Source organism: Klebsiella michiganensis, from assembly GCF_002925905.1.
Classification (GTDB): Bacteria; Pseudomonadota; Gammaproteobacteria; order Enterobacterales; family Enterobacteriaceae; genus Klebsiella; species Klebsiella michiganensis.
In genome coordinates this window covers 1-55,895 of sequence record NZ_PRDB01000013.1, presented here as the reverse complement: position 1 = coordinate 55,895, position 55,895 = coordinate 1, and the positions used below count along the sequence as shown (strand labels likewise).

At 57.1% G+C, this 55,895-nt stretch carries 56 protein-coding genes, 1 tRNA gene and 1 riboswitch (1 of these 58 running past the window's edge); of the genes, 28 read left to right on the top strand and 29 right to left on the bottom strand.

Annotated elements, in window-relative coordinates; all coding sequences use genetic code 11:
• Nucleotides 1-445: the final stretch of an ABC transporter permease gene (locus CDA56_RS22375; RefSeq protein ID WP_004849064.1), read on the top strand. Its footprint begins 662 nt before the window's first position; only the last 445 of its 1,107 coding nucleotides appear in the window; its start codon lies beyond the left edge, outside the window; it ends in the stop codon at nt 443-445.
• 60 nt (nt 446-505) lie between these two features.
• Here CDA56_RS22375 and CDA56_RS22365 read toward each other — a convergent pair whose 3' ends face one another.
• On the bottom strand, nt 506-943 hold the full coding sequence (locus CDA56_RS22365; protein ID WP_004130686.1) for a YbhQ family protein: 438 nt from the start codon (nt 941-943) through the stop codon (nt 506-508).
• Nucleotides 944-1,086: 143 nt separating this feature from the next.
• On the opposite strand from CDA56_RS22365, the gene CDA56_RS22360 reads away from it, so the two are divergent.
• Genes CDA56_RS22360 through CDA56_RS22350 form a run of 3 tightly spaced genes read left to right on the top strand, consistent with a single transcriptional unit; the run spans nt 1,087 to nt 4,042 of the window.
• Entirely contained in the window at nt 1,087-1,836 is a 750-nt protein-coding gene (locus tag CDA56_RS22360; protein WP_102803323.1) for an endonuclease/exonuclease/phosphatase family protein, read from the top strand.
• A complete protein-coding gene (gene clsB, locus CDA56_RS22355; RefSeq protein ID WP_014837867.1) occupies nt 1,833-3,077 on the top strand; it encodes a cardiolipin synthase ClsB in 1,245 nt (414 codons plus the stop codon). The genes CDA56_RS22360 and clsB overlap by 4 nt, the downstream gene beginning before the upstream one ends.
• Nucleotides 3,077-4,042: a lysylphosphatidylglycerol synthase transmembrane domain-containing protein gene (locus CDA56_RS22350; protein ID WP_025108110.1), complete on the top strand. Its 966-nt coding sequence runs from the start codon at nt 3,077-3,079 to the stop codon at nt 4,040-4,042. Before clsB ends, CDA56_RS22350 begins: the two co-directional genes overlap by 1 nt.
• A gap of 104 nt (nt 4,043-4,146) precedes the next feature.
• On the opposite strand, the gene CDA56_RS22345 is transcribed toward CDA56_RS22350, so the two are convergent.
• The 6 genes from CDA56_RS22345 to moaA all read right to left on the bottom strand — a co-directional run bounded on the left by CDA56_RS22345 (nt 4,147) and on the right by moaA (nt 7,606).
• Nucleotides 4,147-4,851 carry a Bax inhibitor-1/YccA family protein gene (locus CDA56_RS22345; RefSeq protein ID WP_025108111.1) on the bottom strand — a complete coding sequence of 235 codons (705 nt, stop codon included), beginning with the start codon at nt 4,849-4,851 and terminating at the stop codon, nt 4,147-4,149.
• A gap of 44 nt (nt 4,852-4,895) precedes the next feature.
• Nucleotides 4,896-5,348, bottom strand: coding sequence for a molybdopterin synthase catalytic subunit MoaE (gene moaE, locus CDA56_RS22340; RefSeq protein WP_004849058.1), 453 nt, complete (start codon nt 5,346-5,348; stop codon nt 4,896-4,898).
• A gap of 1 nt (nt 5,349) precedes the next feature.
• The gene (gene moaD / locus CDA56_RS22335) at nt 5,350-5,598 is read right to left on the bottom strand and encodes a molybdopterin synthase sulfur carrier subunit (protein ID WP_004849056.1); all 249 of its coding nucleotides are present in this window, start codon (nt 5,596-5,598) and stop codon (nt 5,350-5,352) included.
• Nucleotides 5,591-6,079, bottom strand: coding sequence for a cyclic pyranopterin monophosphate synthase MoaC (moaC, locus tag CDA56_RS22330; RefSeq protein WP_014228494.1), 489 nt, complete (start codon nt 6,077-6,079; stop codon nt 5,591-5,593). Before moaC ends, moaD begins: the two co-directional genes overlap by 8 nt.
• Nucleotides 6,080-6,082: 3 nt before the next feature.
• On the bottom strand, nt 6,083-6,595 hold the full coding sequence (gene moaB, locus CDA56_RS22325) for a molybdenum cofactor biosynthesis protein B (RefSeq protein WP_009653795.1): 513 nt from the start codon (nt 6,593-6,595) through the stop codon (nt 6,083-6,085).
• A gap of 21 nt (nt 6,596-6,616) precedes the next feature.
• The gene (moaA, locus tag CDA56_RS22320; RefSeq protein WP_014837864.1) at nt 6,617-7,606 is read right to left on the bottom strand and encodes a GTP 3',8-cyclase MoaA; all 990 of its coding nucleotides are present in this window, start codon (nt 7,604-7,606) and stop codon (nt 6,617-6,619) included.
• A riboswitch (molybdenum cofactor riboswitch) is annotated at nt 7,594-7,732 on the bottom strand. It overlaps the preceding gene by 13 nt.
• A gap of 209 nt (nt 7,733-7,941) precedes the next feature.
• Between moaA and yvcK the strand changes: the two genes are divergently transcribed.
• The 4 genes from yvcK (at nt 7,942) to pmrB (ending at nt 12,371) form a co-directional block, all read left to right on the top strand.
• Nucleotides 7,942-8,847 (top strand): uridine diphosphate-N-acetylglucosamine-binding protein YvcK, encoded by a 906-nt coding sequence (gene yvcK, locus CDA56_RS22315; RefSeq protein WP_004849048.1) that lies wholly within the window; start codon nt 7,942-7,944, stop codon nt 8,845-8,847.
• Nucleotides 8,848-8,957: 110 nt separating this feature from the next.
• Nucleotides 8,958-10,601 (top strand): phosphoethanolamine transferase EptA, encoded by a 1,644-nt coding sequence (gene eptA, locus CDA56_RS22310; protein WP_102803322.1) that lies wholly within the window; start codon nt 8,958-8,960, stop codon nt 10,599-10,601.
• On the top strand, nt 10,598-11,269 hold the full coding sequence (gene pmrA, locus CDA56_RS22305) for a two-component system response regulator PmrA (protein ID WP_004849045.1): 672 nt from the start codon (nt 10,598-10,600) through the stop codon (nt 11,267-11,269). Before eptA ends, pmrA begins: the two co-directional genes overlap by 4 nt.
• A 4-nt stretch (nt 11,270-11,273) precedes the next feature.
• Nucleotides 11,274-12,371 (top strand): two-component system sensor histidine kinase PmrB, encoded by a 1,098-nt coding sequence (pmrB, locus tag CDA56_RS22300; RefSeq protein ID WP_014228490.1) that lies wholly within the window; start codon nt 11,274-11,276, stop codon nt 12,369-12,371.
• A 300-nt stretch (nt 12,372-12,671) separates the two neighbouring features.
• Here pmrB and uvrB read toward each other — a convergent pair whose 3' ends face one another.
• The gene (uvrB, locus tag CDA56_RS22290) at nt 12,672-14,687 is read right to left on the bottom strand and encodes an excinuclease ABC subunit UvrB (protein WP_004849041.1); all 2,016 of its coding nucleotides are present in this window, start codon (nt 14,685-14,687) and stop codon (nt 12,672-12,674) included.
• A gap of 711 nt (nt 14,688-15,398) precedes the next feature.
• Here uvrB and CDA56_RS22280 point away from each other — a divergent pair.
• Entirely contained in the window at nt 15,399-16,121 is a 723-nt protein-coding gene (locus CDA56_RS22280; RefSeq protein ID WP_014228488.1) for an ABC transporter ATP-binding protein, read from the top strand.
• Here CDA56_RS22280 and bioD read toward each other — a convergent pair.
• The 4 genes from bioD to bioB are packed head-to-tail and all read right to left on the bottom strand — an operon-like array spanning nt 16,063 to nt 19,711.
• Nucleotides 16,063-16,785, bottom strand: a complete 723-nt coding sequence (gene bioD, locus CDA56_RS22275; protein ID WP_025108113.1) for a dethiobiotin synthase — start codon at nt 16,783-16,785, stop codon at nt 16,063-16,065. The two genes, CDA56_RS22280 and bioD, sit on opposite strands and share 59 nt — an antisense overlap.
• Nucleotides 16,778-17,533, bottom strand: coding sequence for a malonyl-ACP O-methyltransferase BioC (gene bioC, locus CDA56_RS22270; protein WP_048261161.1), 756 nt, complete (start codon nt 17,531-17,533; stop codon nt 16,778-16,780). The genes bioD and bioC overlap by 8 nt, the downstream gene beginning before the upstream one ends.
• Complete coding sequence (gene bioF / locus CDA56_RS22265; RefSeq protein ID WP_103814159.1) at nt 17,517-18,674, bottom strand: 8-amino-7-oxononanoate synthase; 1,158 nt, start codon at nt 18,672-18,674, stop codon at nt 17,517-17,519. The genes bioC and bioF overlap by 17 nt, the downstream gene beginning before the upstream one ends.
• Nucleotides 18,671-19,711, bottom strand: a complete 1,041-nt coding sequence (gene bioB, locus CDA56_RS22260) for a biotin synthase BioB (RefSeq protein WP_025108116.1) — start codon at nt 19,709-19,711, stop codon at nt 18,671-18,673. Before bioB ends, bioF begins: the two co-directional genes overlap by 4 nt.
• Nucleotides 19,712-19,796: 85 nt before the next feature.
• Between bioB and bioA the strand changes: the two genes are divergently transcribed.
• Nucleotides 19,797-21,086, top strand: coding sequence for an adenosylmethionine--8-amino-7-oxononanoate transaminase (bioA, locus tag CDA56_RS22255; protein ID WP_032750110.1), 1,290 nt, complete (start codon nt 19,797-19,799; stop codon nt 21,084-21,086).
• 69 nt (nt 21,087-21,155) lie between these two features.
• Nucleotides 21,156-21,632: a kinase inhibitor gene (locus tag CDA56_RS22250; protein WP_009653774.1), complete on the top strand. Its 477-nt coding sequence runs from the start codon at nt 21,156-21,158 to the stop codon at nt 21,630-21,632.
• A gap of 99 nt (nt 21,633-21,731) precedes the next feature.
• On the opposite strand, the gene CDA56_RS22245 is transcribed toward CDA56_RS22250, so the two are convergent.
• From CDA56_RS22245 to hutI, 5 genes are all read right to left on the bottom strand, one after another.
• On the bottom strand, nt 21,732-23,114 hold the full coding sequence (locus CDA56_RS22245) for an amino acid permease (protein ID WP_004849033.1): 1,383 nt from the start codon (nt 23,112-23,114) through the stop codon (nt 21,732-21,734).
• 112 nt (nt 23,115-23,226) lie between these two features.
• Nucleotides 23,227-24,750, bottom strand: a complete 1,524-nt coding sequence (gene hutH, locus CDA56_RS22240; protein ID WP_025108118.1) for a histidine ammonia-lyase — start codon at nt 24,748-24,750, stop codon at nt 23,227-23,229.
• Complete coding sequence (gene hutU, locus CDA56_RS31315; RefSeq protein ID WP_102803319.1) at nt 24,747-26,435, bottom strand: urocanate hydratase; 1,689 nt, start codon at nt 26,433-26,435, stop codon at nt 24,747-24,749. Before hutU ends, hutH begins: the two co-directional genes overlap by 4 nt.
• Nucleotides 26,436-26,578: 143 nt before the next feature.
• A complete protein-coding gene (locus CDA56_RS22230; RefSeq protein WP_025108120.1) occupies nt 26,579-27,304 on the bottom strand; it encodes a histidine utilization repressor in 726 nt (241 codons plus the stop codon).
• A 140-nt stretch (nt 27,305-27,444) separates the two neighbouring features.
• The gene (gene hutI / locus CDA56_RS22225; protein WP_064407346.1) at nt 27,445-28,662 is read right to left on the bottom strand and encodes an imidazolonepropionase; all 1,218 of its coding nucleotides are present in this window, start codon (nt 28,660-28,662) and stop codon (nt 27,445-27,447) included.
• Nucleotides 28,663-29,017: 355 nt separating this feature from the next.
• Between hutI and CDA56_RS22215 the strand changes: the two genes are divergently transcribed.
• From CDA56_RS22215 to CDA56_RS22205, 3 genes are all read left to right on the top strand, one after another.
• Nucleotides 29,018-30,301, top strand: coding sequence for a putative acyl-CoA thioester hydrolase (locus tag CDA56_RS22215; RefSeq protein ID WP_047724230.1), 1,284 nt, complete (start codon nt 29,018-29,020; stop codon nt 30,299-30,301).
• Nucleotides 30,302-30,714: 413 nt separating this feature from the next.
• Entirely contained in the window at nt 30,715-30,933 is a 219-nt protein-coding gene (locus CDA56_RS22210) for a hypothetical protein (RefSeq protein WP_014228477.1), read from the top strand.
• A 58-nt stretch (nt 30,934-30,991) separates the two neighbouring features.
• Nucleotides 30,992-31,546, top strand: coding sequence for a LuxR C-terminal-related transcriptional regulator (locus CDA56_RS22205; RefSeq protein ID WP_004849021.1), 555 nt, complete (start codon nt 30,992-30,994; stop codon nt 31,544-31,546).
• Between the two features lie 94 nt (nt 31,547-31,640).
• Here the strand turns inward: CDA56_RS22205 and CDA56_RS22200 are convergent, their stop codons facing one another.
• Complete coding sequence (locus CDA56_RS22200; RefSeq protein ID WP_014228475.1) at nt 31,641-32,372, bottom strand: MerR family transcriptional regulator; 732 nt, start codon at nt 32,370-32,372, stop codon at nt 31,641-31,643.
• A 189-nt stretch (nt 32,373-32,561) separates the two neighbouring features.
• Nucleotides 32,562-33,785 (bottom strand): diguanylate phosphodiesterase, encoded by a 1,224-nt coding sequence (locus CDA56_RS22195; protein ID WP_046876450.1) that lies wholly within the window; start codon nt 33,783-33,785, stop codon nt 32,562-32,564.
• 335 nt (nt 33,786-34,120) lie between these two features.
• Here CDA56_RS22195 and ycgZ point away from each other — a divergent pair, with 335 nt between their 5' ends.
• From ycgZ to CDA56_RS22180, 3 genes are all read left to right on the top strand, one after another.
• Nucleotides 34,121-34,363, top strand: coding sequence for a regulatory protein YcgZ (gene ycgZ, locus CDA56_RS22190; RefSeq protein WP_004849015.1), 243 nt, complete (start codon nt 34,121-34,123; stop codon nt 34,361-34,363).
• 121 nt (nt 34,364-34,484) lie between these two features.
• Nucleotides 34,485-34,808 (top strand): hypothetical protein, encoded by a 324-nt coding sequence (locus CDA56_RS22185; RefSeq protein ID WP_025108124.1) that lies wholly within the window; start codon nt 34,485-34,487, stop codon nt 34,806-34,808.
• Between the two features lie 54 nt (nt 34,809-34,862).
• Nucleotides 34,863-35,129: a biofilm development regulator YmgB/AriR family protein gene (locus CDA56_RS22180; RefSeq protein ID WP_004849010.1), complete on the top strand. Its 267-nt coding sequence runs from the start codon at nt 34,863-34,865 to the stop codon at nt 35,127-35,129.
• A gap of 243 nt (nt 35,130-35,372) precedes the next feature.
• Here the strand turns inward: CDA56_RS22180 and pdxR are convergent, their stop codons facing one another.
• On the bottom strand, nt 35,373-36,842 hold the full coding sequence (gene pdxR / locus CDA56_RS22175) for a MocR-like pyridoxine biosynthesis transcription factor PdxR (RefSeq protein ID WP_025108125.1): 1,470 nt from the start codon (nt 36,840-36,842) through the stop codon (nt 35,373-35,375).
• A gap of 133 nt (nt 36,843-36,975) precedes the next feature.
• Between pdxR and CDA56_RS22170 the strand changes: the two genes are divergently transcribed.
• Nucleotides 36,976-37,452: a GNAT family N-acetyltransferase gene (locus CDA56_RS22170; protein ID WP_038424232.1), complete on the top strand. Its 477-nt coding sequence runs from the start codon at nt 36,976-36,978 to the stop codon at nt 37,450-37,452.
• Between the two features lie 58 nt (nt 37,453-37,510).
• On the opposite strand, the gene pgl is transcribed toward CDA56_RS22170, so the two are convergent.
• Nucleotides 37,511-38,506: a 6-phosphogluconolactonase gene (gene pgl / locus CDA56_RS22165; protein WP_014228470.1), complete on the bottom strand. Its 996-nt coding sequence runs from the start codon at nt 38,504-38,506 to the stop codon at nt 37,511-37,513.
• Between the two features lie 221 nt (nt 38,507-38,727).
• On the opposite strand from pgl, the gene CDA56_RS22160 reads away from it, so the two are divergent.
• Complete coding sequence (locus CDA56_RS22160; RefSeq protein WP_103814157.1) at nt 38,728-39,546, top strand: pyridoxal phosphatase; 819 nt, start codon at nt 38,728-38,730, stop codon at nt 39,544-39,546.
• Here CDA56_RS22160 and modC read toward each other — a convergent pair whose 3' ends face one another.
• The 4 genes from modC to CDA56_RS22140 all read right to left on the bottom strand — a co-directional run bounded on the left by modC (nt 39,547) and on the right by CDA56_RS22140 (nt 42,365).
• Nucleotides 39,547-40,605 (bottom strand): molybdenum ABC transporter ATP-binding protein ModC, encoded by a 1,059-nt coding sequence (gene modC / locus CDA56_RS22155; RefSeq protein WP_103814155.1) that lies wholly within the window; start codon nt 40,603-40,605, stop codon nt 39,547-39,549.
• 2 nt (nt 40,606-40,607) lie between these two features.
• Nucleotides 40,608-41,297 (bottom strand): molybdate ABC transporter permease subunit, encoded by a 690-nt coding sequence (modB, locus tag CDA56_RS22150; RefSeq protein WP_004848997.1) that lies wholly within the window; start codon nt 41,295-41,297, stop codon nt 40,608-40,610.
• Entirely contained in the window at nt 41,297-42,070 is a 774-nt protein-coding gene (gene modA, locus CDA56_RS22145) for a molybdate ABC transporter substrate-binding protein (protein ID WP_103814152.1), read from the bottom strand. Before modA ends, modB begins: the two co-directional genes overlap by 1 nt.
• Nucleotides 42,071-42,215: 145 nt before the next feature.
• Nucleotides 42,216-42,365, bottom strand: coding sequence for an AcrZ family multidrug efflux pump-associated protein (locus CDA56_RS22140; protein WP_004848993.1), 150 nt, complete (start codon nt 42,363-42,365; stop codon nt 42,216-42,218).
• Between the two features lie 153 nt (nt 42,366-42,518).
• On the opposite strand from CDA56_RS22140, the gene modE reads away from it, so the two are divergent.
• The 7 genes from modE to gpmA all read left to right on the top strand — a co-directional run bounded on the left by modE (nt 42,519) and on the right by gpmA (nt 50,325).
• Nucleotides 42,519-43,307 carry a molybdenum-dependent transcriptional regulator gene (gene modE, locus CDA56_RS22135; protein WP_103814168.1) on the top strand — a complete coding sequence of 263 codons (789 nt, stop codon included), beginning with the start codon at nt 42,519-42,521 and terminating at the stop codon, nt 43,305-43,307.
• A gap of 67 nt (nt 43,308-43,374) precedes the next feature.
• Nucleotides 43,375-44,844: a molybdate ABC transporter ATP-binding protein ModF gene (modF, locus tag CDA56_RS22130; protein WP_103814150.1), complete on the top strand. Its 1,470-nt coding sequence runs from the start codon at nt 43,375-43,377 to the stop codon at nt 44,842-44,844.
• A 210-nt stretch (nt 44,845-45,054) separates the two neighbouring features.
• On the top strand, nt 45,055-46,071 hold the full coding sequence (galE, locus tag CDA56_RS22125; protein ID WP_004130603.1) for a UDP-glucose 4-epimerase GalE: 1,017 nt from the start codon (nt 45,055-45,057) through the stop codon (nt 46,069-46,071).
• Between the two features lie 9 nt (nt 46,072-46,080).
• On the top strand, nt 46,081-47,127 hold the full coding sequence (galT, locus tag CDA56_RS22120; RefSeq protein ID WP_049079124.1) for a galactose-1-phosphate uridylyltransferase: 1,047 nt from the start codon (nt 46,081-46,083) through the stop codon (nt 47,125-47,127).
• Nucleotides 47,128-47,129: 2 nt separating this feature from the next.
• Nucleotides 47,130-48,278 (top strand): galactokinase, encoded by a 1,149-nt coding sequence (gene galK, locus CDA56_RS22115; protein WP_103814148.1) that lies wholly within the window; start codon nt 47,130-47,132, stop codon nt 48,276-48,278.
• Nucleotides 48,272-49,315: a galactose-1-epimerase gene (galM, locus tag CDA56_RS22110; RefSeq protein ID WP_103814146.1), complete on the top strand. Its 1,044-nt coding sequence runs from the start codon at nt 48,272-48,274 to the stop codon at nt 49,313-49,315. Before galK ends, galM begins: the two co-directional genes overlap by 7 nt.
• A 257-nt stretch (nt 49,316-49,572) precedes the next feature.
• On the top strand, nt 49,573-50,325 hold the full coding sequence (gpmA, locus tag CDA56_RS22105; protein ID WP_004100351.1) for a 2,3-diphosphoglycerate-dependent phosphoglycerate mutase: 753 nt from the start codon (nt 49,573-49,575) through the stop codon (nt 50,323-50,325).
• Between the two features lie 67 nt (nt 50,326-50,392).
• Here gpmA and aroG read toward each other — a convergent pair whose 3' ends face one another.
• Complete coding sequence (gene aroG, locus CDA56_RS22100) at nt 50,393-51,445, bottom strand: 3-deoxy-7-phosphoheptulonate synthase AroG (protein WP_014228462.1); 1,053 nt, start codon at nt 51,443-51,445, stop codon at nt 50,393-50,395.
• Between the two features lie 314 nt (nt 51,446-51,759).
• Here aroG and CDA56_RS22095 point away from each other — a divergent pair, with 314 nt between their 5' ends.
• Nucleotides 51,760-52,131 carry a YbgS-like family protein gene (locus CDA56_RS22095; RefSeq protein WP_025108131.1) on the top strand — a complete coding sequence of 124 codons (372 nt, stop codon included), beginning with the start codon at nt 51,760-51,762 and terminating at the stop codon, nt 52,129-52,131.
• Nucleotides 52,132-52,248: 117 nt separating this feature from the next.
• The gene (gene zitB, locus CDA56_RS22090) at nt 52,249-53,193 is read left to right on the top strand and encodes a CDF family zinc transporter ZitB (RefSeq protein ID WP_103814144.1); all 945 of its coding nucleotides are present in this window, start codon (nt 52,249-52,251) and stop codon (nt 53,191-53,193) included.
• Here the strand turns inward: zitB and pnuC are convergent.
• From pnuC to CDA56_RS22070, 3 genes are all read right to left on the bottom strand, one after another.
• Nucleotides 53,190-53,909: a nicotinamide riboside transporter PnuC gene (gene pnuC / locus CDA56_RS22085; protein ID WP_014228459.1), complete on the bottom strand. Its 720-nt coding sequence runs from the start codon at nt 53,907-53,909 to the stop codon at nt 53,190-53,192. The two genes, zitB and pnuC, sit on opposite strands and share 4 nt — an antisense overlap.
• 35 nt (nt 53,910-53,944) lie before the next feature.
• Complete coding sequence (gene nadA, locus CDA56_RS22080) at nt 53,945-54,988, bottom strand: quinolinate synthase NadA (protein ID WP_103814142.1); 1,044 nt, start codon at nt 54,986-54,988, stop codon at nt 53,945-53,947.
• Nucleotides 54,989-55,661: 673 nt separating this feature from the next.
• Nucleotides 55,662-55,737 (bottom strand) — tRNA-Lys (locus CDA56_RS22070).
• Nucleotides 55,738-55,895: the final 158 nt, after the last annotated feature.

Below are 55,895 nucleotides of genomic sequence, written 5' to 3'. Positions count from 1 at the left end.
TAAAGCGGTCCCGGCGCTGATTGTCGCCACCCTGCAGGCGACCATCGTGCTGGGGATCGGTATCTGGGCCTATCAGATTCCCTTCGCTGGCTCACTGCTGCTGTTTTACTTCACGATGATCGTTTACGGTCTGTCGCTGGTAGGATTCGGACTGCTGATTTCGTCGCTGTGCTCCACGCAGCAGCAGGCGTTTATCGGCGTATTCGTCTTTATGATGCCGGCGATTTTACTCTCCGGCTACGTTTCGCCGGTGGAAAATATGCCGGTATGGCTACAAAACCTGACGTGGGTGAACCCGATTCGTCATTTCACCGATATCACCAAGCAGATCTATTTGAAGGATGCGAGTCTGGAAATCGTGTGGGGAAGTTTGTGGCCGCTACTGGTCATAGCGGCCACCACCGGCTCGGCGGCGTATGCGATGTTCCGAAGAAAGATCGCGTAATACTCGTCATCGTTCAAGCCACAACTGTGCTGGCTCGCCTTGCTCCCCCCAGTCACATAGTTATCTATGCTTCTGGGGATTCGCTGCGTTGCCGCCTTGTTGTAGCCCGAACGATTTAGCGTATCTGTTTTTATCTTTTGCCAGCAGTGAAACCACCGCCGGACCGGCCAGTATTGCCAGCCCGGCGAGGGCCAGCAGCAGGTTATTGTGCAGCACGCGCGACAGCAGCCACAGCACGATCACCGCGGTACCGAAGTACCAGGTGGTGGTGAGTTCCTCAAGGAAATCACCGACGTCGCGCCAGCGCTCATCGTGATGGCGCTGCAAAAACAGCATCGACACTAACGTGACGCCGTACAGCACGCACAAACCTAATCCGACGCGCACCAGCGCGCCGCTCATCCAACCCATCACCAGTACTGCCACGACCAGTAGATGCAACATAATCTGCCAGCAACTAAGACCCGTTGCGACGCGTACACGTTGTTGCCACTTCATGGCTTCTCTCCTGAAGGATTTTTCTCTGCTACTCAGAGTACCGCACTTTACGGAAAATTCCGTATCACCGCATCTTTTTGTGACCTCTACTACACTATTTCCTACAGGAAAGTGACATTGCCCAGAGAAATAAGGACAAACAAATGCCGCGATTTTCGTTAAACGTGCTGACAATTAACACCCATAAAGGGTTTACTGCGTTCAATCGCCGCTTTATTTTGCCCGAATTACGCGAAGCGGTGCGCAGCGTCAGCGCCGACATTGTTTGCCTGCAGGAGGTGATGGGGGCGCACGAAATTCATCCGCTGCATATCGAAAACTGGCCGGATACCACCCACTATGAGTTTCTGGCCGATACCATGTGGAGCGATTATGCCTACGGCCGCAACGCCGTTTACCCGGAAGGGCATCACGGCAACGCGGTCCTCTCCCGCTTCCCCATCGAACATTTTCAAAATCTTGATGTGTCGGTCGGCAACAGCGAAAAGCGCGGCCTGCTCTACTGCCGCATCGTCCCGCCGGAAAGCGGCATCGCTATCCATTTATTCTGCGTGCACCTGGGACTGCGCGCTCATCAACGTCAGGCCCAGCTGACAATGCTGGCAGACTGGGTGAACGGTTTACCCGCGGGCGAACCGGTGGTGGTAGCCGGTGATTTTAACGACTGGCGGCAGCAGGCGAACCGCCAGCTTAAAGCCCAGGCCGGGCTGGAGGAGATTTTTACCCGCGCCAGAGGGCGCCCGGCGCGCACTTTCCCGGTCAGCTTTCCGCTGCTGCGACTTGACCGCATCTACGTAAAAAACGCCCACGCCAGCCAGCCCAGAGCGCTGGCGTTAAAACAGTGGCGTCATCTGTCCGATCATGCACCGCTTAGCGTGGAGATACATCTGTGAAATGCAGCTGGCAGGAAGGAAACCGCATTCGGCTATTAGAAAATGGCGATAACTATTATCCGGCCCTGTTTGCCGCCATCGGCCGCGCGCAGCAGCGGGTGATCCTTGAGTCTTTTATCTGGTTTGAAGATGACGTCGGCAAACAGCTCCATGCCGTTCTGTTAAAAGCGGCCCAGCGCGGCGTGCGCGTCGAGGTCTTATTGGACGGCTACGGCTCGCCGGATTTAAGCGAAAGCTTTGTGGGCGAGCTGACGTCGGCTGGCGTGATTTTTCGCTATTACGATCCGCGCCCGCGCCTGCTCGGCATGCGCACCAATTTATTTCGCCGTATGCATCGCAAAATCGTGGTGATTGACGACGTTACCGCCTTTGTCGGCGGCATTAACTACTCCGCCGAGCACATGACCGATTACGGTCCGGAGGCCAAACAGGATTACGCCGTACAGGTCGAAGGGCCGGTAGTGCTCGATATTCTGCAATTTGAACTCGAAAACCTCCCCACCAGCGAAGCGACACGACGCTGGTGGCAGCGGCGTCGGCATAAGCCTGAAATCAACCGCAACCCCGGCGAAGCGCAGGCGCTGTTTATCTGGCGGGATAATCAGGATCATCGCGATGATATTGAGCGTCACTATCTGAAGATGCTGACCAGCGCCCGCCGGGAAGTGATTATCGCTAACGCCTACTTTTTCCCCGGCTATCGGCTGCTGCACGCTATGCGCAACGCTGCCCGCCGCGGCGTGCGCGTTAAGCTCATCGTTCAGGGTGAGCCGGATATTCCGATTGTCAAATTCGGCGCGCGCCTGCTCTACCACTATCTGGTAAAAGGCGGCGTGCAGATTTTCGAATATCGCCGCCGTCCGCTACACGGCAAAGTGGCGCTGGCGGACGATCACTGGGCCACTGTGGGCTCCAGCAACCTCGACCCCCTGAGCCTGTCGCTGAATCTGGAAGCCAACCTGGTGATTCACGACCGCGAGTTTAACCAGACGCTGCGCGATAATCTCAATGGCTTAATCCTTAACGACTGCCGCGAGGTCGATAAGCGCATTTTGTCGAAACGAACCTGGTGGCGGCTCGGCATTAGCGTGCTGGCGTTCCACTTCCTGCGCCACTTCCCTGCCTGGGTCGGATGGCTACCGGCCCATACGCCGCTGCTGTCGCGGGTTCAGCCCCCGGTACAGCCAGAAATAGAAACCCAGGACCGCGTGGACCCGGAAAACCAGGAGGTGAAATCCTGATGGCGAAATCTCACCCTCGCTGGCGGATGGCGAAAAAAATCCTGACGGTGCTCTTTTTTATCGCCGTCGTCGTTCTGCTGGTGGTCTACGCGCAAAAAATCGACTGGCAGGACGTGTGGAAGGTCATTCGCGATTACAACCGTACGGCGCTGCTCAGCGCCATCGGGTTGGTTATCGCCAGCTACCTGATCTATGGCTGCTACGACCTGCTGGGGCGCGCTTACTGCGGCCACAAGCTGGCTAAACGCCAGGTGATGCTGGTGTCGTTTATCTGCTACGCCTTTAACCTGACGCTCAGCACCTGGGTGGGTGGGATTGGTATGCGCTATCGGCTCTACTCGCGCCTCGGCCTGAGCGGCGCAACCATTACCCGTATCTTCTCCCTGAGCATTACCACCAACTGGCTGGGCTATATTCTGCTCGGCGGCATTATTTTTAGCTCCGGCATGGTGAAGGTGCCCGAGCGCTGGTATATCAGCCAGTCGTCGCTGCAAATTCTGGGCGTCGTTTTACTGCTGATTTCCGCGTTTTACCTGTGGGCCTGCGCCTTTGCTAAAAAGCGCCATCTGACGATAAAAGGCCAGCGGCTGGTTCTGCCGTCCTGGCGCTTCGCGTTATTGCAGATGGCGGTTTCCAGCCTGAACTGGATGGCGATGGGGGCGATTATCTGGCTGCTGCTGGGCCCGCAGGTGGACTATTTTCTCGTGCTCGGCGTGCTGCTGGTCAGCAGCATTGCGGGGGTTATCGTGCATATTCCGGCAGGCATTGGCGTGCTTGAGGCGGTATTTATCGCCATGCTTTCCGGGGAAGAGATTTCGCGCGGCGCGATTATTGCCGCCCTGCTTGCCTATCGCGCCCTGTACTACTTCCTGCCGCTGCTGCTGGCGACCATCGGCTACCTGATTCTGGAGAGCCGGGCGAAGCATCTGCGGGAGAAAAACCAGCGCAAGCTGGCGGGCGAGTAGTCAAAAAAGCCCCGGTCGCGGATGCTGACCGGGGCTACAGGTTCATCGTTTTCTGCGGTCTGGTAGCCCGGATAAGGCGCATCGCGCCGCCATCCGGGAACGAGTTAACGACGGTTGCCGAAAATGCGCAGCAGCATCAGGAACAGGTTGATAAAGTCCAGATACAGCGTCAGCGCCCCAAGAATCGAGTATTTGCGCAGCGTTGACGCATCGCGAACGTCAATCTGCTCGCCGATGTTTTTCAGCTTCTGGGTGTCATAGGCGGTCAGGCCGACGAAGACGATCACCCCGATGTAGGTCACCGCCCACATCAGCGCTTCGCTCTTCAGCCAGAAGTTAACCAGCGACGCCAGCAGGATACCGATAAGCGCCATAAACAGCATATTGCCGAAGCCGCTCAGGTCGCGTTTAGTGGTATAGCCGTAAAGGCTCATCACGCCAAACATCCCGCCTGCCACCACGAAGGTACTGGCGATCGATGAGTAGGTATAGACGAGGAATATACTGGATAAGGTGAGCCCGGTTAGCGCCGAATAGAGCATAAACAGGGTGGTCGCCATTCCCGCGCTCAGCCGCTGCACCATGCCGGAGAGCACAAATACCAGCCCCAGCTGGGCGATGATCAGGCCGAAAAAGGTTATTTTGCTGGAAAAGACAAACATCATCACCGCAGGGGTGTTGGCCGCAAACCACGCGATAAACGCCGTGAGCAGCAGCCCGACCGTCATCCAGCCGTACACCTGCGCCATATAAGTTTGAAGTCCGCTGCGACCCTGTACGATCGACCCGGAACGAGGATATCTATCCATGACTGTCTCCTGATTAACGAAATTTATCTTCTAAGCGTACCACACTACCAGCGTTCTGCCGCTTCACGGTCGCTATCTCGCGCATCGACCCAGCGCTCGCCTTCCGGCGTCGCCTCCCGCTTCCAGAACGGCGCGCGGGTCTTCAGGTAATCCATAATAAACTCCCCCGCCGCAAACGCGCTACCGCGGTGGGCGCTGGTGACGCCGACAAAGACAATCTCCTCCCCGGGCCACATCTCGCCGATACGGTGAATCACCGTCACCCGGCCCAGCGGCCAGCGCTCGCGCGCCTGTTCCACAATCTCCGCCAGCGACTTTTCCGTCATCCCCGGATAGTGCTCAAGGGTCAGCGCTTTGACGCTGTCGCCAAGGTTGTGGTTGCGGACCTTGCCGGTAAACGTCACTACCGCGCCGTCTTCATCGCGCTCGGCCAGCCAGGGGTATTCGTCGCCGACCTTAAAGCGGTCATGGCTGACAATAATACGCGTCTGCGTCATGTTACCCCCCGGTAACCGGCGGGAAAAACGCCACTTCATCACCGGCCGCCAGCGGGTGATCAAACGTCGTCAGCGTCTGGTTTACCGCCGCCAGCAGCTTGCCCTCCTCCAGCGCCAGCGCCCAGCGGTCGCCTCGGGCGATCAGCTGCTGGCGAACGGCTTCAACCGTGGTCAGGCCTTGCGGATCGAGCGTCAGGGAGTCGGTGCCGAGCAGTTCGCGCACCTGGGCAAAAAAAAGAACCTTAATCATGGCTATCTTCCACTCTGAAATCGCCGGACTTGCCGCCGCTTTTCGCCAGCAGGCGCACCGGACCTATCACCATATCTTTCTGCACCGCTTTGCACATATCGTAAATCGTCAGCGCGGCGACGGAAGCGGCGGTCAGGGCTTCCATCTCAACGCCGGTTTTCCCGGTCAGACGGCACAGGGATTCGATACGCACCCGGTTATGCTCGGGCTGCGCCTGCAGATTGACTTCGACTTTGCTCAGCATCAGCGGATGGCAAAGCGGAATCAGCTCCCAGGTGCGTTTTGCCGCCTGGATCCCGGCAATGCGCGCGGTGGCAAAGACATCGCCTTTGTGATGGCTACCGTCGATAATCATCGCCAGCGTCGTGGCCTGCATTTCAACATAGGCCTCGGCGCGCGCTTCGCGAACCGTCTCCGCTTTCCCTGAGACATCGACCATGTGCGCTTCGCCGGCAGCGTTAATATGGGTCAGCTGCGTCATAAATTACTTCTTAAGATGAGAGATAAAGTTGCACGGGCGCGTGCGCGCATCGAGCTGCGGCGCAATAATATTGTCCCATGCGGTACGACAGGCTTTGGTTGAGCCGGGCATCGCAAAAATCAGCGTGCGGTTCGCCACCCCGGCAACGGCGCGGGACTGCAGGGTCGAGGTGCCGATCTCTTCGAAGGAGAGCATGCGGAACACCTCGCCGAAACCTTCCACTTCGCGGTCAAACAGCGGCAGCAGCGCTTCCGGCGCCTGGTCGCCGTCGGTAAAACCGGTGCCGCCGGTAATCAGCACCACCTGCACCTCATCGCCGGCAATCCACGCCGACACCTGGGCGCGAATGGCGTAGCGGTTCTCTTTCACAATCGCCTTATCGACGATGACGTGCCCCGCCTCCTCAGCCGCGTCGCGCAGCCAGTGTCCGGAGGTGTCGTCCTCTTCGCCACGTCGGCTGGAGACGGTGAGAATAGCAATACGGGTCGGGATAAACTCAGCGCTGGCCTGGCTCATCTGATCGCTCCTTAAAATGAATTATCCGCCAATATAGGACAGGTTCTGGGTAATACCGGTGTTGCCCTGATGCAGGAAGTGGGTCTGTTTTTTGTGCGTTAACGCCTCGGATATGCGCGCCTCCAGCGCCGGCTGCTGCTGCTCATCGGCGAGCAGATCGCGCAGATCGACGCCGCCTTCGCCGAACAGGCACAGGTGCAATTTACCCACGGAAGAGACGCGCAGACGGTTACAGGTAGCGCAGAAGTCTTTTTCATAAGGCATAATCAGACCGATTTCCCCGGCATAATCCGGATGGCAAAACACCTGCGCCGGGCCGTCGCTACGCTGGCGGATCTGATGGATCCAGCCGCGACGCAGCAGCTCATCGCGCAGCACCATGCCAGAGATATGATGGCGGCGGAACAGATCGCTGCCTTCGCCGGTTTCCATCAATTCAATAAAACGCAGCTGAATGCGGCGCGGCTGGATCCACGCCAGAAAAGTGTCGAGCTGGTGATGGTTAACGTCGCGCATCAGCACGGTATTGACCTTCACTTTTTCGAAGCCAGCGGCAAATGCGGCATCGATGCCGTCCATCACCTGATGAAACTTGTCCTGGCCGGTGATGGCGTGAAACTGACGCGCATCGAGGCTATCCACGCTGACGTTAATCGCCGTCAGCCCGGCATCGCGCCAGCTTTCAACGTCGCGCGCCAGCCGGTAGCCGTTGGTGGTGACCGCAATCTGGCGAATAGAAGGGTTTTCCCGCACCGCGGCGATGATGTCGGTAAAATCGCGACGCAGCGAGGGTTCGCCGCCGGTCAGGCGCACCTTTTCCGTCCCCAGGGCGGAGAACGCGCGCGTCACGCGGCGAACTTCATCAACGCTGAGAAAGCCTTTATTGGTGACGGCGCCGGGCTTATAGCCATCGGGGAGACAGTAGGTGCAACGAAAGTTGCATACGTCGGTAATTGATAAACGCAGATAGTAAAACTTCCGCGCAAATGCATCGGTAAGCTGTGAAGCCATAGACACCTTTCCAAATACGGGAGACGCGGTCATTTCTTTTCGCGCCCTGGTGGCAACCGAGGTTGTCACGGCCAAAGCACCATATCTTTCGACACAGGCACAGAGGCTAGAGTGTTAGTGGGTTACGCCGAATAGTAGCGCTTTAATAACGGTTATGCCATTTCCAGTTTCGTTATATAATCATGTATATATCGATACGATCGCGTATTTTCGCTACAGAATAGCTAAAAACCACGCTTTTGCATTGATGTCGGTCAGTTTGTCAGATTCAGCCCATCGTCTTTTAGGGGTAGATCGGTTACTGTGAGCCCGATAAATGGTTATAAGGGATTTTTATGCGCAATCGCACTTTCGCCGATCTGGATCGCGTGGTGGCACTCGGCGGCGGGCACGGGCTGGGCCGGGTAATGTCATCCCTCTCTTCGCTCGGTTCACGCCTCACCGGCATCGTCACCACGACCGATAACGGCGGCTCTACGGGGCGCATTCGTCGCGCGGAAGGCGGCATCGCCTGGGGCGATATGCGCAACTGTATTAATCAGCTCATCGCCGAACCCAGCGTGGCCTCGGCGATGTTTGAGTACCGTTTTAGCGGCAACGGCGAGCTTTCCGGGCATAACCTCGGCAATTTGATGCTTAAGGCGCTGGATCACCTGAGCGTGCGCCCGCTTGAAGCGATCAATTTGATCAGGAATCTTCTTAAGGTCGACGCGTTTCTGATCCCGATGTCGGAACAACCGGTCGATCTTATGGCCATCGACCATGAAGGGCACGAAGTTTACGGTGAAGTGAATATCGATCAGCTTGCCAGCGTGCCGCGCGAGCTTATGCTCTCCCCGCCGGTGCCCACCACCCGTGAAGCGATAGAAGCCATCGCCGAAGCCGATTTAATCCTGATTGGCCCCGGCAGCTTCTATACCAGCCTGATGCCGATTCTGCTGCTTGATGAGATGGCGAAGGCGCTGCGCCGCACGCCCGCACCAATGGTGTTTATCGATAACCTTGGCAAAGAGCATAGCCCGGCAGCCAGCCTGACGCTGGCGGACAGGGTCGCCATTATGGAGCAGCAGATTGGTAAACGGGTGATTGACGCGCTGGTTGTCGGCCCGAAAGCCGATATCGCAGGGATTAAGGATCGGGTCGTCATTCAGACGCCGCTGGACGCCAGCGATGTGCCCTATCGTCACGATCGCCAGCTGTTGCGCCGCGCGCTGGATAAAGCGATTCAGGCCTTAGGCTAATCCTCAACGCGGCCTTATCCTCGCGACAAAAACAGGCAGGCTTAAAATCTTAAGGTTGTCTTAAAAAAAAACGGGCAGCATAGCGAACATCTCTTTATATGGACTTCGCTATGTCGTTATTTTCTTTACGTCGGCCAATGCTTAACCGTACGGTCTATTTGATTCTGTTCGCCTGCTATATTGGCCTGGCGCTGAACATCGCTTTCTATCGCCAGGCGTTTACCCTGCTGCCGGTCAACGGCCTGCATAACTGGCTGGTGTTCCTCAGTATGCCGATAGTGGCTATCAGCGTGATGAATATCATCACCACGCTAGCGTCATTTCTTAAGCTTGACCGCCTCGTTATCAGCCTGTTTATTCTGCTTAGCGCCTCGGCCCAGTATTTTATCTGGACCTTTGGCGTGGTTATCGATCGGGCGATGATCACCAATATTCTCGATACCACTCCCGCCGAAAGCTTTGCGCTACTCTCCGGAAAAATGGTCCTGATCCTGGGACTCTCCGGCATTCTGGCGGTGGTCGTGGCCTGGTGGGTTAAAATCCGCAAACCGGCAACCCTGTGGCGCAGCGTGGCGGTAAGGCTGTTGAGCATCGTGGTTTCAGCGCTACTGATTATTCTGGTCGCGGCATTTTTCTATAAAGATTACGCCTCGCTGTTTCGCAATAATAAAGAGCTGGTTAAGTCCCTGAGCCCGTCAAACAGCATTGTGGCCGTGAACTCCTGGTATGCGCATAACAGGATGGATAATCTTCCGCTGGTCAAAATTGGCGAAGACGCGGTTCAGAAGCCGGAGATGCGCAGCGGACCGCGGAAAAATCTGACTATCGTGGTGTTAGGCGAAACCTCAAGGGCGGCAAACTTTTCCCTGAACGGCTACGCCCGCGAGACCAACCCGCGCCTGAAACAGGATAATGTTATCTATTTCCCCGACACTACGTCCTGCGGCACCGCGACCGCGGTTTCTGTACCGTGCATGTTCTCTAATATGCCGCGCGCCCACTATGATGAAGAGCTGGCGCACCATCAGGAAGGCGTGCTGGATATCCTGCAGCGCGCGGGAATTCAGGTTCAGTGGAATGATAACGACGGCGGCTGTAAAGGAGCCTGCGACCGGGTACCGCACCAGAACATCACCGATCTCAAGCTTAGCGGCCAGTGCATCGACGGCGAGTGCTACGATGAGGTACTGTTCCATAACCTGGAGAACTATATCGATAATCTGCAGCAGGACGGGATTATCGTTCTGCACACTATCGGCAGCCACGGCCCAACCTACTACAATCGTTATCCGGCGCGGTTTAAACAGTTTACGCCCACCTGCGACACCAACGAGATTCAGAGCTGCACCCAGCAGCAGCTCACCAATACCTACGATAATACGATTTTGTATGTCGATTATGTGGTCGACAAAGCGATAAAATTACTGCAGTCAAAGCAGGATAAATTTACCACCAGCCTGGTGTATCTCTCGGATCACGGCGAGTCGCTTGGCGAGGATGGGGTGTATTTACACGGGCTACCGTGGTCCATCGCCCCGGAGACGCAAAAACACGTCCCGATGCTGCTGTGGCTGTCAGCGGATTATCAACAGCGCTATGGCGTGTCCAGCCAGTGTTTGCAGCAAAAAGCGAAAACGCAAGCGTATTCGCAGGATAATCTTTTCTCCACCCTGCTCGGTCTGCTCGGGGTCAGCACCCGCGAGTACCAGGCAACAGACGATATTTTAACGCCATGTAGAGAGGCAGGCCGATGAAAATTTTAGTCATTGAAGACGATGCGCTCCTGTTACAAGGGTTAATTCTGGCGATGCAAAGCGAGGGCTACGTTTGCGACGGCGTATCAACCGCCCACGAAGCCGCCCTCTCTCTGGCCAGCAACCACTACAGCCTGGTGGTTCTCGACCTCGGCCTGCCGGATGAAGACGGTCTGCACTTCCTGGCGCGTATGCGACGGGAGAAGTTCAGCCAGCCGGTGCTGATCCTCACCGCCCGCGATACCGTGGATGACCGCATCAGCGGCCTGGATACCGGCGCGGATGACTACCTGGTTAAGCCGTTTGCGCTGGAAGAGCTGAACGCGCGCATTCGCGCCCTGCTGCGTCGTCACAATAATCAGGGCGATAACGAACTGTCCGTCGGCAATCTGCGCCTGAACGTCACCCGGCGGCTGGTCTGGCTCGGCGAGCAGTCCCTGGATTTAACGCCCAAAGAGTACGCTCTGCTTTCACGCCTGATGATGAAAGCGGGCAGCCCGGTGCATCGCGAAATTCTCTACAACGACATTTACAGCTGGGACAACGAACCGGCCACCAATACGCTGGAGGTGCATATCCATAATCTGCGCGATAAAGTCGGCAAATCACGCATCCGCACCGTCCGTGGCTTTGGCTATATGCTGGTTGATAACGCGGAGACCGAATAACGCTATGGCTTTTTTTGTCAGTGAAAACTGGACTATGCGTCATCGGCTGCTGCTGACAATTGGCGCTATTCTGGCCGTTTGTCAGCTCATCAGCGTGTTCTGGCTGTGGCATGAAAGTCAGGAGCAGATTCAGCTGCTGGTCGCCAGCGCCATTGAAGGGCATAACAATCAGAAGCATATTGAGCATGAGGTTCGCGAAGCGGTAGCCAGCCTGCTGATCCCAAGCCTGCTGATTATCGGCCTGGCGCTGTATATCTCCCTGCTGGCGGTGAAAAAAATCACAAAGCCGCTTTCCAGACTGCAGCTCGAGCTGGAAAGCCGCACCCCGGACAACCTGCAGCCTATCACGCTGAAGGAATCGGTTCCTGAAGTCACCGCGGTGACCACCGCGATTAATCAGCTGGTGTCCCGCCTGAATTTAACCCTCGATCGCGAGCGTCTGTTTACCGCCGACGTCGCCCATGAGCTGCGCACGCCGCTGGCCGGGCTGCGTCTGCACCTGGAGCTTCTGGCGAAAGTGCATGGCGTTAGCGTGGACCCGCTAATTCAGCGTCTCGATCAAATGACCAATAGCATTACCCAGCTGCTTCAGCTGGCGCGCGTTGGCCAGTCATTCTCCGCCGGAAGCTATCAGCAGGTTGCGCTGAAAGAGGATGTAATCGAACCGCTGCAGAGCGAGCTTGAGACAATGCTGCAGCAGCGCCAGCAGACGCTGGCGATCAACGTTAAGGATGGAGAGGCAATCGTGTCGGGCGACGCCACGCTGGTGCAGGTTATTTTACGTAACCTGGTCGAAAACGCGCATCGTTATAGCCCGACGGGGTCGACGATTAAAGTGTCGATAGCGCCTGGCCCAACGCCCATTCTGGCCGTTGAGGATGAAGGACCGGGAATTGATGAGGCTAAAAGCGGTGAGCTAAGCAAAGCGTTCGTCCGCATGGACAGCCGCTATGGCGGTATTGGTCTCGGGTTAAGCATCGTCACCCGCATCGCCCAGCTGCACGACGCGCAGTTCTTTTTACATAACCGACAGCCCGGGCCCGGCGTTCGCGCCTGGGTACTCTTCCCTAAAGCTTCGCGTCAGAACGTCAGCACCCACTGATGGAAAAAGGCAACGACGATAACAAACGCGCAGGTGACTGCCAGGTATTCGCGGAAGGTTAATTTTTGCATGGCGCTATCCTCAGTAAAGTGAGGATAGTTTCGCCAAACAAGATTAAGCCAACATTAAGCATCACGGAAAATCGCGACAGAGGGGCAACAAATAACCAAAGCGTTTCGGCTCATGTGCCCGCTTTTCTGTCGGGTGGCGGCTGGCGCCTTACCCGACCTACGAAAAACACATCCCGTCCATCGCCCGAAGACCCGGTAAGGCCCGGGCGATATTTATCTGGCAACGCCGCTACGAAGCGGCGATAAACAGCTCGCGCAGCTGGTGAAGCTGGTCGCGAATTTGCGCCGCCTCTTCAAACTCCAGGTTCTGCGCGTGCTGCATCATCTGCCCTTCCAGTTCGTGAATCTTCTGCTGGAGCGCCTTCGGCGTTAGCGCGACGACATCCGCCTCAACCGGTGAGCGAGACTTGCCGCGCCCCTTGGTTTTGGTTTTCGCGATATTCTGACCGAGCGCCAGAATATCGACCACTTTCTTATTCAGACCCTGCGGAACGATACCGTGCTCTTCGTTGTACGCCTGCTGCTTCTCGCGGCGGCGCTCGGTTTCCCCGATCGCTTTCGCCATCGACGGGGTGATTTTATCGCCGTAGAGAATCGCTTTGCCGTTGATATTTCGCGCCGCGCGGCCAATGGTCTGAATCAGCGAGCGTTCAGAGCGCAGGAAGCCTTCTTTATCGGCATCCAGGATCGCCACCAGCGAAACTTCCGGCATATCCAAACCTTCACGCAGCAGGTTGATCCCCACCAGCACGTCAAACTCGCCGAGGCGCAGGTCGCGGATAATCTCCATGCGCTCCACGGTGTCGATGTCCGAGTGCAGGTAGCGCACCCGCTCGCCGTGCTCTTCCAGATATTCGGTTAAATCTTCCGCCATGCGTTTGGTCAGCGTCGTGACCAGCACGCGCTCGTTGATCGCGGTGCGGATGCGAATCTCCGAGAGCAGATCGTCGACCTGGGTGCCTACCGGACGCACTTCGATGACCGGATCCAGCAGCCCCGTAGGACGGACGACCTGGTCCACCACCTCGTCGCCGGATTTATCCAGCTCATAGGCTCCCGGCGTCGCCGAAACATAGATGGTTTGCGGCGCCAGGGCCTCAAACTCTTCAAACTTGAGCGGACGGTTATCGAGCGCAGACGGCAGGCGGAAACCGTACTCCACCAGCGTCTCTTTGCGCGCCCGGTCCCCGCGGTACATACCGCCGATCTGCGGGATCGTGACGTGGGACTCATCGATGACCAGCAGACCATCGGCCGGCAGGTAGTCAAACAGCGTCGGCGGCGGTTCGCCCGGCCCGCGGCCCGACAGATAGCGCGAGTAGTTTTCAATCCCCGAGCAGTAGCCCAGCTCGTTCATCATTTCGAGGTCGAACTGCGTACGCTGGCTCAGACGCTGCTCTTCCAGCAGCTTGTTGTTCTCCAGCAGTCCCTTACGCCGCTCCGACAGTTCAACTTTGATCTCTTCCATCGCCTGGACGATGCGCTCGCGCGGGGTGACGTAGTGGGTTTTGGGATAAACAGTGAAGCGCGGGATCGTCGACTCAATATGACCGGTCAGCGGATCGAACAGCGACAGGCGCTCAACTTCCTCATCGAACAGCTCAACGCGCAGCGCGATATCGTCAGACTCCGCCGGGAAGATATCAATCACCTCGCCGCGCACGCGGAAGGTACCGCGCTGGAAGGCCTGATCGTTGCGGGTATACTGCAGCTCGGCCAGGCGGCGCAAAATAGCGCGCTGGTCGATAATCATGCCGACCGTCAGATGCAGCATCATTTTCAGATACAGATCCGGATCGCCCAGACCGTAGATAGCGGAGACCGAGGCCACCACCACCACGTCGCGACGCTCCAGCAGCGCTTTGGTCGCCGACAGACGCATCTGTTCAATATGTTCGTTCACCGACGCATCTTTCTCGATGAAGGTGTCCGAGCTTGGCACGTAGGCTTCCGGCTGGTAGTAGTCGTAGTACGAGACGAAATACTCCACCGCGTTCTCCGGGAAGAACTCTTTCATTTCGCCGTATAGCTGCGCCGCCAGGGTTTTGTTTGGCGCCAGCACCATCGTCGGACGCTGCAGGTCAGCAATGACGTTGGCGATGGTAAACGTTTTACCTGAGCCGGTGACCCCGAGCAGGGTTTGATGCGCCAGGCCATCTTCCAGCCCCTCTTCCAGGCGACGAATGGCTTCCGGCTGATCGCCGGAGGGACGGAAAGCAGAATGCAGCTTGAACGGTTTACTCATCAATCAGAACCTGAAGAAGGGTTGAACGGCAGGTGTTTAATTCTACTCGCCGGCTCAGCTTTTGCCAATAAAAAATACTGGATATAAAAACAGTGCCGTATTATCGTAGTCGGACTAATTAGCGCTTTTTACCGCCAACATGGACGAATAAAAACCGCTTTACGGGATAATCGACCACGCCTCAGGGTTATCCCCAAAAAGTATGACCATTTAACATTTGTCAAGCGAGGGGATGAATGTTTTATGGCAGTCGGTGACACTTTTCTTACAGGCATTGATTTTATTTAAATAATTGATATTTAATAGAATTTAATAAAAGACGGGTTTCGCGCCAATTCGGCCGCAGGCCGCGTACTCTCTAGCTTACCGCAAGTTTTCTAACTCTAATACACAAGGTTATCCACAGGAATAGTGGATAACTGTCTGCAGCCCATGACCCGAGCCACCCGAACAAAACCCGTCGCCCCGGCCAAACCCGCCGCGAAAAAAATTAATTGAATTTTTTTTGCTGTTTATTGGCGAAGAGTGGCTAGATTTTTTGTTATTTTTTGCACCACATTTCAGCGCGCGGGCACCGGGAAAGTGCAAGGTCGGTCCGCTTGTGCCCGGTCGCACCTGTATTGACCAGCAAATACCGAGAGTTCTTTTTCCTGGCAAGAGATTTGCAGAATCTTCTCGTCGCCTGCTATCCCAGGAAAGGAGAAAACGTCTATGTTGAGTCTACGCGCCGTGAACCACTATTACGGAAGCCAGCACACGCTGTGGAATGTTGACCTTGAGCTCAAACCCGGTAAATGCACTTGCGTCATGGGGCGCCAGGGAATGGGGAAAACCACGCTCGTCAACTGTATTACCGGTCATCTGCCGGTGGCCAGCGGCACTATCACCTGGCAGGACGGAGGATCGGCGCCCTATGACCTGATGCCGCTCTCCGCGCAGTCGCGCAGCGCCATCGGCATTGGCTATGTACCGCAGGATAAACGGATTTTTTCGCAGCTGAGCGTGGAGGAAAATTTGCACATTGCCCTTGCGGCGGGCGGCGAACCGGCGTCAGCGGTCGCCGGAGAGATTTACGATCTGTTCCCCGAGCTGTACGCTCTGCGCCAAAGTAAAGGGATTACCCTGAGCGCCGACGATCAGTACCAGCTGGCGCTGGCCAGGGCGCTGATAACCCGTCCGCGCCTGCTGATCCTCGACGAACCTTCGCGCGGCGGCGGCCAGCGCTTCCTGCACAAGCTCGGGGATTTACTGATGCGCCTGAACCGCGATATTGGCCTGACGGTGCTGATCGCCGAACAGCACCTGCCGTTTATTCGTCGGGTGGCGGATCGTTTCTGTCTGCTGCACTGTGGACGCAGCGTAGCCCAGGGAGACGTTATCCAGCTGGATGCCCCGCTGCTGGCGAAGTGGATGACGCCCGATCCAGCGCGCTGAGGTCGAGATACTGACCGAGATCCTCGCGCTGAGCCGCCTCCGCCAGCCACGGGATCTCGCCAAGAAACGGCGCGGGCAGCACGCGTTTCAGCGTTGCCAGATATTCAGGGTGGCGCCTGGCGGGCGGCTGGATATCGTTGGCTATCCAGCCCGCCAGCGGCAGTCCGGCCTGCAGCACCGCCTGAGCGGTCAGCATGGCATGGTTGATGCACCCCAGCTTAACGCCGACCACTAAAATCACCGGCAGCCGCTCTTCCTGTACCCAATCGGCAAAGGTCAGCGTTTCTGACAGCGGCGTAAACCAGCCCCCCGCCCCTTCCACCAGTAGCCAGTCGGACAGCGCTTCCAGCTCGCGCAGGCCAGCAGAAATCGCGGCGGCGTCAATCGGTCTCCCTTCATCGGCGCTGATAATATGCGGTGACGTCGGTTCAGCAAAGGTGAACGGATTGACCTGCTCGTAGCGCAGCGCCACGCGGCTATTGCGCTGTAAAGCCAGCGCATCCTCATTACGTAATCCCTGGGCCGTATAGTCGCTGCCGGAAGCCACCGGTTTGTAGCCCGCGCTCTTAAATCCCTCGCGATTGGCCGCCTGCAGCAGCGCGCAGCTGGCGACGGTTTTCCCCACCTCGGTGTCGGTGCCGGTAACGAAGAAACGTTTAGTCACGTTCGATAACTCCTGTAAAAAGATGATACGTCAGCGGGCACTGGCCCTGCTGCTGCGGCCAGGCGAGCTGGAGCTGCCGCAGCTTGCCGCGGCTGAGCGGCGCAGGGCTGCGTCCGTGGTGCAGATGGGTCGCGCCAATGCCTTTAAGCGAGCGCATCGCGCTGAGCGCGTCGGGAAACGGCAGCGTGATGGCGTGGACGTGGCCGCTGGCGCGGCGTTCGGCCAGCGCCTGACGCACCGCCTGCTCGCTGAGAAAACGGTTGGCGTGCGGCCGCTCATCGATGGCTCGCCAGGCCTGATTGAGCTCAGGTAACGAACCTGACAGCAGCGTACTAAACGCCACGCGGCCGCCGGGCCGCACTACCCGGGACAGCTCATCAATGGCGGTCGCGAGATTGTCGCACCACTGAACCGCAAGGTTGCTCCATGCCAGATCAACGCAGCCGTCCGCCAGCGGCAGCGCTTCGATGTCGCCCTCGACGTAGCGGTGCGCGCAGGTTCCGCGGCGGGCCTCCGCCAGCATGTCGACGGAAAGATCCAGCGCCGTCACCCGGCTCCCTGCATCGCGCCAGAAGCGGCTTATGCTGCCGGGGCCGCAGCCCGCGTCCAGCACCTCAGGAAAGGTCTTGATATCGAGCTGTTCCAGCAGCAGCGAGGCGCTAAGACGCTGTAATTCGTCGTGCTGAGCGTAATGTCCCGCCGCGCGGCCAAACGCCGCCGCGACGGCGCGCTTATTCACCGCCGTCATGCAGCACCTCCAGCAGGCGGGCGATATCGGCAGACTCGTGCGCGGCGGTCAGCGTCAGGCGCAGCCGCGCGCTGCCGACGGGAACCGTCGGCGGGCGAATGGCCGTCGCCCAGCAGCCTTCCTCACGCAGACGCGCCGCCAGCCGCAGCGCGCGGGCGTTGTCGCCGACGATCAGCGGTTGGATCGCGCTGCCGGAATCAGTGAGCTCCCCGGGATAGTGGGACATTCCCCGGCGAAAGTCGGCGATATGGCCGGCCAGCGTTTCCCGCCGCTGCTGACCCTCGTCGCTGCGAATCACGGCCAGCGCGGCGCTCAGCGCCACCGCCTGCGCCGGCGGCATGGCGGTGCTGTAAATCAGATGGCGGGCAAACTGCAGCAGATAATCCGCCAGCGCCTCGCTGCACAGCACCGCCGCGCCGCTGACGCCAAACGCTTTACCGAAGGTGACGATAAGCAGATCCGGGCGTACCTGCTGCGCGTAGCAGCTGCCGCGCCCCTCTTCGCCGAGCGCGCCGATACCGTGCGCGTCGTCAACCAGCAGAAGCGCGCCGGCCGCCCGCGCCGCCTGAGAAACCTCAGCCAGCGGCGCGCTATCGCCGTCCATGCTAAAAATGCCTTCGGTCACCACCAGCTGCTGGCCGGATAGCGGTTTCGCCAGCAAATCGTCAAGATGGCGGCTGTCGTTGTGCTGAAAACGCCGCAGCTGCGCCGGGCTTAGGCTGGCGGCTTCCAGCAGCGAAGCGTGGCTGAGACGGTCGGCGACAATCCGATCCTCTTTGCCCGCCAGCGCGGCAATCACCGCCTGATTCGCGGCAAAGCCGGAAATAAACAGCAGCGCGCGCGGATAGCCCAGCCAGTCGGCCAGCAGCTCCTCCAGCGCGCGGTGCGCCTCGCTATAGCCGCTGACGTGGCCGGAGCCGCCGCTGCCGACGCCATAGCGATCCGCGCCCTGCTGCCAGGCCTTGACGATAGCCGGATGCTGGCTGAGGCCAAGATAATCGTTGCTGGAAAAATTGAGCCAGCGCCGCCCTTCGCGGCTGAGCCAGCGTCCTGCGCCCAGCGTCACCGGCAGGCGACTGCGCAAGGCATTCGCCGCCTGCCGTTCCGCCAGCGCCAGCTCGATGCGGTGCTGCCAGCTCATAGCGCCGCCGCGTTGTAATATTCCTCGGTATCCGGGTTCATCAACGCCTGCTCCAGCCGCTGCTGCTGGGCGTTATCGCCTTCCAGTACCTCGGTCTGCTGCGGATTAATCCCCAGCTTGCGGAACAGCTGCAGGTCTTTGTCCTCTTCCGGGTTTGGCGTGGTCAGCAGCTTGCAGCCGTAGAAAATCGAGTTCGCCCCGGCCATAAAGCACATTGCCTGGGTCTGTTCGTTCATCTGTTCACGACCGGCGGAGAGGCGCACGTGCGAGGTCGGCATCATGATGCGCGCGATGGCGATAGTACGAATAAAATCAAAGGCGTCCACGTCGTCGTTATCCGCCAGCGGCGTGCCTTTGACCTTCACCAGCATGTTGATCGGCACGCTTTCCGGCGGCGTCGGCAGATTGGCCAGCTGTAGCAGCAGCCCGGCGCGGTCTTTGACCGTTTCCCCCAGCCCGACAATACCGCCGGAGCACACTTTAATTCCGGCATCGCGCACTTTATCGAGGGTATCGAGGCGCTCCTGGTAGGTGCGGGTGGTGATGATATTGCCGTAGAATTCCGGCGAGGTATCGAGGTTGTGGTTGTAGTAATCCAGACCGGCGCCGGCCAGACGCTGGGCCTGGCTATCGTTGAGCGTGCCAAGGGTCATGCACGCTTCCAGCCCCAGCGCTTTTACCCCTTTCACCATCTGCTCAAGATACGGCATATCGCGATCGTTCGGATTCTTCCACGCCGCCCCCATACAGAAGCGGGTTGAACCGGCTTGTTTCGCCTGTCGCGCCGACTCAAGCACCTGTTCAACCTCCATCAGGCGTTCGGATTCCAGACCGGTTTTATAGCGCGCGCTTTGCGGGCAGTATTTGCAGTCTTCCGGGCAGGCGCCGGTCTTAATCGACAGCAGCGTGCTGACCTGAACCTGGCGCGGGTCGAAGTGCTGGCGATGGATCTGTTGCGCTTCAAACAGCAGATCCAGAAATGGTTTATTAAATAAATCAGTAACTTGCGACATTGTCCAGCGGGGGTGGTGAGCCATTAGCCTCTCCAAAGGGTTTTGTTAATTGTTGGTTCGGTTTATACTCGTAAACCTAAATGTTTTCAAAATGGTTTACAAGTCGATTATGACAACGGACGATCTCGCTTTCGATCGGCGCCACATCTGGCACCCTTACACTTCAATGACTTCGCCGCTGCCGGTCTATCCGGTCGTGGCCGCCCACGGCTGTGAGCTGACCCTCGCCGACGGCGGGCAGCTGGTTGACGGCATGTCGTCCTGGTGGGCGGCCATTCATGGCTATAATCACCCGCGCCTGAACGCGGCGATGAAAGCGCAGATTGACCAGATGTCGCACGTCATGTTCGGTGGGATTACCCACCCTTCCGCGGTCGCCCTGTGCCGCCAGCTGGTGGCGATGACCCCGGAAAGCCTCGAATGCGTGTTCCTCGCCGATTCCGGCTCCGTCGCCGTCGAAGTGGCGATGAAAATGGCGCTGCAGTACTGGCAGGCGAAAGGCGACCCGCGCCAGCGCTTTCTCACCTTCCGCAACGGCTATCACGGCGATACCTTCGGCGCGATGTCGGTCTGCGATCCGACGAACTCAATGCACAGCCTGTGGCAGGGCTATCTGCCGGATAACCTCTTCGCCCCGGCGCCGCAGAGCCGCTTCGACGGCGACTGGGATGAGCGGGATATGGTACCGTTCGCCCGTCTGATGGCCGCCCACCGCCATGAAATCGCCGCGGTGATCCTCGAGCCGATTGTTCAGGGCGCGGGCGGAATGCGGATGTACCACCCCGAGTGGCTCAGGCGGATCCGCAGGATGTGCGATCGCGAGGGCATCCTGCTGATCGCCGATGAGATCGCCACCGGCTTTGGTCGAACCGGTAAGCTGTTCGCCTGCGAGCACGCGGGGATTGCGGCGGATATTCTGTGCCTCGGCAAAGCGCTGACCGGCGGCACCATGACCCTCTCCGCCACCCTCACCACCCGTCAGGTGGCAGAAACTATCAGCGACGGGGAAGCCGGCTGCTTTATGCACGGCCCGACCTTTATGGGCAACCCGCTGGCCTGCGCGGCGGCGACCGAGAGCCTGCGCCTGCTGGAAAGCGGCGAATGGCAGCAGCAGGTGGCAGCCATTGAAGCGCAGCTCAGCGCCGAACTGGCGCCGGCGTGCGAATCCGCGCAGGTTGCCGATGTGCGGGTGCTGGGAGCGATTGGCGTGATCGAGACGCATCGGCCGGTGAATATGGCCGCCCTGCAGCGCTTTTTCGTCGAACAAGGCGTGTGGATCCGCCCGTTCGGTCGCCTGATTTACCTGATGCCGCCGTACATCATTACGCCGGAGCAGCTGAGTCGCCTGACGCGGGCGGTAAACGCCGCGGTTCAGGAAGAAACATTTTTTAGCGAATAAGCGACGGTAATGGCGCCTCTCTCGCGCTACACTTTCTGGCTAATCAGCGGATGACTACGAGGAGAGACGATGAAATTAATCAGTCATGATTTACAGGATGGTGAGAAGCTGCCCAATCGTCATGTCTTTAACGGCATGGGCTACGATGGCGATAATATCTCGCCGCATCTGGCGTGGGACGATGTGCCGGCCGGAACCAAAAGCTTTGTGGTGACCTGCTTCGATCCCGATGCGCCCACCGGCTCCGGCTGGTGGCACTGGCTGGTGGCCAATCTTCCGGCCGATACCCGCGTGTTACCGCAGGGAGCCGGCTCCGGACAGGCGGAACTGCCCGAAGAAGCGATTCAGACCCGTACCGATTTTGGCCAGGCCGGATACGGCGGCGCGGCGCCGCCAAAAGGCGAGACCCATCGCTATATCTTTACCGTCCACGCGCTGGACGTCGAAAAAATTGCGGTCGATGAGGGCGCGAGCGGCGCGATGGTCGGCTTTAACGTCCATTTCCACAGCCTCGGCAGCGCGTCGATTACCGCCCTGTTTAGCTAAGCCCTGGATGGCGGCGTAAACGCCTTATCCGGGCTACAGGTGAGTGCGATTAGGTAGCCCGGGTAAGGCGTCAGCCGCAACCCGGGTAAACCAAAACAATCACGACTCCGTCACCGCCTGCACGGCGTTTTTGCGCACCCGCGCAAACCACACCGCCGTCAGCAGTCCGAGCCATACCAGACCGGCGATAAGCGCAATCCGCGTCTCCTCCACCATCCCCAGCACCGCGATGACCAGTCCCATAAACAGCAGCGTCAGCAGCGGCGCCACCGGCCAGAACGGCACCGGGAACGCGATATTGCCGCGCTCTTCAGCGGACAGGCCGCGACGCATCGCAAAGTGGGCCAGCAGGATCATCAGCCAGACCCACACCGTAGCAAAAGCTGCCAGCGAGGCAATCAGCACAAACACCTGCTCCGGCATCAGGTAGTTCAGCACCACCGCCGCCAGCAGCGCCACGCCCATCACCACCACCGTCATCCACGGCACCCCGTTGCTGGCGATGCGCTGGAAGCTCTTCGGCGCCAGCCCCTCTTTCGCCATGCCGTACATCATGCGCCCCGCGCCAAAAATATCGCTGTTAATCGCCGAAATACTGGCGCTGATCACGATGATATTCAGGATGGTAGCCGCCGCCGGAATCCCCAGACCATCAAAAATCAGCACGAACGGACTGCCCCGCTCGCCGAAGCTGTTCCACGGGAAAATCGCCATCAGAATCGCCAGGGTGCAGACATAGAACAGCACGATTCGCAGCGGGATAGTATTGATCGCCTGCGGGATCACCTTCTGCGGATTCTTCGCTTCCGCCGCGGTCACGCCGATAATCTCGACGCCGCCAAAGGCAAACATCACGATACCGAGCGAGGCGATAATCCCCTCCCAGCCGTTAGGGGCAAAGCCGCCGTGGCTCCACAAATTCTCCAGCCCGGTTGCCGGAAAGGCGTTACCGAATCCAAAGAAAATGATGCTGCCGCCTGCCACAATCATGGCAATAATCGCCACTACTTTGATCAGCGACAGCCAGAACTCCATCTCGCCGAAAACGCGCACGCTGCACAGGTTCATGGCGCCGATAAAAAAGATAATGCTCAGCACCCAGATCCAGCGGGGAACATCGGGATACCACAGCCCCATATAGATGCCGAACGCGGTAACGTCCGCGAGGGCGACGATCACCATCTCAAAGGTGTAGGTCCAGCCGGTAATAAAACCCGCCAGCGGGCCAAGATACTGGCGCGCGTAGCTGCTGAAGGAGCCGGAAACGGGGTTGCGTACCGCCATTTCCCCCAGCGCCCGCATCACGATAAACACCGCCGCGCCGCCGATCAGATAGGCCAGCAGTACCGCCGGGCCCGCGGCCTTGATCGCCGATGCCGAGCCGTAGAACAGCCCGGTACCGATGGCGGAGCCGAGGGCGATAAAACGAATGTGCCGGGCATTCAGCCCGCGCAGCAGGTGTGGCTTGTTTTGTTGTTGCATATGCAAGTGTCCTGATAGTTTTTATACGACGACAAATATGCGTGTAGGGTGGCCGGGAGGAAGAGATCCTCCCGGCGCAGGTACAGCGAACAGCGATGGTTTAGCGTTGGTCTCAGAGCACGGCAGGCAGCAGCCGCGTCAGATGACGCGCCGCCAGGAGCGCAATGGCGTTTTCGATGTCCGGGGCGAAGAAGCGGTCCTCGGTATAATGGGTCACCCGTTCGCGCAGCAGGTGGCGCGCCTCTTCCAGCAGCGGGCTGCTGCTCAGGCCTTCGCGCATATCCAGACCCTGCACGGCGGCCAGCCACTCCACGGCCAGTACGCCGCGGGTATTTTCCGCCATCGCCCACAGGCGGCGGCCGGCGGCCGGGGCCATCGAGACGTGGTCTTCCTGGTTAGCGGAGGTCGGCAGACTGTCCACGCTGTGCGGGTGCGATAGCGCTTTGTTCTCGCTGGCCAGCGCCGCCGCCGTCACCTGGGCAATCATAAAGCCGGAGTTAACGCCGCCGTTTTTGACCAAGAAAGGGGGCAGCTGCGACATATGGCTGTCCATCATCAGCGCGATACGGCGCTCCGACAGCGAACCGATTTCGGCAATCGCCAGCGCGATATTATCCGCCGCCATCGCCACCGGTTCGGCGTGGAAGTTACCGCCGGAAATCACGTCGTTCTCGCTGGCGAACACCAGCGGGTTATCGGATACCGCGTTGGCTTCAACCAGCAGCACTTCCGCCGCCTGGCGAAGCTGGGTCAGGCAGGCACCCATCACCTGCGGCTGGCAGCGCAGAGAGTACGGGTCCTGCACCTTGGTGCAGTTATGGTGCGACTGGGAAATCGCGCTGTCGTCGGTCAGCAGATGGCGATAGAGCGCCGCGGCGTCAATCTGCCCGCGCTGACCGCGCGCTTCGTGAATGCGCGGATCAAACGGACGACGCGAACCGAGCGCCGCTTCGGTGGTTAACGACCCGCAAACTACCGCGGAAGCGAACAGGTCTTCGGCTTCGAACAGGCCGCGCAGGGCAAACGCCGTCGACGCCTGCGTGCCGTTGAGCAGCGCCAGCCCCTCTTTCGCCGCCAGAGTAATCGGCTCAAGCCCCGCCTGACGCAGCGCTTCCGTCGCCGGCAGCCACTCCCCGCCGCGCACGCGCGCTTTCCCTTCGCCAAGTAGGGTCAAAGACATATGCGCCAGCGGCGCGAGGTCGCCGGAGGCGCCGACCGATCCCTTCGCCGGGATCCACGGCGTCACGCCCGCGTTGACCAGGCCAATCAGCGCCTGAATCACGCTCAGGCGAATGCCGGAAAAGCCGCGCGACAGGCTGTTAATTTTCAGCACCATAATCAGACGCGCGAGGTCATCATCCAGCGGTTCGCCAATCCCCGCCGCGTGCGACAGCACCAGCGATCGCTGAAGGTTTTCCAGATCTTCGGTTGAGATGCGCGTCTGCGCCAGCAGGCCAAAACCGGTGTTGATACCGTAGGCGGTGCGGCCTTCCGCCAGAATCGCGTTGACGCAGGCAACGCTGTCATCAATCGCCGCGAACGCGCTTTCGTCTAGCGTAATGTTCAGCGGCTGGCTGTAGACGTCGCGCAGCTGCGACAGGCTGAGTTGACCCGGAATCAGTGTTAAAGCGTTCATTTAGCGTGCTCCTGCGTTGCTGCCACCATCGGAAGATTCAAACCTTGTTCTGTCGCGCACTCAATCGCGATATCGTAGCCCGCGTCGGCATGACGCATCACGCCGGTCGCCGGGTCGTTGTGCAGGACGCGGGCAATGCGCGCCGCCGCTTCATCGGTACCGTCGCAGACGATAACCATGCCGGAGTGCTGCGAAAAGCCCATCCCGACGCCGCCGCCGTGATGCAGCGACACCCAGGTCGCCCCGCTGGCGGTATTCAGTAAGGCGTTGAGCAGCGGCCAGTCGGAGACGGCGTCGGAACCATCGCGCATCGCTTCCGTCTCGCGGTTCGGGCTGGCGACGGAGCCGGAGTCAAGATGGTCGCGGCCAATGACGATCGGCGCGGAGACTTCGCCGCTGCGGACCATTTCGTTAAACGCCAGCCCCAGCTTCTGCCGCCATTCGAGGCCTACCCAGCAGATACGCGCCGGTAGCCCCTGGAAACTGATACGCTCGCGGGCCATATCCAGCCAGTGATGCAGGTGCTTATCGTCTTTAACGATCTCTTTCACTTTCGCGTCGGTTTTATAGATGTCCTGCGGGTCGCCGGACAGGGCAACCCAGCGGAACGGGCCGATGCCGCGGCAGAATAGCGGGCGGATATAGGCGGGAACGAAGCCTGGGAAAGCAAACGCGTTGCCAACGCCCATCTCCTGGGCCATCTGGCGAATGTTGTTGCCGTAGTCAAACGTCGGCACGCCCATTTCGTGGAATGCCAGCATCGCCTGCACGTGGTCGGCCATTGCGCGTTTCGCCGCCAGGATAGTGCCCTGCGGGTCCGACTCGGCCTTAGCCTGGTACTCTTCCCAGCTCCAGCCTTTCGGCAGATAGCCGTGCAGCGGGTCGTGGGCGCTGGTCTGATCGGTCACCATATCCGGGCGCACGCCGCGTTTGACCATTTCCGGCACGATCTCTGCCGCATTGCCGCACAGTGCGATAGAGATTGCCCGGCCCTCGGCGGTGTATTTTTTGATGCGCGCCAGCGCGTCATCCAGCGACGTCGCCTGTTCGTCAACGTAGCGGGTTCGCAGGCGGAAATCGATGCGGCTCTGCTGGCATTCGATATTCAACGAGCAGGCGCCCGCTAAGGTCGCGGCCAGCGGCTGCGCGCCGCCCATGCCGCCCAGACCGGCGGTCAACACCCAGCGCCCCTTCAGGCTGCCCTGGTAGTGCTGGCGGCCTGCCTCAACGAAGGTTTCATAGGTGCCCTGCACGATGCCCTGGCTGCCAATGTAGATCCAGCTGCCGGCGGTCATCTGGCCGTACATCGCCAGCCCTTTGGCATCCAGCTCGTTAAAGTGTTCCCAGGTTGCCCAGTGCGGCACCAGGTTGGAGTTGGCGATCAGCACCCGCGGCGAGTTTTCATGGGTTTTGAATACACCCACCGGCTTACCGGACTGCACCAGCAGCGTTTCGTCGCTCTCCAGGTTTTTCAGCGCCTTCACGATAGCGTCATAGCATTCCCAGTTGCGCGCCGCGCGTCCGATGCCGCCATACACCACCAGCTCATGCGGGTTTTCGGCGACATCCGGGTCGAGGTTATTCATGAGCATACGCAGCGGAGCTTCGGTCAGCCAGCTCTTCGCATTTAACGTTGTGCCACGCGGTGCACGTACGTCCTGCTGGCGGTATTTGCTTTGCGACATCGGGGGTTTCTCCTGACAATTAACGTTGTGTACGTAGATACATATACTTGTCTATACAAGCATACGCAAGCCAGGATTTAACACAAAAGATACATTTTTGTTATATTGCGTCAGCAATCACGTTTTGCCGACGCGCAGGAAGATCAGGAACCAAAATGGCCCTGCAGACGGTAGCGGCTGCCGGGGAAAATCAGGCGCGCGTGGGAAACGATATGGGTGGTGGACCAGGTGCGGCGGCGGATCAGCAGACACGGGTCGTGCGCGTGAATATGCAGCAGCGCGCACTCCTCCGCCGTTGCCTGCACCGCCTCAACAATGTGCTCCCCTTCGGTCAGAGGGGCGATCAGCGACAGATAGTCGTGGGGCGTGGTCGCGGTATAGTCCTGACGCAGATAGTCCGGCACCACGGAGGCGTTGACGCAGCGGTCCTCAATCTGTACCGGGACCTCATTTTCAAAATGCACCATCAGCGAATGGAAAATCCGCGTACCGGCGGCCACGTTGAGCGCCGCGGCCTGAATCAGATCCGCCTGCGTTTCCTCCAGCAGCACCACCTCGCAGCGGTGCTGATGATGACGAGAGGTAATTTCCTCCGCGATGCTGCGCACTTCAAACAGCGCCGACTGCCCTTTCGGCTCCGCGACAAACGTCCCCACCCCCTGTAATCGCACCAGCCGGCCTTCATCGGTCAGCTCGCGCAGCGCCCGATTGATGGTCATCCGGCTAAAGCCAAACTGCGCCACCAGCTCCGCCTCCGAAGGAATGCGATCGTGCGGACGCCAGACGCCGCTGTGGATCTTTTCGCTAATAGCCTGTTTCACCTTTTCATAGAAAGGCGCAGGCGCGGAACGAGGTTGCGATGAGAACATGGCCGGGCTTCCTTGTGCGAATGGGCGGCGAAACGTCCAGAATATACTGAATCGCTACTGCCACCAATGGGCGATTTGCCGCGCCTCCGCGCTGTGGTCGCGCCCCTGACAAATCCCGGCGGTCGTCGGTTATCATAGCTTCACGCGATTTCTCCTCGCACCACGCGCTGCCAGAGCGGGCTGCGCCCCGGCTCGTAAACCATCTCAACCGGATGCTCCGCGTCCCAGATAGCAAAATCAGCAACGAAGCCCGGCGCCAGCCGGCCGTGGCTCGCCTGGCGGCCCAGCGCCTGCGCCGCATGACGGGTTACGCCTGCCCACGCCTCCTCCGGCGTTAAGCCAAATTTCACGCAGGCCATATTCATCGCCAGATGCAGGCTGGCGAAGGGGCTGGTGCCGGGGTTGTAGTCCGTCGCCACCGCCATCGGAACCTGATATTCGCGCAGCAGTTCAACCGGCGGCCTGCGGGTTTCGTTAAGGAAATAGAACGCGCCGGGCAGGAGCACCGCCACGGTGCCGTTGCGGCTCATCGCCGCCACGCCCTCTGGGGTCAGGTATTCAATATGGTCGGCGGACAGGCCTTTATAGCGGCTCACTAATTCGGCGCCGCCCAGCGAAGAGAGCTGCTCAACGTGACCTTTTACCGGGATACCTAATGCCTGGGCCGTACTGTAAACCCGTTCAGTCTGCGCGGGGGTAAAGCCGACGTTTTCGCAGAAGGCATCGACGCTTTCAAATAGCCCCTCTTCCCACAGCGTGGGCAGAATGATTTCGCATACCAGATTGATATAGCCGTCCGGGTCGCCTTTATATTCCGGCGGCGTGGCGTGGGCGGAGAGTAGCGTGGGGGAAATCTCAACGGTATGCGTTGCGGCAAGCTGTTGTACAACCCGCAGCATTTTACGTTCGTTTGCGAGATCCAGCCCGTAGCCGGACTTGATCTCCAGGGTGGTGACCCCTTCGCGCAGCAGACGAGCCAGCCGCTGCCGGGCCAGCGCCAGCAGCTCCGTCTCGCTGCTTTCCCGGGTGGCGCGCACGGTCGCGTTAATGCCGCCGCCGTTGGCGCTAATGGTCTGGTAGGAGACGCCGTTGAGGCGCTGCTCCCACTCCTGCGCCCGGCTTCCGCCGAAGACCAGGTGCGTGTGGCAATCAATCAGCCCCGGCGTGAGCAGCCTACCGCCGAGGTCAATACTCTGCCCTGCGGGCGCCTCGCTTTCGGGCACAATGGCTTCAATGCGTCCATCGCGCACCAGCAGCGCATGATGCTCCACGAGTCCATACGGCTGAGAGAAACGTGGATCGAGCGTGGCCAGACGGACGTTGCGCCAGATTAGGCGTTCGGAAGGTGTGTGTGTCATAGCGGTCAACTTGTCATGGGTTGTATAGACATTTATTTTGATTCCGCGAGAGATGTCAACTCAGCCCCCGGAAAATGTTATTTATTTGTGATCAAAAGCGGCTCGTTTCCGGCTCTTATTATGTAAAGAAACAACTTTTTTGCGCTACGTCTTCCCGTTTCGCTTAAGTTGGTATAAAACAGCAGGCTTTAAAGGACCTATACACAAAATCATTCGAGTTGCATCAAGGCGGCAAGAGAACGAGTCCCCAGGAGCGTATATAAATACGTGACTGGGGTGAGCGAACGCAGCCAACGCCGAGGCAGCTTGAAGGATGAAGTGTATATACCCTTAATTTATTCTTGCCCGGAGCAACATGAACACATATTCCGTTTCCCACCTGGCGCTGGCGCTGGCCTTTGGCGTGACGTTGTCCGCCTGTAGTTCGACGCCTGCCGATCAACAGCCCTCAACGCAAACAGCGCCGGGCACGGCCTCTCGTCCAGTTTTAACCGCCGATGAGGCGAAAAACTTCTTACCGGCGAGCTATTTCCAGTCTCTCGATCCTAACGCCGCGGCGTGGAGCCCGTCCGCCATCAGCCTCCCGGCGCAGCCGGATTTTGTCGTGGGTCCTGCGGGTACCCAGGGGGTAACCCACACCACGATTCAGGCCGCGGTGGATGCAGCGATTACCCGCCACTCCAATCGTCGTCAGTTTATCGCCATCATGCCGGGTGAATATGCGGGCACCGTATACGTTCCGGCGGCGCCTGGCGCGCTGACCCTGTACGGCACCGGTGAGAAGCCGATTGATGTAAAAATCAGCGCAGCGATTGATTCAGAAATGGATCCGGTCTCCTGGCGTCACCAGGTTAATCCGGGCGGCAAATATATGCCGGGCAAACCGGCCTGGTATATGTACGACAGCTGCCAGAGCAGACGTGCCGCCACCGTTGGCGTGATGTGCTCAGCGGTATTCTGGTCGCAGAATAACGATCTCCAGCTACAGAACCTGACTATCGCCAACAACCTCGGCGACAGCGTAGACGCGGGCACCCATCAGGCCGTGGCGCTGCGTAGCGATGGCGATCGGGTGCAGATTAACAAGGTGAATATCCTCGGTCGCCAGAACACCTTTTTCGTGACCAACAGCGGCGTACAAAACCGCCTGCAGGATAACCGTCAGACCCGAACCCTGGTCAGCAACAGCTATATTGAAGGCGACGTCGATATCGTTTCCGGTCGTGGGGCGGTCGTGTTCGACAATACCGACTTCCGCGTGGTCAATTCGCGCACCCAGAAAGAGGGCTACGTCTTTGCGCCAGCGACCCTGAAGAGCGTGACCTACGGCTTCCTGGCGATCAACAGCCGCTTTACCGCTTCCGGCGATAACGTCGCGCAGCTGGGCCGCTCTCTGGACGTTGACGGCAACACCAATGGCCAGGTCGTTATTCGCGATAGCGTCATTAATGAAGGCTTTAATATTGCCAAACCGTGGGCTGATGCCGTCGGTTCAAACCGTCCGTTTAGCGGCAACACCGGTACTGCGGATGCCAAAGGCAACCCGCAGCGTAACCTGAATGACGCTAACTTCAACCGCATGTGGGAATACAACAACCGCGGCGTGGGAAGCTTTGTCGTCGCTGAACCGAAGCAGTAACGCTTACGCCAAAAGGGGGAAGCTATTCCCCCTTTGTCTCTTTCTCTTCCCGCTGTGCCCTTCCCGCTTCTTCATCGCTATCCCCTCATCCTGTAGGTTATCCCTGTACAGACGCCGTTCTGTACAACTTTTTCACATTATCTTTACAGAAAATAACTCTACAAAACAATATCTTATAAGTCAATGTTAAAAAAACCAACTAAATGTACAAAATTAATTCGGAAAAATTGTACATCCTGAAGATCGTGACTATAGTTATTACGTAAGTTTTAAATTCTGCATTACAGCATTCTTATGATTTAAAAAAATGCACACCATTTCCTTTGAAATGGTGAAGAACCGTAGAGCAAAGATGATTTTTATCCCGCATCTTTGTTTGTTGATTTATTGTCTAACATAACCCGAGATATACCATGCAGATTAAAAATACTATTCCTGCAGAGTTTATTTCTAACTCTGCTTTGCTGAAAAATATCGAACACATGGTGCAGACCCAGACGGAGAGCGAAGCCGTTAGCCATGAGCGTTTAATCGTTGAGGTTCAGCGGCGCCTGAATCTCGAGAAAAATGAAATACTCGCCGATTTATATATCCAAACGCTGCATGTGCTACGTGGTAAAAACCATCACTAAGCATGATATGTGATTTGTTAAATTAAGCCATTATTAACACTTCTACCTCGGAGGACAAATGAATAACGACAAGCAAGGTCACTTTTTTAATCATTACGATCTTTGGATTAACAATAACCTTCTTCGTCAAGGATTACAGCTTGTACTCGATTCATTATCACCAGGCTGTTTTCATGGAAAATATGTCTTTTTCACCAGCGATAACTATTATGCGGTGCTTAATCATCATTACGATCGCAAAAGAGTTCGTTTTGTCCTGCTCACCGACGGTAATGATTTGAACTTCCTGAGCGAAATACCAATGTACAGAATCCCAGCGCGCTCAACGCCCGCTGAGATAAAATCGTTTATTCTCCGCCCCACCTTGTTCGGTAAGAAGCCTGACCGGGAATCTGAAAGTATCGTTTTTACCAATCGCGAAAAAGAAGTGATTCGCCTGATGAACGATGGTGAAGCGATGGCAAATATAGGGAAGTCGCTGAATTTACATATTAAAACAATTTATCAAATTCGCCTGACCTTAATCAAAAAGCTCGGCTGCTCGGGTCGGACAGATTTTTTTAATATTAGCCGCAGCGAAACGTTTAAAGCCTGGACCCAGCTCAATTTCTGATAATTTACCTGCCAGCGCATGTTGCCATGCTTCAGGAAGACAAGCGGCGGAATAACATCTCTAAAAATGTTCCGCTGCTAACCCTCTAAGACGCTTACTCTCCGTGAAACTCAATGGTGAAGCCCTGGCTTTGCCAGTGGCTAAGTAATTCTGCCTGCAAGGGGGTCAGCGCGCGGCCGGTCCAGACAAAAATGTGCTGACCAGGAAACAGTTCCGGGCGAGGAGAATCCAGCGGCTCCGCCAGCACGTTGACGTGCCAGGCGCGCTGCGATAAACGCCACGCTTCCAGCCACAGACGGGTACGGTCTTCATTACCCCACCCCACCAACAGCGTCTCTTTCCCCACCTTTTTGCGCGATTCCGCAAGAATGGACGCTACGCAATCAATCAGGATACCGTCCAGCATACTGATAATCGCCATGGAGGTGTTCGGATCGAGATTGAGCTTACTGCGGACGGGGACAAAGAGCCGGTCAATCAGTTTATCTACGGGATATTCATGGCTGAGGGACATGATGCGGGTGCGTAATTTTGAGGGCTGGACACCTCGCAGAAGCGTCATCATCTCTTCCTGGAGCAGGACGGCAGCGTCTTGCGTTTCAGGCTGATGGCCTTCCAGAAGCGCCTTAACCTTGCCCACGGAGACCCCGCGATCGATCCAGCGTTTGATTTCCTCAATGCGCTGAACGTCCTCCTCGTCAAACTGGCGGTGTCCTCCCTCGCTTCTCTGCGGCTTTAGCAAACCATATCTTCGCTGCCATGCACGCAAAGTCACGGGGTTGATTCCGCAACGTTCGGCAACTTCACCGATGCTGTAATATGCCATTAGCGCCCTCTAACCTGATAATACTTTACCGACTAAATTAACGAATTTAGCCTGGTTGTACAATTAACTTTTTTTGTACAGCTAAAATAAACAGGTCGGGCGCCGATATACTGGGCAAAAAAACAGGGCTTATTTTACCGTTATACACCGCTTTTTAACCGACACGCTGCGCTGAGCCGGGGTCAAAATTTAAAGAAGCTCACACGCTACTTTTTTCTCTGGCCATGCTACCGGCGGAATGCCTCCCAGACACGGACTGGCAAATAAATTTCCCTGGAAATGCGTAATCCCCGCTGACTCCAGCCACATCCACTCCTCCGCCTGCTCGATACCCACCGCAGAAATGGCGATTTCCAGGGAATGACAGCATTTAATAATCGCCTGAACGATTGCCTGTTTTGGGCCGTGCTTATGGATATCTTTGACCAGCTGGCGATTAATCTTGATGCGGTCCGGCTGAAACTGAGCCAGCAGCAGTAGCCCGGCAAACCCGGCGCCAAAATGATCGATAGCCACGCGAATTCCCGCAGACTTGAGCTTACGTACGGAATCGGTGAATTCATCAAGACGGGAAATGGCTTCGCTTTCGGTAAATTCCACAATAATTTGCTCAGGGATCAAACCGCTGGCTTCAATTTCCGCTAACAGAAATTCGACAGCGTTGGGAACATTCACCAGCGTCATGGGCAGCAGATTAATCGACAACGTGCGTCCACGGAGGTGCAAAAGTCCCGCCATGGCGAAGGCAATGCGCTTGCTGTGGAGATCCGTCCAGTAGATTTCCTCTCGCGAAAGTCCGTCAAAATAGACCGCTGGCGAATCACCGGAAGTCGTGCGCAGCAGCGCTTCGTAGGAGACGACCTCTTTGGCAAACGGATCGATGACCGGCTGAAAAGCAAAGCTGCATTCGGCCTCTTGCAGCGGAGTTTCAGGGTAGCAGGCAGCGTCTTCTATCACAAACTCCCAGCTTTCAGCCGCAGGAATTTCGTAATAGTTTTCCTTTTCCGTGGCTTCGACGAAGGTACGGAAAAAATGGAGCGCTCTGTCGTCATAGGTGAGCTGATATTTTGTGGTCCCTTTATCCAGCACAGCCTGCAGCACTTCATCGCGGTCAAACTCTCGTAAATCAAAGAGTTCCATGCCAATTTTACCAAAGCGCCGCATCGGTCCATGATCCCTGAGCAGCTCCACGAGGTTATGGTGCCGCGGGTCTGCGCAGATAAGACGGTAAATTTCCTCAACCTTCTCTTCAGGTCCTTCTAATAGCTGAAAAAAGTGGGTGCCGTTAAAAAGCAGAATACCCGACACGTTTTCCTGACTATTTTTGACATTTGCTTCAGCAACCATGCTTTCGAGCGATTTAATTGACACGTTGTCGCAGATATGGCTGCGATAAATAATGGTAGTGAGCATGAAGTTTCCGACAGAAGAGATGAAAGCTAATAAGATATTACAGTAGCAGGTCTACCCGCATAAGTCCTGTAAAAGCGCCCGAGTCATTAACAAATAAATCACATTAACACCCTCTTTTCGCTGACGTTCTTGCCTTCCTGTATACCTGTACAATTCGTACATCTCCACTCGATGTTTACCTTAAGATTTTTACAATTTTAAAACCATATAAATCAATATGTTATAAAAAACATTAAGAAAATTAACATATTTTTTCCATTTCCTATGTACAAGTTGATAAACATTGTATAACTTTAATCGCAACTTCACTGATAATTGAACTTACAGGAGCACATATGCAGCAGAACGGTTACATTCCTGACACGGCTAACGCTATTGCCCACTACTTCAATAAAGCGTCGTTACCTTCGCAGCAGGAGACGTTAGGGCAGATTGTAATGGATATCCTTAATGAAGGACGCAACCTGAATCGCAAATCCCTGTGTACGAAACTGCTGGGTCGCCTTGAAGTGGCTTCAGAACCTGAAGAAGAAAACCATTATCAAACGTTGATTGGTCTCTTGTTTGAGCATCAGTGATAAAAGTGGCTTCAGCTATCTGGTGATTTAAGTCGTTACTGAATGAGGAAATATAAGGGATGGGCCAGTATCTGACACGGATTACCGGCTTGCTACTAAATTCCCAGTCAAGGAGATGACAATGATCAGAGATACCGTTATGAATCGCAATGATTATGATCCACTAACCGATTTATTGATTGGAGAGGCTGTCCTCTCTCTACTCAAAAATAAGGGGCCTATTAGTAAACAAGCACTGATCGGGAAACTCCAGGCCATGCAGGCTGGGGAACAGGATAAAAAACGGCGGAATGCACTTGGGCGTATTATCGATGAAATCAGTAATATGGTAGCTCGCCGTGGAAAAAACAATACCGTGGGTACTTCAGGCGCTAAGCATAATTGGGATGAGCCGAATTCGTTATTAGGTTCTCCTCAGCAGCCAGGTACGAATAAAATACACTGACCACTACTGGTCTAATGTTTAACTTACAAAGTAGAGAATATGATGAGACAGACTATGCATCAGCAACCGGATATTTACGCAGGCCTGAACGATACCGCACTCTCTGAATATTTCCGCAACGCAGGCGACAGACTGATCGATGAATCAGCGGTGATGTCGCTGGCTATCAGCAGCATCCTTGAGTCTGAGGGTCACCTCAGCAACAAGGCGATTATTTTGTGGTTAATTACGGCGCTGGAAACCACCAGCGATGTCGTAACTGCAGACGTTATCCGCAAAACCCTGGAAATCGTCGTCAGCTACACCATGGATGATATCTGATTTATTAACCGGCTGTAATTAAACAGGGAAGTCACATATCGCTAAGCGAATGGTTATATTATTACAGAAGCCGTGGATATACGTTAAATCCAGGCGCGGTATCTCTCTTTTTAAAACTCTGCCCCTGTTGTCAGATGAATAATCAGGACGGGGCAGGTTTTCCAAAAAGATAATCATTGTCTGCAATATAATCCGGCAATGAATGCCATTAATCCCCTGCAAAATATTTCCCGTATTGCTGAGCTAAAACATCGCAGCCAGGCGGCGAATTCCCTCGGTCAAAACCGCTGGGGGATGGTTTGCAAAACCGAATAGAACTCCTTCGCGCGACATCGGCCGCTGACAATAGCGCTCAAACGTCTGCACGCCGAAACCTGGCTGGCGCGCCTTAGCGACGACCTCTTCTGCCTTTAAACCCGCTGATAGCCAGCAGACTATGTGAATACCCGAATCCGTTGGATGTACGACCATGCGCCCGGCAAAGTAGCGGGCAATCGCCGCCTCCAGCGCGCTTTTACGCTCAAAACAGGCTTTGCGAATACGACGGACGTGGCTGGCATAGTGCCCCTCGCTGATGAAACGAGCCAGGACGGCCTGTTCGAGATATCCACTACAGAGATCGGTGTAATATTTCGTCATGGCAAACTGTTCACGCAAATGCTCGGGGACCACTAAAAAGCCCAGCCGGAACTCCGGATACATCATCTTAGAAAATGTGCCCGCGTAGATGACGCGCTGATGATTATCTAACCCCTGCAACGCCTGCAGAGAGCGGGCGGCATAGCGGAATTCGCTATTGTAATCGTCTTCAAATATCCACGCCCGATGGGCTTCCGCCCATTCCAGTAAGGCGAGCCTTCTGGGCAGGCTAAGCGTTCCACTGAGCGGGAACTGGTGCGACGGCGCGGTATAGACCAGCTTAGCTTGCGGGTAATGGCGAATGCCATCCTGAATATCCATGCCCTCCTCGTCAACCCGAACGGGCCGGACCACCGCTCCCCTGGCGGCGAATGCGCCGCGGGCGCCGTTGTATCCGGGATCGTCGAGCCAGACTTCATCGCCCTTTTCCAGTAAAGCCTGAGCGGTGATGGAAAGCGCTTGCTGAATACCGTTGACAATGATCACCCGATCTTCGTGGCAATTGACGCCGCGCGTCGCCTGAATATAGCGACTAATCGCCTGGCGTAGAGGTTGATATCCATAGGGCGTGGCGTGCGCTCCCAGCTCACGACGCGATTGCCGCCAGACGCGCCCCAGCAGCCGCCCCCATAAAGCATGAGGGAAGAGATCGGTACAGCCGATACCGACGGCAAAAACCTGACGCATTTCGCCGCTGTCCTCTCTTTCTGACCATGATGACACCAGAGCGGCGACATCAGGATTAAGCGGCCCTGCGGCGGCTATTGCCGTTTCGGGCGGCGTCGACGCGTCATACTCGCTAATGAGGTTATCCGGGATATGCTCGCAGACAAAGGTGCCCGCCCCCTTGCGCGTGACCAGGTACCCCTCATCCATCAGGCGGTCAAAACCGGCAATAACCGAGTTTCGCGAGATCGCCATCATCTCAGCCAGCGCCCGGCTGGAGGGGATTTTTGAACCCGCCGACAATCGGCCATCCAGAATCGCCTGACGCAGGGCGTGGTAGACCTGATCTTTAATCACGCCGCGGGCTAATAACAGTTCCTGAAACAGAGGGGCAATGGGTTTTGGCATGAGCGGCAGCGGGCATCGACGGCATAAAAGTGGATCCTATAAATATACAGAAAGTGTCACTTTTTAGGAACCAGAACAGCACCTACCATAGCGCCAGGTCAAATCACCCGGTTGATAAAAATAAGGAACAGCCATGAATAGCAACAAAACCGACGTTAACCTCGCGCAGGTAACCCTCCACCCCGCGGCTGAAAGCGACTTTGCCCAGTGGCTGCCGCTGTGGAAAAGCTACCAGACGTTTTATCGCGTCGACATCCCGGAAAGCATCACGCAGCTCACCTGGAAGCGCTTTTTCCATCCCACCGAGCCGATGTTCTGCGCAGTGGCAAAACAGGAAGGCAGGATAGTGGGTTTCGTACATTATCTCTTCCACCGCTCCACCTGGGCCGAAAGCGACTACTGCTATCTGGAGGACCTCTTCGTTGACCCGGCCGTTCGCGGTCAGCATATCGGCAAGCAGCTGATTGAGTATGTTCAGCTGCAGGCGCGCAAACGTCACGCAGCCAGCCTGTACTGGCACACGCATGAGACCAACCTTCGGGGCCAGCGTCTGTATAACTGGGTCGCGGAGAAAAGCGGCATGATTGAGTATCGTATGCGGGTGAAGTAGCCCCTGCGCAGGCGTAAAAAAACCTCGCCGCGGCGAGGTTTCGTCACTGACAGAGAACTTAGCGAGCGTTGACCACGACCCACATCGGGCCCTGGCCTACGGCATAGCGCCCTTTTTCCTGGAGCAGCCCCTGCTCGCCTTTGATTTCATACACCGCGATATGATGCGATTTCTGACCGGCGGCGATCAGATATTTGCCGCTATGATCGAGGTTAAAGCCGCGCGGCTGGGTCTCGGTATTCTGATAGCCTTCGATGGACAGCACGCTGCCGTCTTCCGAGACGCTGAAGATAGTGATAATGCTGGCGGTACGATCGCAGGCGTAGAGATGACGGCCATCCGGGGTCAGATGGATATCCGCCGCCCAGCGCACGCCGGCAAAATCAGGCGGCATCATGTCCAGCGTCTGCACGCATTCGATTTTTCCGTACGGATCTTTCAGCTCCCAGACGTCAACGGAGCTGTTCAGTTCGTTGACGCAGTAGCCGTATTGCTGATTCGGATGGAACACCATGTGACGCGGGCCCGCGCCTTCAACGGTGGTCACTTCAGCCGGCTCCTGCTCTGCGAGGAAACCGTCGTCGCTCAGGGTAAACAGGCAGATACGATCCTGCTTCAGCGCCGGTACCCACAGGGTGCGATTATCGGGAGAGATATTTGCCGAGTGGCAGCCTTCCAGACCTTCAACCACCGCCACCGCTTCTCGCGGCAGGCCGTCCACCAGCGGCGTAACGCTCACGCAGCCCGCGTTATAGGAAGCGCTGAACACAAAGCGCCCCTGACGATCGGTAGAAATATGCGTTGGGCTACCCGGCAGCGCGGCTTCGCCGGCGAAAGTCAGGGCGCCATTATCGGGCGCAATGCGGTAGGCCAGTACGCGAAACTCCGGACGCACGCCGACGTAGAGAAACTCTTTGTTCGGGCTCACCACCATCGGCTGCACCTGGCCCGGGGCATCAACAACCTGCACCAGGGTCAGTTTCCCCTCAAGATCCAGATCCCAGACGTGAATCTGCTGGCTTTCCGGGCTGGCGGTATAAACGGTTTGTTTCATGAATACTCCTTCCTCACTGCACGTGGAAATTTCATTTTTCAGACTAACGACACCCTGAAAAACACAATATGCATACACAACGCTCTTCAGGTTGCCTCCTGGCAGCCTGAAAGATCAAGTGTATCGGCTCTTTAGCGGTAGATGCTGAAAAGTTTGCCGGAATGGCACAGCGGTGTACCATCATAGCCTGCTAACTTTTCATCATTAACCGGAAACAACCCATGACCTCACGCGTGATTGCCCTCGATTTAGACGGCACGCTCTTAACCGGCAAAAAGACCATCCTCCCCGCCTCGCTCGATGCGCTGGCTCGCGCCAAAGACGCGGGATATCAGATCATCGTCGTCACCGGCCGACATCACGTCGCTATCCATCCTTTTTATCAGGCGCTGGCGCTGGATACACCTGCAATTTGCTGCAATGGCACTTATTTGTATGATTATCATGCAAAAAAGGTGCTTGAATCCGACCCGATGCCGGTAGATAAAGCCCTGAGCCTGACGGAAATGCTGAACGAGCATGATATTCACGGCCTGATGTACGTCGATGACGCCATGCTGTACGAGCAGCCGACCGGGCACGTTATCCGCACCGCCAACTGGGCGCAGTCGCTGCCCGTCGAGCAGCGACCGGTATTCACTCAGGTCGATTCTCTGGCGCAGGCGGCCCGCAAAGTTAACGCCGTGTGGAAATTCGCCCTGACCGATGAAGATACCGCCAAACTGCAGCGCTTTGCCCAACACGTTGGCCAGACGCTGGGTCTGGAGTGCGAATGGTCGTGGCACGATCAGGTGGATATTGCCCGGGAAGGCAACAGCAAAGGTAAACGCCTGGCGCAGTGGGTCGCGTCGCAGGGCCTGTCGATGCAGGATGTTATCGCCTTCGGCGACAACTATAACGACCTCAGCATGCTGGAAGCCGCCGGTACCGGCGTGGCGATGGGCAACGCGGTGGAAGAGGTCAAAGCGCGCGCCAACGTGGTGATCGGTGAAAATGAAACCACCAGCATCGCCGACTACATCTATCGCCACCTGCTGTAATCAGGCGGCTATCGACACGCTTTTTATCTGCGCATACAGCCGCTGGCCCGGGGTCACCCCCAGCTCATCGCGAGCCCAGGGGCTGATGCGCGCCCACAGGGTACGGCCGCTTATCTCCAGCCTGACCTCAACCTGCCCATGACTTTCAATACACTGCATGACCTGCGCGGGTAAAATATTGCGGATACTGGTTTGCTGAGCGGGCTGCAGTACCAGAGAAACGTCCGAGGCCTGAATGCGGATCCGCGCGCTTTCGCCCTGCGGCCTGTCAAGACGGTTAACCCATATCTGCCGATCCCCCAGCGCCAGCGCGGTCATGGCATACTGCGGATGCTGAGCGGCAACGGTCACGTTCAGGATCGTGCTTTGCTGCTCCTGGGGAAGCCAGGGGTGCATCACGCTGCTGCTCCACACCTCTTCCAGACAGCCAAAGGCTTTCACTTTCCCCTCTTCCAGCACCAGCACGTTATCCGCCAGATGCTGGATTTCATCCAAAGAGTGGCTGACGTACAGCATCGGGATCTTGATTTCGCGCGCCAGACGCTGCAGATAGGGCAACAGCTCGCGCTTGCGCGGAATATCCAGCGATGCCAGCGGCTCATCCAGCAGCAGCAGCTCCGGCGCGGTAAGCAGCGCCCGGCCAATCGCCACCCGCTGCTTCTCCCCACCGGAGAGGCCGCCCGGCAGGCGGTCAAGCAGCGGCGCAATGCCGAGCAGCGCCACTAGCTTGTCAAACTGCGCCGCCATAGACTTCGCCATGCCATATTGCAGATTGCCGCGCACTTTATAGTGCGGAAACAGGCGCGCGTCCTGAAAAACGTAGCCAATGCGGCGCTTTTCCGGCGCCAGGCAGATACCTTTATCAACGTCGTTCAGCACCCTGCCGTTGAGGACGATGCGCCCCTGCTGTGGGCGCGTCAGGCCGCTAATGGCGTTAATCAGCGAGGTTTTACCCGCGCCGGAGACGCCGAACACCGCCATAATGCCGCTGGCGGGAAGCGTCTCGCGAATTTGCAGACAGTGGGTACCCAGCGTCTGGGTAAAATCGAGCTCAAGCATGTTTATTTCCCCATCCGCTGACGGCTGAGGCGGGCCAGCCATTCGGAAATCAGCAGCGATACCAGCGCCAGCGCAATCGAAATCAAGCATAAACGCGCGGCCGCGCCTTCTCCCCCGGGGGTCTGGATCAGGGTATACATGGCCGAAGGGATGGTGCGCGTTTCGCCGGGAATATTGGAAACAAACGTGATGGTGGCGCCAAATTCGCCCAGCGAGCGGGCGAAAGCCAGCACGGTGCCAACGATAATGCCGGGTAGCGTCAACGGTAACGTAATAGTGAAAAACACCCGCCAGCGGCCAGCGCCGAGGGTACGCGCCGCCTGCTCGAGCTTGATGTCCACCCCTTCCAGCGCGAGGCGAATGGCCCGCACCATCAGCGGAAAGGACATCACCGCCGCCGCCAGTACCGCGCCGCGCCAGCTAAACGCGAAGCTCAGACCAAACCAGTCATACAGCCAGCTGCCGATAAAACCGCGTCGCCCCATCGCGATCAGCAAGAGATACCCTACCACCACCGGTGGCAATACCAGCGGCAGGTGGAGAATGCTATCGAGCAGCGCTTTACCGGGAAAATCTCGTCGCACCAGCAGCCAGGAGAAAAAGATGCCAAAAGGCAAGCTCAGTACCACCGCCAGGGAGGAGACTTTCAGGCTCAGCAGTACCGCCTGCCATTCAGGATCGCTTAAGAACATTAGTGGGTAGTAAATCCGTAACGTGTAAAGATGGCGGACGCTTCCGGCCCTTTTAAATAGTCATAAAACGCGCTGACCGTGGCATTTTTATGGCCGTCGACGATTGCCAGCGGATATTCCACTTTCTTATGCGAATCTTCCGGGAAGGTACCGACAACTTTTACCCCCTTGCTGGCGACCGCATCGGAGCCGTAAACGATCCCCAGCGGCGCTTCGCTGCGTTCAACCAGGGCCAGCGCGCCGCGCACGTCTTCTGCCGGCGCCAGCTTCGGCGACAGGGTTTCCCAGGCTCCCAGCTTTTGCAGCGCCTCTTTCGCATAGATGCCAGCAGGCACGTGTTCCGGGTCACCTACGGCCAGGCGGCCGCCTTTCAGCAGGCTGGTCCAGTCGGTTTTATCACTGATGTCTATCTCGTCCTGCGCGCTGGCTTTTGGCGCCACGACAACCAGGCTGTTACCGAGAAGGGTCGCGCGCGAGGCGGTATCAATGCTCTTTTTCTCGACCGCGTAATCCATCCATTTTTGATCGGCGGAGATAAACAGGTCCGCCGGCGCCCCCGCTTCAATCTGCCGTGCCAGGGTCGATGAAGAGGCAAATGAAGAAACCACCTCCACGCCCTTCTCTTTTTTATACTCTTTGGCGATATCCTGCATGGCGTTGGTGAGCGATGCCGCGGCAAAAACCGTCACTTTGCCCTCTTCCGCCAGCGCGTGGCCCGCAACGGAGAGCGTTAACGTTGCTCCGGCAAAAAAGCGTAACCATTGACCTGTCATCTGAATCTCCCGTCGGTTCGTTATGTAATAGACAATATAACGATAGCGCCAGGTTTTTCCCAGCGAAAATTAGGGGTAATCAGCGTTCGAAAAATGGAGAGGGGGAAGAAATAAGAACGCCCGGCAGAACCGGGCGCGGGGGAAATCAGTGATTTTGCGGTCTGCTGTCTTTATGACCGGCTCCGGAGAAGAGGTTAAACACTTCGCCCAGCCCGTAAATCAGGCCCAGAATGACCGCCATCACCACAGGGACCATGACTACGGCAAAAACCAGACTTTTCAATAGCTCTAACATGGTTGGCTCCAGAAAGTACGAATAGTTTATTGTAACCAATTCAGCCGGAAAAACACGCCCCATTTGTGCGGTGCCCCGCTGGCCACCGTGAGAGATGCATCTTGCAAGATGACCGCTATCGGTCACAATACCCTTTTTCATCAGGATATGATTATGCAGGCTGAAATTCTTCTTACCCTCAAATTACAGCAGCGCCTGTTCGCCGATCCTCGCCGTATCGCCCTGCTGAAACAGATTGAACAGACCGGCTCGATTAGCCAGGGGGCAAAAAACGCGGGCATTAGCTATAAAAGCGCCTGGGATGCGATTAATGAAATGAATCAGCTCAGCGAGCAGACCCTGGTTGACCGGGCGACCGGCGGCAAAGGCGGCGGCGGCGCGGTCCTCACCCGCTACGGGCAGCGGCTGATTCAGCTCTACGACCTGCTGGCGCAGATTCAGCAGAAAGCGTTCGATGTCCTGAGCGATGATGACGCCCTTCCCCTCGACAGCCTGCTGGCTGCCATTTCGCGATTCTCTCTGCAGACCAGCGCGCGCAACCAGTGGTTTGGCACCATTACCGGCCGCGACCATCAGCAGGTCCAGCAGCACGTTGACGTTCTGCTGGCCGACGGCCAAACCCGCTTTAAGGTCGCGATTACCGCCCAAAGCGCCGATCGTCTGGGCCTTGAGGAAGGCCAGGAGGTACTGGTGCTGCTGAAAGCGCCGTGGGTTGGCATTACTCAGGATGCCGCACAGGCGGAACGGGCCGACAACCAGCTGACCGGACGTATCAACCACATCGAACGCGGGCCGGAACAGTGTGAAGTGCTGATGGCGCTCCCGGATGGGCAGAGCCTTTGCGCCACCCTGCCGGTGGAACAGACGCGCGATCTGGCGGAAGGGGCGGAGGTGATAGCATATTTTAATGCCGATCGCATCATTCTTGCCACGTTGTGCTAACGGCATTGACATTGCGCTCGCGAAGACGTATCCCTGAAGCAAATCGCTGCAAAAAGTGGGATACACAATGTCATTGTTGCAAATTTCGCAAGGCACGTTTCGTCTTAGCGATACAAAAACGTTAAATATTGAACACCTCCGCGTGCAGGCTGGCGAGAGCTGGGCTTTCGTCGGCAGCAACGGCAGCGGGAAGTCGGCGCTTGCGCGGGCGCTCTCCGGCGAGCTGACCCTGCTAAGCGGGCAGCGTGAGTGCACCTTCTCGCGCATCACCCGTCTCTCTTTTGAGCAGCTGCAAAAGCTGGTCAGCGATGAGTGGCAGCGCAATAACACCGATTTGCTCAGCCCGGGAGAAGAAGACACCGGCCGCACGACGGCGGAAATTATCCAGGATGAGTTTAAAGACCCCTCCCGCTGCGCCCGCCTTGCTGAACAGTTTGCAATTAGCCACCTGCTCGAACGCCGTTTTAAATATCTCTCTACCGGCGAAACGCGCAAGACCCTGCTGTGCCAGGCGCTGATGGGCGATCCCGACCTGCTTATTCTTGATGAGCCGTTCGACGGTCTTGATGTCGCCTCGCGCCAGCAGCTCGCCGGGATGTTGGCCTCGCTGAACGGCGAAGGTATCACCCTGGTGCTGGTCCTCAATCGTTTTGACGAGATCCCGGCGTTCGTTCAGTATGCCGGGGTACTGGCGGACTGCGTGCTGAGCGAAACCGGCGAAAAGCAGGCCCTGCTGCAGCAGGCGCTTATTGCCCAGCTCGCGCACAGCGAAAAGCTTGACGGCATGACGCTGCCGGAGCCGGACGCACCGGCAGCGCGTCTTGCGCTGGACGCCGAAGCGCCGCTCATCGTGCTGAACGACGGCGTGGTTTCGTACAACGATCGTCCGATCATTAACCGCCTGAGCTGGACGGTGAACCCTGGCGAACACTGGCAGATAGTCGGCCCCAACGGCGCCGGTAAATCCACGCTGCTCAGCCTGATTACCGGCGACCATCCTCAGGGATACAGCAACGACCTGACCCTGTTTGGCCGCCGCCGCGGCAGCGGTGAAACCATCTGGGATATCAAAAAGCATATTGGCTACGTCAGCAGCAGCCTGCACCTTGAATACCGCGTCAGCACCAACGTGCGTAACGTGATTCTCTCCGGCTACTTCGACTCAATCGGCATCTATCAGGCCGTATCTGACAAGCAGCATAAGCTGGTGCAGAACTGGCTGGATATTCTGGGTATCGACAAACGCACCGCCGATGCGCCGTTCCATAGCCTCTCCTGGGGGCAGCAGCGGCTGGCGCTGATCGTCCGCGCCCTGGTCAAACATCCCACTCTGCTGATCCTTGACGAACCGCTGCAGGGGCTGGACCCGCTCAACCGCCAGCTGGTGCGCCGCTTCGTTGATGTGCTGATTGGCGAAGGGGCGACGCAGCTGCTGTTTGTCTCTCATCACGCCGAAGACGCCCCGGACTGTATCACCCACCGACTGGCCTTTGTGAGTAGTGGAGACGGTTACACTTACCAGCTGGATCCGCTGTAAAATTAAGCCTGTACAGGGGTCTGCTGATCCCTGTTTTTTCAGAATAATAGCTACCAGACATAACATCATCCTGTTTTTAAAACAAAAAAACTCAAATGGGCTGTTTAAAAATTTTAGTGTAAACGATTCCACCAATTTGGCCTGTGTCACACTTTTGGCTTCTTTGGTATGCTATCTTCTTCTCACACGATAAGCCTATTGGAGCGAATCATGAAAGTACTGGTTACAGGTGGTAGCGGTTACATTGGAAGTCACACCTGCGTTCAACTGCTACTGCAGGGACACGAAGTGATTATTCTCGACAATCTCTGCAACAGTAAGCGCAGCGTATTGCCAATCATTGAACGTCTCGGCGGGAAAAGCGCCACCTTTGTCGAAGGCGACATTCGTAACGAAGCGCTGATGACGGAAATTCTCCACGATCACGCCATTGAAGCGGTGATCCATTTCGCCGGCCTGAAAGCCGTCGGAGAATCCGTCGCTAAGCCGCTCGAGTACTACGACAACAACGTAACCGGCACACTGAAACTCGTTTCCGCCATGCGCGCCGCGGGCGTGAAAAACTTTATTTTCAGCTCCTCCGCGACCGTCTACGGCGACCAGCCCAAAATCCCTTACGTCGAAAGCTTCCCGACCGGTACGCCTCAGAGCCCTTACGGTAAAAGCAAGCTGATGGTTGAGCAGATCCTGACCGACCTGCAAAAAGCGCAGCCGGACTGGAGCATCGCGCTGCTGCGCTACTTCAATCCGGTCGGCGCGCATCCGTCGGGCGATATGGGGGAAGATCCGCAGGGTATTCCGAACAACCTGATGCCGTATATCGCGCAGGTCGCGGTTGGCCGCCGTGAATCGCTGGCGGTATTCGGCAACGACTACCCAACCGAAGATGGCACCGGCGTACGCGACTACATTCACGTGATGGACCTGGCAGACGGCCACGTCGCGGCGATGGAAAAACTGGCCGATAAAGCCGGCGTGCATATCTACAACCTTGGCGCAGGCGTCGGCAGCAGCGTGCTCGACGTGGTCAACGCATTTAGCAAAGCCTGCGGCAAACCGATTAACTACCACTTCGCACCGCGCCGCGAAGGCGACCTCCCGGCCTACTGGGCGGACGCTGAAAAGGCCGATCGCGAGCTGAACTGGCGCGTGACGCGCAACCTTGACGAAATGGCGCAGGACACCTGGCACTGGCAGTCCCGTCATCCGCAGGGTTATCCCGACTAAGGAACCTTCATGAGCGTATTTAACCCCGTCGACCATCCACATCGTCGTTATAACCCGTTAACCGGGCAGTGGATTCTGGTTTCTCCGCATCGCGCCAAGCGCCCCTGGCAGGGGGCGCAGGAAACGCCGGCAAAACAGACCTTGCCCGCGCACGACCCGGACTGTTTCCTGTGCCCGGGTAATACCCGCGTCACCGGCGACAAAAACCCGAACTACACCGGTACGTTTGTTTTTACCAATGACTTTGCGGCTTTGATGACCGATACCCCTGACGCCCCGGAAAGCGACGACCCGCTTATGCGCTGTCAGAGCGCCCGCGGTACCAGCCGGGTCATCTGCTTCTCGCCAGACCACAGCAAAACGCTGCCGGAACTGAGCGTGGAGGCGCTGGAAGGCGTGGTTAAAACGTGGCAGGAGCAGACCGCCGACCTCGGAAAAACCTACCCGTGGGTGCAGGTCTTTGAAAATAAAGGCGCGGCAATGGGCTGCTCCAACCCACATCCGCATGGCCAGGTGTGGGCAAACAGCTTTCTGCCTAACGAGGCGGAACGCGAAGATCGTCTGCAAAAAGCGTACTTCACCGGGCACGGCGCGCCGATGCTGGTGGATTACGCGCAGCGAGAATTAGCCGACGGTAGCCGCACCGTCGTCGAGACCGAACACTGGCTCGCGGTGGTCCCTTACTGGGCAGCGTGGCCCTTCGAGACGCTGCTGTTGCCGAAAGCGCACGTACAGCGCCTGACTGATTTAACCGATGACCAGCGCAGCGACCTCGCGCTGGCGCTGAAAAAGCTGACCAGCCGTTACGACAACCTGTTCCAGTGCTCATTCCCCTACTCTATGGGCTGGCACGGCGCGCCGTTTAACGATGAAGAGAATAATCACTGGCAGCTGCACGCGCATTTTTATCCGCCGCTGCTGCGCTCCGCGACGGTGCGTAAATTTATGGTCGGCTATGAAATGCTGGCTGAAACCCAGCGTGACCTGACGGCCGAGCAGGCCGCCGAACGTCTGCGCGCTGTGAGCGACGTCCATTTTCGCGAATCCGGAGTATAACCATGAGTCTGAAAGAGAAAACCCAAGCCCTGTTTGCTGAGAAATTTGGCTATCCGGCCAGCCATGTTATCCAGGCCCCTGGCCGCGTTAACCTGATCGGCGAGCATACCGACTATAACGATGGGTTCGTGCTGCCCTGCGCCATTGATTACCAGACGGTCATCGCCTGTGCGCCGCGCGACGATCGTACCGTGCGGGTGATTGCCGCCGATTACGACAATCAGACCGATGAATTCTCTCTCGACTCGCCGATTATCAGCCACGATGCCCAGCAGTGGTCAAACTATGTCCGCGGCGTGGTGAAGCATCTCCAGCAGCGGAATAACGCTTTCGGCGGCGCGGATCTGGTCATCAGCGGCAACGTGCCGCAGGGCGCGGGGTTAAGCTCTTCGGCTTCGCTGGAAGTCGCCGTCGGCACCGTGTTCCAGCAGCTGTACCATCTGCCGCTCGACGGCGCGCAAATCGCGCTGAACGGCCAGGAAGCGGAAAACCAGTTCGTCGGCTGCAACTGCGGCATTATGGACCAGCTGATCTCCGCGCTCGGTAAAAAAGATCACGCGCTGCTGATCGACTGCCGCTCCTTGGGGACCAAAGCGGTCTCGATGCCGAAAGGCGTCGCGGTGGTGATTATTAACAGTAACTTTAAACGCACTCTGGTCGGCAGCGAATACAACACTCGCCGCGAACAGTGTGAAACCGGCGCGCGTTTCTTCCAGCAGCCGGCCCTGCGCGACGTCACGTTGCAAGAGTTCAACGCCGTCGCCCACGAGCTTGACCCGGTGGTCGCCAAACGCGTTCGCCACGTGCTGACTGAAAACGCCCGTACCGTAGAAGCCGCTGCGGCGCTGGAAAAAGGCGACCTGCTGCGGATGGGCGAGCTGATGGCGGAATCCCACGCCTCCATGCGCGATGATTTTGAAATCACCGTCCCGCAGATTGATACCCTGGTGGACATCGTCAAGGCGGCCATCGGCGATAAAGGCGGCGTTCGCATGACCGGCGGCGGTTTCGGCGGCTGTATCGTCGCCCTGGTGCCGGAAGATCTGGTCGAGACCGTACAGCATGCCGTTGCCAAAGAGTATGAAGCGAAAACCGGTATCAAAGAGACCTTTTACGTCTGCAAACCGTCGCAGGGAGCTGGACAATGCTAAACCCAACAACGGAGCTGGCGCCGGACGGCCAGCCGTGGAATCTCCACACCCTGCGTAACGACGCAGGCATGACGGTCACCGTAATGGACTGGGGCGCGACGCTGCTCTCCGCGCGCGTGACGCTGGCCGACGGCAGCGTACGCGAAGCGCTGCTCGGCTGCGCGACCCCTGGCGACTATACGCGCCAGGCCGCCTATCTCGGCGCTTCCGTAGGCCGTTACGCGAACCGTATCGCCAACAGCCGCTTTTCCCTTGATGGCCGTAGCGTTAATCTGACGCCCTCCAACGAGGCCGGCCATCAGCTGCACGGCGGTCCTGAAGGTTTTGATAAGCGCCGCTGGCAGATTGTCAGCGCCGACGATCGTCACGCGCTGTTTTCACTCTCCTCCCACGATGGCGATCAGGGGTTCCCCGGCAATCTGACGGCTACGGCGCACTACCGCCTGACCGACGATAATCGTATCGCCATCGAGTATCGCGCCACCGTTGATCAGCCCTGCCCGGTAAACCTGACCAACCACGTCTATTTCAATCTTGATGGCGTGCAGAGCGACGTGCGTAGCCATAAGCTGCAAATCTTTGCCGATGCGTATCTGCCCGTTGAGAGCGATGGGATTCCGGGAGGCGATTTGCAAAACGTCACCCTGACCAGCTTCGATTTCCGCACGCCGAAGATGCTGGCGGACGATTTCCTGCGCGATGAAGACCAGCAAAAGGTCAAAGGTTACGACCACGCCTTTCTGCTCCAGGCGCTGGGCGATGCCAAAAGCCCGGCGGCTCACGTCTGGTCGCAGGACGAAAAGCTGCAGATGACGGTCTATACCTCCGCTCCGGCGCTGCAGTTCTACTCCGGCAACTATTTGGCCGGCACGCCGTCGCGCACCGCGCAGCCTTACGCTGACTGGCAAGGTCTGGCTCTGGAGAGCGAGTTCCTGCCGGATTCACCGAACCATCCGGAATGGCCGCAGCCGGACTGCGTACTGCGCCCCGGCGAAGAGTACGTCAGCCTGACGGAATATCAGTTTATTGCGAAATAATCCCCCCGCCCTCCTGATGGAGGGCTTTTTTTATCCTTTCGCTGAAAAATACGCCACTTACAGACAAAAACATAACCTCTGTTTTACAAGCACCTTACACTGAGCGACTATTTTCGCTATGGTTAGGGATAAGCATTGCCGTGAGGTAAGTCGCGGCAATATAATGAGAATAGTTATCAATCAATAAATATACACACTACAGATTTCGGGTCGCATCAAGGCGGCGAGAAAGATGACGTGTATTGAGGAGTAAGTGTATGGCTGTAACTAAGCTGGTACTCGTTCGTCACGGCGAAAGCCAATGGAACAACGAAAACCGTTTCACCGGTTGGTATGACGTTGACCTGTCTGAAAAAGGCGTGGGTGAAGCAAAAGCGGCCGGTAAGCTGCTGAAAGAAGAAGGCTTCAGCTTCGACTTTGCTTATACCTCTGTGCTGAAACGTGCCATCCACACCCTGTGGAACGTGCTGGACGAACTGGATCAGGCCTGGCTGCCGGTAGAAAAGTCCTGGAAACTGAACGAGCGTCACTACGGTGCGCTGCAGGGCCTCAACAAAGCGGAAACCGCTGAAAAATACGGTGACGAGCAGGTTAAGCAGTGGCGTCGCGGCTTTGCGGTAACGCCGCCGGAGCTGACCAAAGACGACGAGCGCTACCCGGGTCACGATCCGCGCTATGCAAAACTGACCGACGCTGAGCTGCCTACCACCGAGAGCCTGGCGCTGACCATCGACCGCGTCGTACCGTACTGGAATGAAACCATTCTGCCGCGTCTGAAAAGCGGTGAGCGCGTGATTATCGCCGCTCACGGTAACTCCCTGCGCGCGCTGGTGAAATACCTCGACAACATGGGCGAAGCAGAGATCCTCGAACTGAACATCCCGACCGGCGTACCGCTGGTGTATGAGTTCGACGAGAACTTCAAGCCTATTAAACATTACTATCTGGGTAACGCCGACGAGATTGCCGCGAAAGCCGCTGCCGTAGCGAACCAGGGTAAAGCGAAGTAATTTTCGCGGGATGTAAAAAAAGCGTGGAGCCCTCCACGCTTTTTTATTTTGAGACTCGCCGTAAAACCTAACCGCGGCGCGCTTTTACCGCATTCGCCAGCTGGCGAAGCAGCGTATCGGTATCTTCCCACCCGATACAGGCATCAGTAATGCTTTTACCGTAGGCCAGCGGCTCACCGCTGTCGAGGCTCTGATTGCCTTCCACCAGATGGCTTTCGATCATCACGCCCATAATCGCCCGCTCGCCGCCGGCAACCTGCTGGCATACGTCTGTGCCGACATCCATCTGCTTTTTAAACTGTTTGCTGGAGTTGGCATGGCTGAAATCGATCATGATCTGAGCGGGCAGGCCTGCTTTCGCCAGACCCACCTTCACTTCTGCCACGTGCTGCGCGCTGTAGTTCGGCTCTTTACCGCCGCGCAGGATAATATGGCAATCGCTATTGCCGCTGGTGTTCACAATCGCCGAATGTCCCCATTTGGTCACCGACAGGAAACAGTGCGGCGCACCGGCGGCATTGATGGCGTCGATAGCGACTTTAATGGTGCCATCTGTGCCGTTTTTAAAGCCTACCGGGCAGGAGAGGCCGGAAGAGAGTTCGCGGTGCACCTGTGACTCGGTGGTACGCGCGCCAATCGCGCCCCAGCTCATCAGGTCGGCAAGATACTGCGGGGTGATCATATCGAGGAACTCCCCGGCCGCTGGCAGTCCGCTGTCGTTAATATCAAGCAGCAGCTTGCGTGCGATCCGCAGACCATCGTTGATGCGGAAGCTGTTATCCATATGCGGATCGTTGATCAGCCCTTTCCAGCCCACGGTGGTGCGCGGTTTTTCAAAATACACGCGCATCACGATTTCCAGCTCGCCTTTAAGCTCTTCGCGAAGCGCGAGCAGACGCTCGGCATACTCTTTTGCCGCCGCCGGATCGTGAATGGAGCATGGACCAATCACGACCAGCAGCCGATCGTCATGACCTTTCAGGATCTGGTGGATCGCTTTGCGCGCATGCGCAACGGTGTTGGCGGCGTTTTCGGTAGCGGGGAATTTTTCCAGGAGCGCAACGGGAGGTAATAATTCGTTGATCTCTTTAATGCGTAAATCGTCGTTCTGATAATTCATCTTATTTCCAGCGTTGCCATACTTATCTAGTTAAATGCAATCCCTCCAATCTATCTCTTCACTCAAAAAGTGTAAACGTGATTTTACACTAGCGGCAGAATATTCCTGGAAATAGGCTAAAAAACGCCATAAAGTCGCGGAATAGTGGCCACAAGCTATAATTTTTAACTGTTAGAACTTAATTTTCTTTAGCATTCAGCATTATATATTAATGCCGCTCGCTAACAGCGAAGCTTTAACCACAACGAGTAGAACCTCCGGCAATGCACTGTTGGAAGAGGTAATTCGGTAAATCGATATAACAGGAGCATCCAATGAAAATGAACAAGCTAACCAGTCTTCTCCTCGCAGCAACCCTGGGCCTGGCCAGCGGCGCGGCGCTGGCCGCCGATACCGGCGCGCAGTCGAACAACGGGCAGGCCAATTCGGCAGCCGACGCGGGTCAGGTTGCCCCCGACGCGCGTGAAAACGTGGCGCCAAACAACGTGGACAACGGTAAAATTAACGCTGGTTCCACCGATACCGGCGGCACCATGCTCCACCCCAACGGCTCGACCATGAACCACGACGGGATGTCGAGCGATGAAGTTCACAAAAACTCAATGTGCAAAGATGGCCGCTGCCCGGATACCGATAAAAAGGTCGGCCAGGACGAGGCGACGAAAACCGACGGTACCACCCAATAATCTGCGCGGTATCCGCCCGGAAGGAGAGCTAAGGCTCTCCTTTTTTCATTTTATTCACCCCAAGAGGTGAATCATGTCATAAAGTAATCATCAAAATAATAATGTAGGGATGGCACCATGGGGCAATCACACTCGCATAATTCTCCGCAATCCACCGAAGATAATAATGCCCGTCGGCTGCTGCTGGCGTTCTGCGTCACGGCCGGATTCATGTTGGTTGAGGTTGCAGGCGGACTTATTTCAGGTTCGCTGGCGCTGCTGGCCGATGCCGGGCATATGCTGACGGACGCCGCAGCGCTGCTGTTCGCCTTTCTGGCCGTGCGTTTCGCCAGTCGCCCGCCTAATGCTCAACACACCTTTGGCTGGCTGCGGCTGACCACGCTGGCGGCCTTTCTCAATGCTATCGCCCTGGTGGTCATTACGATATTAATCGTCTGGGAGGCCGTTCAGCGTTTTCATCATCCGCAACCGGTAGCCGGTAAAACCATGATGATCATCGCCGTTGCCGGCCTGCTGGCCAATATTCTGGCCTTCTGGATCCTCCATCGCGGCAGTGAAGAGCGTAACCTCAACGTGCGGGCCGCCGCTCTGCATGTGCTGGGAGATCTACTCGGTTCGGTTGGGGCCATTATTGCCGCAATCGTGATCATCACCACCGGCTGGACGCCTATCGATCCTATTCTGTCCGTGCTGGTATCGTGCCTGGTTCTGCGCAGCGCATGGCGTTTGCTGCAGGAGAGCGTTAATGAGCTGCTGGAGGGCGCGCCGCGTTCGCTTGACGTCGACGCCTTAAAGCGCGATTTGCGCCGCTCAATACCTGAAGTTCGCGACGTACACCACGTTCATGCGTGGCTGGTAGGAGAAAAAACGGTGATGACGCTGCACGTGCAGGTGGTACCGCCGCACGATCACGACGGCCTGCTTGAACGAATCCAGGGCTTCTTACAGCATAAGTATGAGATTGAACACATTACGGTTCAGATGGAGTATCAGCCCTGCAGCGGCCCGGAGTGCCGTCTGAACATGACGCACGCCGGGCATGGACATCATCATCACCATTAGCGGGAAAACGCGTGAGAGCCGCGCTCACGCGCGCTGTTAATCCACATACGGCTGCCGTTGAGGGCGATGAAGGTCAGCAGCAGATATTCGAGCGACATCGCATAAACGCCCTGCAGGGCGAAAATAACCACGCTGATGACGTTGATAATCACCCACAGCAGCCAGTTTTCGACGTATTTGCGCGTCATCAGGATCATCGCCGCAACCGAGAGAACCATCATGCAGGAGTCCCAGAACGGGAACGCGTCTGGCTGCAGCGCCGGCATAGCAACCTGCAGGCCCAGGGTGTGCATCAGCGCGACGGCAATCCTGGTCAGAAACGCAAAAACCGGATCGATAAATACCGTCATCAGGCCAATCGCCACCACGCAGGCCGCCAGCCAGCCTAACGCTTTCGGCAGCGGCAGCCAGCGGATTTGCAGTTCCGCCTGGTTATCGCTGGTTTGTCGTGACCAGGCGTACCAGCCGTAGACGTTGGCCGCGAAGAAAAAGATCTGCAGCAGAAGGCTGGCGTAGAGCTGGATCTGAAAGAAGATAATGGCAAACAGCGTGACGTTGATCAGCCCAAAGGCATAGTTGGCAATCTTCTCCAGGCTCGCCAGCCAGATGCACAGCAATCCTGCGACGGTGCCGACAGCTTCAATCCACGACAGGTCATATCCTCCGGCGCCAATGGGTATATGCACTAATATGTTCTGCGTACTAAAAAAATCCATCTTATCCCCAGAGCGTTCTGTAACGCAGTAATGAGCTATCCCCGAAGTGTAGCCGCTAAATCGAGCATTCTGTTTAGCGGAATCAGCGCCCCGGTTCGCAGCTGTTCATCAACGTGAATTTCATGTTCAACGCCTCCCTTTTCCAGCCCTTCCGCAATCGCCTGCAGGCCGTTCATCGCCATCCACGGACAGTGGGCGCAGCTGCGACAGGTTGCCCCTTCGCCTGCCGTAGGCGCTTCCAGCAGCTCTTTTTCCGGTACCGCCTGCTGCATTTTGTAGAAAATGCCGCGGTCGGTGGCGACGATGAGCTGCTTGTGCGGCAGCGTCTTAGCGGCATTGATCAACTGGCTGGTTGACCCCACCGCGTCAGCCATATCGACAATCGCCTGCGGTGATTCCGGGTGAACCAGCACCGCGGCCTGCGGATAAAGCGCCCGCATTCTCGCCAGCGCTTGAGTTTTGAATTCATCATGAACGATGCAGGCGCCCTGCCAGCACAGTACGTCGGCGCCGGTCTGTTTCTGCACATAGCTACCTAAATGGCGGTCCGGCGCCCAGATGATTTTTTCACCCATGCTATCAAGATGCTCAATGAGTTCCACGGCGATGCTCGACGTCACAACCCAGTCGGCGCGCGCCTTTACCGCCGCTGAAGTGTTGGCGTAGACCACGACCGTACGATCCGGATGCGCATCGCAGAAAGCGCTAAACTCCTCGATCGGGCAGCCCAGATCGAGCGAGCACTCCGCGTGGAGCGTGGGCATCAGGATGGTTTTTTCCGGGCTGAGGATTTTCGCCGTTTCTCCCATAAAGCGCACGCCGGCAACCAACAGCGTCGAGGCAGAATGTCGGGCGCCGAAGCGCGCCATCTCCAGAGAATCGGAGATACAGCCGCCGGTCTCTTCGGCCAGCTGCTGAATTTCAGGGTCGGTATAGTAATGGGCCACCATCACCGCATCGCGCTCGCGCAGCAGGCGTTTAATTTTTTCGCGATAAAAGTGCTTCTCATCGCGGTTTAACGGCATGGGCTTCGGAGGAAAAGGATAAATCGCCGCTTCCGGGTCAAACATTACGCTCATCTTGCAGTCTCGTTTCACTGGCTTAACTTTCAGACCGTAATAATGCCTGAAGAAAGGTATTAACCGGTCGTGGTGTTTTATATGCTAAACAAGATAGCCGATTGTGCAGAAAATGTCGTGAGGAATTTTTCCCACAGAGAGCATTTCCCGGAGGCGATGCTGCGCATCTGTCCAGGCTGCCAAACCTGCAGAACGCACGAATCTGTAGCCCGGGCAAAGCGCGTCAAGCGCCGCCCCCGGGATGAAGCCACGCAAAGGCATCAGGCCGTCACATTTCCCGGAGGCGATGCTGCGCATCTGTCCGGGCTGCTAAACCTGCAAAACGCTCGAATCTGTAGCCCGGGCAAGGCGCGTCAAGCGCCGCCCCCGGGACGAAGCCACGCAAAGGCATCAGGCCCGGCACATTTCCCGGAGGCGATGCTACGCATCTGTCCGGGCTACTGGCCTGTGCCAATTGTAGCCACGGTAAACGCAGCGCGACGGTAGAATAACGCAGCATTAAGGTATTGCGGATTGTTGTGATTTTCGAGGAAATGGCAGATAGCAAAAAAGCGCCTTTAGGGCGCTTTTTTACATTGGTGGGTCGTGCAGGATGACTCGCTTCGCTCGCCCTACGGGCCGTTGCTGACGCAACGTTATCCTTCACGCTTAACATCTGAGTTTGATGTTAAATTGGTGGGTCGTGCAGGATTCGAACCTGCGACCAATTGATTAAAAGTCAACTGCTCTACCAACTGAGCTAACGACCCCTTGCGGGTTTACTGCTAACTGGAACGATTCAGGATGGTGGGTCGTGCAGGATGACTCGCTTTCGCTCGCCCTACGGGCCGTTGCTGACGCAACGTTATCCTTCACGCTTAACATCTGAGTTTGATGTTAAATTGGTGGGTCGTGCAGGATTCGAACC

Coding starts and splice junctions, on each gene's coding strand:
- CDA56_RS22365 (WP_004130686.1), bottom strand. CDS start 943: ATGAAGTGGCAACAACGTGTACGCGTCGCAACGGGTCTTAGTTGCTGG.
- CDA56_RS22360 (WP_102803323.1), top strand. CDS start 1,087: ATGCCGCGATTTTCGTTAAACGTGCTGACAATTAACACCCATAAAGGG.
- CDA56_RS22350 (WP_025108110.1), top strand. CDS start 3,077: ATGGCGAAATCTCACCCTCGCTGGCGGATGGCGAAAAAAATCCTGACG.
- CDA56_RS22345 (WP_025108111.1), bottom strand. CDS start 4,851: ATGGATAGATATCCTCGTTCCGGGTCGATCGTACAGGGTCGCAGCGGA.
- moaE (WP_004849058.1), bottom strand. CDS start 5,348: ATGACGCAGACGCGTATTATTGTCAGCCATGACCGCTTTAAGGTCGGC.
- moaD (WP_004849056.1), bottom strand. CDS start 5,598: ATGATTAAGGTTCTTTTTTTTGCCCAGGTGCGCGAACTGCTCGGCACC.
- moaC (WP_014228494.1), bottom strand. CDS start 6,079: ATGACGCAGCTGACCCATATTAACGCTGCCGGCGAAGCGCACATGGTC.
- moaB (WP_009653795.1), bottom strand. CDS start 6,595: ATGAGCCAGGCCAGCGCTGAGTTTATCCCGACCCGTATTGCTATTCTC.
- moaA (WP_014837864.1), bottom strand. CDS start 7,606: ATGGCTTCACAGCTTACCGATGCATTTGCGCGGAAGTTTTACTATCTG.
- yvcK (WP_004849048.1), top strand. CDS start 7,942: ATGCGCAATCGCACTTTCGCCGATCTGGATCGCGTGGTGGCACTCGGC.
- eptA (WP_102803322.1), top strand. CDS start 8,958: ATGTCGTTATTTTCTTTACGTCGGCCAATGCTTAACCGTACGGTCTAT.
- pmrA (WP_004849045.1), top strand. CDS start 10,598: ATGAAAATTTTAGTCATTGAAGACGATGCGCTCCTGTTACAAGGGTTA.
- pmrB (WP_014228490.1), top strand. CDS start 11,274: ATGGCTTTTTTTGTCAGTGAAAACTGGACTATGCGTCATCGGCTGCTG.
- uvrB (WP_004849041.1), bottom strand. CDS start 14,687: ATGAGTAAACCGTTCAAGCTGCATTCTGCTTTCCGTCCCTCCGGCGAT.
- CDA56_RS22280 (WP_014228488.1), top strand. CDS start 15,399: ATGTTGAGTCTACGCGCCGTGAACCACTATTACGGAAGCCAGCACACG.
- bioC (WP_048261161.1), bottom strand. CDS start 17,533: ATGACGGCGGTGAATAAGCGCGCCGTCGCGGCGGCGTTTGGCCGCGCG.
- bioF (WP_103814159.1), bottom strand. CDS start 18,674: ATGAGCTGGCAGCACCGCATCGAGCTGGCGCTGGCGGAACGGCAGGCG.
- bioB (WP_025108116.1), bottom strand. CDS start 19,711: ATGGCTCACCACCCCCGCTGGACAATGTCGCAAGTTACTGATTTATTT.
- bioA (WP_032750110.1), top strand. CDS start 19,797: ATGACAACGGACGATCTCGCTTTCGATCGGCGCCACATCTGGCACCCT.
- CDA56_RS22250 (WP_009653774.1), top strand. CDS start 21,156: ATGAAATTAATCAGTCATGATTTACAGGATGGTGAGAAGCTGCCCAAT.
- CDA56_RS22245 (WP_004849033.1), bottom strand. CDS start 23,114: ATGCAACAACAAAACAAGCCACACCTGCTGCGCGGGCTGAATGCCCGG.
- hutH (WP_025108118.1), bottom strand. CDS start 24,750: ATGAACGCTTTAACACTGATTCCGGGTCAACTCAGCCTGTCGCAGCTG.
- hutU (WP_102803319.1), bottom strand. CDS start 26,435: ATGTCGCAAAGCAAATACCGCCAGCAGGACGTACGTGCACCGCGTGGC.
- CDA56_RS22230 (WP_025108120.1), bottom strand. CDS start 27,304: ATGTTCTCATCGCAACCTCGTTCCGCGCCTGCGCCTTTCTATGAAAAG.
- hutI (WP_064407346.1), bottom strand. CDS start 28,662: ATGACACACACACCTTCCGAACGCCTAATCTGGCGCAACGTCCGTCTG.
- CDA56_RS22215 (WP_047724230.1), top strand. CDS start 29,018: ATGAACACATATTCCGTTTCCCACCTGGCGCTGGCGCTGGCCTTTGGC.
- CDA56_RS22210 (WP_014228477.1), top strand. CDS start 30,715: ATGCAGATTAAAAATACTATTCCTGCAGAGTTTATTTCTAACTCTGCT.
- CDA56_RS22205 (WP_004849021.1), top strand. CDS start 30,992: ATGAATAACGACAAGCAAGGTCACTTTTTTAATCATTACGATCTTTGG.
- CDA56_RS22200 (WP_014228475.1), bottom strand. CDS start 32,372: ATGGCATATTACAGCATCGGTGAAGTTGCCGAACGTTGCGGAATCAAC.
- CDA56_RS22195 (WP_046876450.1), bottom strand. CDS start 33,785: ATGCTCACTACCATTATTTATCGCAGCCATATCTGCGACAACGTGTCA.
- ycgZ (WP_004849015.1), top strand. CDS start 34,121: ATGCAGCAGAACGGTTACATTCCTGACACGGCTAACGCTATTGCCCAC.
- CDA56_RS22185 (WP_025108124.1), top strand. CDS start 34,485: ATGATCAGAGATACCGTTATGAATCGCAATGATTATGATCCACTAACC.
- CDA56_RS22180 (WP_004849010.1), top strand. CDS start 34,863: ATGCATCAGCAACCGGATATTTACGCAGGCCTGAACGATACCGCACTC.
- pdxR (WP_025108125.1), bottom strand. CDS start 36,842: ATGCCAAAACCCATTGCCCCTCTGTTTCAGGAACTGTTATTAGCCCGC.
- CDA56_RS22170 (WP_038424232.1), top strand. CDS start 36,976: ATGAATAGCAACAAAACCGACGTTAACCTCGCGCAGGTAACCCTCCAC.
- pgl (WP_014228470.1), bottom strand. CDS start 38,506: ATGAAACAAACCGTTTATACCGCCAGCCCGGAAAGCCAGCAGATTCAC.
- CDA56_RS22160 (WP_103814157.1), top strand. CDS start 38,728: ATGACCTCACGCGTGATTGCCCTCGATTTAGACGGCACGCTCTTAACC.
- modC (WP_103814155.1), bottom strand. CDS start 40,605: ATGCTTGAGCTCGATTTTACCCAGACGCTGGGTACCCACTGTCTGCAA.
- modB (WP_004848997.1), bottom strand. CDS start 41,297: ATGTTCTTAAGCGATCCTGAATGGCAGGCGGTACTGCTGAGCCTGAAA.
- modA (WP_103814152.1), bottom strand. CDS start 42,070: ATGACAGGTCAATGGTTACGCTTTTTTGCCGGAGCAACGTTAACGCTC.
- CDA56_RS22140 (WP_004848993.1), bottom strand. CDS start 42,365: ATGTTAGAGCTATTGAAAAGTCTGGTTTTTGCCGTAGTCATGGTCCCT.
- modE (WP_103814168.1), top strand. CDS start 42,519: ATGCAGGCTGAAATTCTTCTTACCCTCAAATTACAGCAGCGCCTGTTC.
- modF (WP_103814150.1), top strand. CDS start 43,375: ATGTCATTGTTGCAAATTTCGCAAGGCACGTTTCGTCTTAGCGATACA.
- galE (WP_004130603.1), top strand. CDS start 45,055: ATGAAAGTACTGGTTACAGGTGGTAGCGGTTACATTGGAAGTCACACC.
- galT (WP_049079124.1), top strand. CDS start 46,081: ATGAGCGTATTTAACCCCGTCGACCATCCACATCGTCGTTATAACCCG.
- galK (WP_103814148.1), top strand. CDS start 47,130: ATGAGTCTGAAAGAGAAAACCCAAGCCCTGTTTGCTGAGAAATTTGGC.
- galM (WP_103814146.1), top strand. CDS start 48,272: ATGCTAAACCCAACAACGGAGCTGGCGCCGGACGGCCAGCCGTGGAAT.
- gpmA (WP_004100351.1), top strand. CDS start 49,573: ATGGCTGTAACTAAGCTGGTACTCGTTCGTCACGGCGAAAGCCAATGG.
- aroG (WP_014228462.1), bottom strand. CDS start 51,445: ATGAATTATCAGAACGACGATTTACGCATTAAAGAGATCAACGAATTA.
- CDA56_RS22095 (WP_025108131.1), top strand. CDS start 51,760: ATGAAAATGAACAAGCTAACCAGTCTTCTCCTCGCAGCAACCCTGGGC.
- zitB (WP_103814144.1), top strand. CDS start 52,249: ATGGGGCAATCACACTCGCATAATTCTCCGCAATCCACCGAAGATAAT.
- pnuC (WP_014228459.1), bottom strand. CDS start 53,909: ATGGATTTTTTTAGTACGCAGAACATATTAGTGCATATACCCATTGGC.
- nadA (WP_103814142.1), bottom strand. CDS start 54,988: ATGAGCGTAATGTTTGACCCGGAAGCGGCGATTTATCCTTTTCCTCCG.